Source organism: Pseudomonas sp. B15(2017) (genome assembly GCF_002113215.1).
Taxonomy (GTDB): domain Bacteria; phylum Pseudomonadota; class Gammaproteobacteria; order Pseudomonadales; family Pseudomonadaceae; genus Aquipseudomonas.
The window spans coordinates 226,648-284,318 of the sequence record NZ_NEJZ01000003.1 but is presented as its reverse complement, the minus strand read 5'-3'; the positions used below and the strand labels follow the sequence as shown (position 1 = coordinate 284,318).

50 protein-coding genes (2 of these 50 only partly in view) are annotated in these 57,671 nt (G+C 60.7%); 12 read left to right on the top strand and 38 right to left on the bottom strand.

All coding sequences use genetic code 11. From position 1 onward, the window contains the following. The 21 genes from CAF73_RS06770 to tssA form a co-directional block, all read right to left on the bottom strand. Positions 1-914 carry the 5' portion of a tetratricopeptide repeat protein gene (locus tag CAF73_RS06770; RefSeq protein ID WP_085702312.1) on the bottom strand. It extends 106 nt beyond the left edge of the window, so the window shows 914 of its 1,020 coding nt (coding positions 1-914); its start codon is at positions 912-914; its stop codon lies beyond the left edge, outside the window. Positions 915-919: 5 nt separating this feature from the next. Then, on the bottom strand, positions 920-2,956 hold the full coding sequence (locus CAF73_RS06765; protein WP_085702311.1) for a type VI secretion system tip protein VgrG: 2,037 nt from the start codon (positions 2,954-2,956) through the stop codon (positions 920-922). Positions 2,957-2,984: 28 nt separating this feature from the next. After that, positions 2,985-3,986 (bottom strand): serine/threonine-protein kinase, encoded by a 1,002-nt coding sequence (locus CAF73_RS06760; protein ID WP_085702310.1) that lies wholly within the window; start codon positions 3,984-3,986, stop codon positions 2,985-2,987. Then, complete coding sequence (locus tag CAF73_RS06755) at positions 3,983-4,711, bottom strand: PP2C family serine/threonine-protein phosphatase (protein WP_085696803.1); 729 nt, start codon at positions 4,709-4,711, stop codon at positions 3,983-3,985. Before CAF73_RS06755 ends, CAF73_RS06760 begins: the two co-directional genes overlap by 4 nt. Further along, on the bottom strand, positions 4,711-8,250 hold the full coding sequence (gene tssM, locus CAF73_RS06750; protein WP_085702309.1) for a type VI secretion system membrane subunit TssM: 3,540 nt from the start codon (positions 8,248-8,250) through the stop codon (positions 4,711-4,713). The genes CAF73_RS06755 and tssM overlap by 1 nt, the downstream gene beginning before the upstream one ends. A gap of 13 nt (positions 8,251-8,263) precedes the next feature. Then, the gene (icmH, locus tag CAF73_RS06745; protein WP_085696801.1) at positions 8,264-9,139 is read right to left on the bottom strand and encodes a type IVB secretion system protein IcmH/DotU; all 876 of its coding nucleotides are present in this window, start codon (positions 9,137-9,139) and stop codon (positions 8,264-8,266) included. A gap of 5 nt (positions 9,140-9,144) precedes the next feature. Beyond that, positions 9,145-10,476: a type VI secretion system baseplate subunit TssK gene (gene tssK / locus CAF73_RS06740; RefSeq protein ID WP_085696800.1), complete on the bottom strand. Its 1,332-nt coding sequence runs from the start codon at positions 10,474-10,476 to the stop codon at positions 9,145-9,147. Positions 10,477-10,478: 2 nt separating this feature from the next. Then, positions 10,479-10,979: a type VI secretion system lipoprotein TssJ gene (gene tssJ / locus CAF73_RS06735; protein WP_007954386.1), complete on the bottom strand. Its 501-nt coding sequence runs from the start codon at positions 10,977-10,979 to the stop codon at positions 10,479-10,481. A 5-nt stretch (positions 10,980-10,984) separates the two neighbouring features. Next, positions 10,985-12,178 carry a type VI secretion system-associated FHA domain protein TagH gene (tagH, locus tag CAF73_RS06730; protein ID WP_085702308.1) on the bottom strand — a complete coding sequence of 398 codons (1,194 nt, stop codon included), beginning with the start codon at positions 12,176-12,178 and terminating at the stop codon, positions 10,985-10,987. Between the two features lie 18 nt (positions 12,179-12,196). Then, positions 12,197-12,337 (bottom strand): hypothetical protein, encoded by a 141-nt coding sequence (locus CAF73_RS06725; RefSeq protein WP_003229566.1) that lies wholly within the window; start codon positions 12,335-12,337, stop codon positions 12,197-12,199. 93 nt (positions 12,338-12,430) lie between these two features. Further along, a complete protein-coding gene (locus CAF73_RS06720) occupies positions 12,431-13,957 on the bottom strand; it encodes a sigma-54-dependent Fis family transcriptional regulator (protein WP_085696798.1) in 1,527 nt (508 codons plus the stop codon). A 10-nt stretch (positions 13,958-13,967) separates the two neighbouring features. Next, positions 13,968-16,625 carry a type VI secretion system ATPase TssH gene (gene tssH / locus CAF73_RS06715; protein ID WP_085702307.1) on the bottom strand — a complete coding sequence of 886 codons (2,658 nt, stop codon included), beginning with the start codon at positions 16,623-16,625 and terminating at the stop codon, positions 13,968-13,970. Between the two features lie 11 nt (positions 16,626-16,636). Then, on the bottom strand, positions 16,637-17,644 hold the full coding sequence (gene tssG, locus CAF73_RS06710) for a type VI secretion system baseplate subunit TssG (RefSeq protein WP_085696794.1): 1,008 nt from the start codon (positions 17,642-17,644) through the stop codon (positions 16,637-16,639). Continuing rightward, a complete protein-coding gene (gene tssF, locus CAF73_RS06705; RefSeq protein WP_085702306.1) occupies positions 17,608-19,395 on the bottom strand; it encodes a type VI secretion system baseplate subunit TssF in 1,788 nt (595 codons plus the stop codon). The genes tssG and tssF overlap by 37 nt, the downstream gene beginning before the upstream one ends. Positions 19,396-19,475: 80 nt before the next feature. After that, positions 19,476-19,853 (bottom strand): hypothetical protein, encoded by a 378-nt coding sequence (locus CAF73_RS06700; protein ID WP_085702305.1) that lies wholly within the window; start codon positions 19,851-19,853, stop codon positions 19,476-19,478. Further along, entirely contained in the window at positions 19,850-20,701 is an 852-nt protein-coding gene (locus CAF73_RS06695) for a hypothetical protein (RefSeq protein ID WP_085702304.1), read from the bottom strand. Before CAF73_RS06695 ends, CAF73_RS06700 begins: the two co-directional genes overlap by 4 nt. A 4-nt stretch (positions 20,702-20,705) precedes the next feature. Continuing rightward, the gene (locus tag CAF73_RS06690; protein WP_085702303.1) at positions 20,706-21,212 is read right to left on the bottom strand and encodes a PAAR domain-containing protein; all 507 of its coding nucleotides are present in this window, start codon (positions 21,210-21,212) and stop codon (positions 20,706-20,708) included. 11 nt (positions 21,213-21,223) lie between these two features. Beyond that, positions 21,224-21,631 carry a type VI secretion system baseplate subunit TssE gene (tssE, locus tag CAF73_RS06685; RefSeq protein WP_065258216.1) on the bottom strand — a complete coding sequence of 136 codons (408 nt, stop codon included), beginning with the start codon at positions 21,629-21,631 and terminating at the stop codon, positions 21,224-21,226. A 9-nt stretch (positions 21,632-21,640) separates the two neighbouring features. Continuing rightward, positions 21,641-23,116 carry a type VI secretion system contractile sheath large subunit gene (gene tssC / locus CAF73_RS06680; protein ID WP_065258217.1) on the bottom strand — a complete coding sequence of 492 codons (1,476 nt, stop codon included), beginning with the start codon at positions 23,114-23,116 and terminating at the stop codon, positions 21,641-21,643. Between the two features lie 28 nt (positions 23,117-23,144). Beyond that, positions 23,145-23,648, bottom strand: coding sequence for a type VI secretion system contractile sheath small subunit (tssB, locus tag CAF73_RS06675; RefSeq protein ID WP_003229587.1), 504 nt, complete (start codon positions 23,646-23,648; stop codon positions 23,145-23,147). A gap of 32 nt (positions 23,649-23,680) precedes the next feature. Next, positions 23,681-25,243 (bottom strand): type VI secretion system protein TssA, encoded by a 1,563-nt coding sequence (gene tssA / locus CAF73_RS06670; RefSeq protein ID WP_085696782.1) that lies wholly within the window; start codon positions 25,241-25,243, stop codon positions 23,681-23,683. 715 nt (positions 25,244-25,958) lie between these two features. On the opposite strand from tssA, the gene tssI reads away from it, so the two are divergent. From tssI to CAF73_RS30435, 3 genes are all read left to right on the top strand, one after another. Next, complete coding sequence (gene tssI / locus CAF73_RS06665; RefSeq protein WP_085702302.1) at positions 25,959-29,318, top strand: type VI secretion system tip protein TssI/VgrG; 3,360 nt, start codon at positions 25,959-25,961, stop codon at positions 29,316-29,318. Further along, positions 29,311-29,979, top strand: a complete 669-nt coding sequence (locus tag CAF73_RS06660) for a DUF2931 family protein (RefSeq protein ID WP_085702301.1) — start codon at positions 29,311-29,313, stop codon at positions 29,977-29,979. The genes tssI and CAF73_RS06660 overlap by 8 nt, the downstream gene beginning before the upstream one ends. Before the next feature lie 234 nt (positions 29,980-30,213). After that, positions 30,214-30,462 (top strand): hypothetical protein, encoded by a 249-nt coding sequence (locus CAF73_RS30435; RefSeq protein ID WP_227233940.1) that lies wholly within the window; start codon positions 30,214-30,216, stop codon positions 30,460-30,462. Between the two features lie 130 nt (positions 30,463-30,592). On the opposite strand, the gene CAF73_RS06650 is transcribed toward CAF73_RS30435, so the two are convergent. The 3 genes from CAF73_RS06650 to CAF73_RS06640 all read right to left on the bottom strand — a co-directional run bounded on the left by CAF73_RS06650 (position 30,593) and on the right by CAF73_RS06640 (position 32,396). After that, positions 30,593-30,868: an HU family DNA-binding protein gene (locus tag CAF73_RS06650; protein ID WP_003213368.1), complete on the bottom strand. Its 276-nt coding sequence runs from the start codon at positions 30,866-30,868 to the stop codon at positions 30,593-30,595. Positions 30,869-31,058: 190 nt separating this feature from the next. Beyond that, complete coding sequence (locus CAF73_RS06645) at positions 31,059-32,207, bottom strand: NAD(P)/FAD-dependent oxidoreductase (RefSeq protein ID WP_085702300.1); 1,149 nt, start codon at positions 32,205-32,207, stop codon at positions 31,059-31,061. A gap of 21 nt (positions 32,208-32,228) precedes the next feature. Next, positions 32,229-32,396 carry a rubredoxin gene (locus CAF73_RS06640; protein WP_085696775.1) on the bottom strand — a complete coding sequence of 56 codons (168 nt, stop codon included), beginning with the start codon at positions 32,394-32,396 and terminating at the stop codon, positions 32,229-32,231. Positions 32,397-32,595: 199 nt separating this feature from the next. On the opposite strand from CAF73_RS06640, the gene CAF73_RS06635 reads away from it, so the two are divergent. Beyond that, a complete protein-coding gene (locus CAF73_RS06635; protein ID WP_085696773.1) occupies positions 32,596-33,147 on the top strand; it encodes a chorismate lyase in 552 nt (183 codons plus the stop codon). After that, the gene (ubiA, locus tag CAF73_RS06630; RefSeq protein ID WP_085702299.1) at positions 33,147-34,037 is read left to right on the top strand and encodes a 4-hydroxybenzoate octaprenyltransferase; all 891 of its coding nucleotides are present in this window, start codon (positions 33,147-33,149) and stop codon (positions 34,035-34,037) included. Before CAF73_RS06635 ends, ubiA begins: the two co-directional genes overlap by 1 nt. Positions 34,038-34,084: 47 nt before the next feature. Here the strand turns inward: ubiA and CAF73_RS06625 are convergent, their stop codons facing one another. Further along, positions 34,085-34,468, bottom strand: coding sequence for a hypothetical protein (locus CAF73_RS06625; RefSeq protein WP_085702298.1), 384 nt, complete (start codon positions 34,466-34,468; stop codon positions 34,085-34,087). Between the two features lie 151 nt (positions 34,469-34,619). Between CAF73_RS06625 and phoB the strand changes: the two genes are divergently transcribed. The 3 genes from phoB (at position 34,620) to CAF73_RS06610 (ending at position 38,122) form a co-directional block, all read left to right on the top strand. After that, on the top strand, positions 34,620-35,309 hold the full coding sequence (gene phoB / locus CAF73_RS06620) for a phosphate regulon transcriptional regulator PhoB (protein WP_003229608.1): 690 nt from the start codon (positions 34,620-34,622) through the stop codon (positions 35,307-35,309). Positions 35,310-35,383: 74 nt separating this feature from the next. Beyond that, the gene (phoR, locus tag CAF73_RS06615; protein ID WP_234206561.1) at positions 35,384-36,670 is read left to right on the top strand and encodes a phosphate regulon sensor histidine kinase PhoR; all 1,287 of its coding nucleotides are present in this window, start codon (positions 35,384-35,386) and stop codon (positions 36,668-36,670) included. A gap of 111 nt (positions 36,671-36,781) precedes the next feature. Then, positions 36,782-38,122: a hemolysin family protein gene (locus CAF73_RS06610; RefSeq protein ID WP_007954342.1), complete on the top strand. Its 1,341-nt coding sequence runs from the start codon at positions 36,782-36,784 to the stop codon at positions 38,120-38,122. Positions 38,123-38,128: 6 nt separating this feature from the next. Here CAF73_RS06610 and CAF73_RS06605 read toward each other — a convergent pair whose 3' ends face one another. The 8 genes from CAF73_RS06605 to CAF73_RS06570 form a co-directional block, all read right to left on the bottom strand. Then, complete coding sequence (locus tag CAF73_RS06605; RefSeq protein ID WP_085696763.1) at positions 38,129-39,025, bottom strand: M23 family metallopeptidase; 897 nt, start codon at positions 39,023-39,025, stop codon at positions 38,129-38,131. A gap of 184 nt (positions 39,026-39,209) precedes the next feature. Continuing rightward, on the bottom strand, positions 39,210-40,166 hold the full coding sequence (locus CAF73_RS06600; RefSeq protein ID WP_085702297.1) for a response regulator: 957 nt from the start codon (positions 40,164-40,166) through the stop codon (positions 39,210-39,212). Positions 40,167-40,355: 189 nt separating this feature from the next. Continuing rightward, positions 40,356-41,117 carry a phosphate signaling complex protein PhoU gene (gene phoU, locus CAF73_RS06595; RefSeq protein ID WP_085696759.1) on the bottom strand — a complete coding sequence of 254 codons (762 nt, stop codon included), beginning with the start codon at positions 41,115-41,117 and terminating at the stop codon, positions 40,356-40,358. Between the two features lie 65 nt (positions 41,118-41,182). After that, positions 41,183-42,016: a phosphate ABC transporter ATP-binding protein PstB gene (gene pstB, locus CAF73_RS06590; protein ID WP_085696757.1), complete on the bottom strand. Its 834-nt coding sequence runs from the start codon at positions 42,014-42,016 to the stop codon at positions 41,183-41,185. A 143-nt stretch (positions 42,017-42,159) separates the two neighbouring features. After that, positions 42,160-43,830: a phosphate ABC transporter permease PstA gene (gene pstA, locus CAF73_RS06585; protein ID WP_085696755.1), complete on the bottom strand. Its 1,671-nt coding sequence runs from the start codon at positions 43,828-43,830 to the stop codon at positions 42,160-42,162. 15 nt (positions 43,831-43,845) lie between these two features. Then, the gene (locus CAF73_RS06580; protein ID WP_170929696.1) at positions 43,846-45,879 is read right to left on the bottom strand and encodes an ABC transporter permease subunit; all 2,034 of its coding nucleotides are present in this window, start codon (positions 45,877-45,879) and stop codon (positions 43,846-43,848) included. Between the two features lie 424 nt (positions 45,880-46,303). Beyond that, positions 46,304-47,305, bottom strand: coding sequence for a phosphate ABC transporter substrate-binding protein PstS (locus tag CAF73_RS06575; protein WP_085696751.1), 1,002 nt, complete (start codon positions 47,303-47,305; stop codon positions 46,304-46,306). Positions 47,306-47,543: 238 nt separating this feature from the next. After that, the gene (locus CAF73_RS06570) at positions 47,544-48,842 is read right to left on the bottom strand and encodes an MFS transporter (protein ID WP_085702296.1); all 1,299 of its coding nucleotides are present in this window, start codon (positions 48,840-48,842) and stop codon (positions 47,544-47,546) included. 378 nt (positions 48,843-49,220) lie between these two features. Between CAF73_RS06570 and CAF73_RS06565 the strand changes: the two genes are divergently transcribed. Together CAF73_RS06565 and CAF73_RS06560 are read left to right on the top strand one after the other, a co-directional pair. After that, positions 49,221-49,625 (top strand): acyl-CoA thioesterase, encoded by a 405-nt coding sequence (locus tag CAF73_RS06565; protein ID WP_085696748.1) that lies wholly within the window; start codon positions 49,221-49,223, stop codon positions 49,623-49,625. 57 nt (positions 49,626-49,682) lie between these two features. Beyond that, on the top strand, positions 49,683-50,582 hold the full coding sequence (locus CAF73_RS06560) for a D-hexose-6-phosphate mutarotase (RefSeq protein WP_085702295.1): 900 nt from the start codon (positions 49,683-49,685) through the stop codon (positions 50,580-50,582). A 48-nt stretch (positions 50,583-50,630) separates the two neighbouring features. Here CAF73_RS06560 and CAF73_RS06555 read toward each other — a convergent pair whose 3' ends face one another. The 5 genes from CAF73_RS06555 to CAF73_RS06535 form a co-directional block, all read right to left on the bottom strand. Next, entirely contained in the window at positions 50,631-51,167 is a 537-nt protein-coding gene (locus tag CAF73_RS06555) for a DUF3299 domain-containing protein (RefSeq protein ID WP_085696744.1), read from the bottom strand. 103 nt (positions 51,168-51,270) lie between these two features. Continuing rightward, a complete protein-coding gene (locus CAF73_RS06550) occupies positions 51,271-51,516 on the bottom strand; it encodes a GlsB/YeaQ/YmgE family stress response membrane protein (protein WP_085702294.1) in 246 nt (81 codons plus the stop codon). A gap of 111 nt (positions 51,517-51,627) precedes the next feature. Further along, positions 51,628-52,710, bottom strand: a complete 1,083-nt coding sequence (locus tag CAF73_RS06545; protein WP_085702293.1) for a 5-(carboxyamino)imidazole ribonucleotide synthase — start codon at positions 52,708-52,710, stop codon at positions 51,628-51,630. Positions 52,711-52,720: 10 nt separating this feature from the next. Beyond that, positions 52,721-53,212 carry a 5-(carboxyamino)imidazole ribonucleotide mutase gene (purE, locus tag CAF73_RS06540; protein ID WP_007954291.1) on the bottom strand — a complete coding sequence of 164 codons (492 nt, stop codon included), beginning with the start codon at positions 53,210-53,212 and terminating at the stop codon, positions 52,721-52,723. 212 nt (positions 53,213-53,424) lie between these two features. Further along, the gene (locus tag CAF73_RS06535; RefSeq protein WP_085702292.1) at positions 53,425-54,333 is read right to left on the bottom strand and encodes a LysR substrate-binding domain-containing protein; all 909 of its coding nucleotides are present in this window, start codon (positions 54,331-54,333) and stop codon (positions 53,425-53,427) included. A gap of 180 nt (positions 54,334-54,513) precedes the next feature. Between CAF73_RS06535 and aspA the strand changes: the two genes are divergently transcribed. Both aspA and CAF73_RS06525 read left to right on the top strand, forming a co-directional pair. Beyond that, positions 54,514-55,938, top strand: coding sequence for an aspartate ammonia-lyase (aspA, locus tag CAF73_RS06530; RefSeq protein ID WP_085696738.1), 1,425 nt, complete (start codon positions 54,514-54,516; stop codon positions 55,936-55,938). Between the two features lie 442 nt (positions 55,939-56,380). Continuing rightward, positions 56,381-57,671: the 5' portion of a sodium:alanine symporter family protein gene (locus CAF73_RS06525; RefSeq protein ID WP_085696737.1), read on the top strand. Its footprint extends 155 nt past the window's final position; the window shows 1,291 of its 1,446 coding nt (coding positions 1-1,291); its start codon is at positions 56,381-56,383; the stop codon falls past the right edge of the window.

The window sequence follows — 57,671 nt, the reverse complement described above, 5'->3', positions numbered from 1 at the left end:
GCAATCGCCCTGGACATGTCCTTAGTAACCAATTCTCCAGTTTCAAAAGCTCGACCGAGTGCATTTGTTGCAAAGGCATCTCCCATACGGGCCGCCTGCGTCAACGCTTCTTCAGCCTCTGCTGGATGCTGGCATGGAGCATTAGAGGAAACATTGTTTCCATCGCAATAAAACAACGAAAGGCTCATCGCACCCTCAGGCAAAGTGGTCGCTGCTGCCTTGAATAGCTGTTCAACCTTATTAGTTTCTAGCTGCGGAGCCATGCCAGAAAGGCTCAAACTTGCAGCATTCAAACTAGCCTGAGGATCACCGGAAGCTGCTGCGCATAGGTAGTTTTCCAAAGAAGCTTCAAATAACTCACCTGTGAGTCGGTACTGCTCTAACCCCCCCAGGCCTCTGAAGGCTTCTGCACGCTGGAAGCAAAAGTTCTCTGCCTCGCTCATGTGGGCATTGCTCGCCTCTACGAGATCTTTCTCTCTGATCGACCAATCTTCAACACCCTCAAGCACCCAACACGCTTGGCGAGAAAAGTTGAAGATCTTGATGTGGCTGTTACCTGCTCGCTTGTCCACTACGTTGAAATGGCTATCGTCGATCGCTTCGACCACCACGCGTTCAGTCTTGTCTGTGCCCACAGGCGACATGAGCGGAAATGGCAAACTGGAGCTCTTGACTCCCGTCGTTTGTGGCTCAAAAACTCCGTGTTCTCCCACTGGCTTCAAAACAAGCGACTTCACCGTCATCGCAGTCAACCGCTGCTGAGTTTCAGCATTCGCAGAGAACGCCGTCAGGAATTGGGAAAAGTCCTCAGACGGACAATCATCAGCATAAGCGCTGCCATGAAACAGGCTCAGCAGCGAGGCGGTGAAAGCCGCTACCGCGAAACCGTGCCTTTTCTTCAAAAAACCATTCATGTCGATCACTCAGAAAACACAAAAAAAGCCTTCGGCTTAACCTTCTCAGGCGGCGCATTCAACAACGCCTGATCCATCAAACTCCCCGCCTTATCCTTATCCGCCGCCCCCGGCAGCACCGGCGGTTTGATCCCGATGCCAGTGCCCGCACCCGGCGAGCCGCCGGCATTGATCTTCACAACCGGCCCAACCACCGTCACACCACCGCCATCGAGCTTGATGAAACTGCCGCCGCCGAGAATCGTCAGTTCGGAACCGGCCTCGATGACGATCTTGTCTCCCGCCTTGATGTGTATCTCTTTCCCGACGCTGGTCAGTTGCGCCGTCCCGAGCTTCACATGCTGGCTTTCACCAATAGTCAGGTGGTCGTCCAGCCGTGCTTCGATCTTGCGGTCGCTGATGGTGGTGCGGTGTTCTTCGGCCTTGAGTTCGGTGTAGGTGTTCTTCACCACGGTGTCGTGGCGTTCGTTGCCGACGCGGATCTTCTGGTCGTGTTCGACGTTTTCGTCCCAGTCGCGCTGGGCGTGGATGAAGATTTGTTCGGCGCCTTTTTTGTCTTCGATGCGCAGTTCGTTGTAGCCACCGCCGCCCGGGGAGCTGAGGGTTTTGAAGACGCTGCGGGTCTTGTTCGCCGGCAAGGCGTAGGGCACCGGGTTTTCCTTGTGGTACAGGCAGCCGGTGACCAGTGGCTGGTCGGGGTCGCCTTCGAGGAAGGTGACGAGGACTTCCATGCCGATGCGCGGGATGGAGATGGCGCCGTAGCGGTCGCCGGCCCAGGAGCTGGAGACCCGCAGCCAGCAGCTGGTCTTGTCGTCGGCCAGGCCTTCGCGGTCCCAGTGGAATTGCACCTTGATGCGGCCGTACTGGTCGCAGTGGATTTCTTCGCCTTTGGGGCCGGTGACCATGGCGGTCTGGCTGCCGAGGACGCGGGGTTTCGGGTGTTCCAGCGCCGGGCGGTAGAACACGTCCCACGGGGTGGCGAGGAAGCGGTTGCGGTAGCCCTGGTGGAAGTCGTCCTTGTTGTCGGTGGTGTCGCTGGTTACCGATTCTTCGAGGACTTGCGGCTGTTTGCCTTCGTGGAATATTTCGGTGAGCAGCCACAGGTCGTTCCACTCGCTGCGCGGGTGGTCGGACATTTCCATGAAGTGGCCGCTGACCAGTTTGGTCTGGTCGCTGCGGCCTTCGGCCTGACGGTAGTCGGCGCGGTGGCGTTCGAGGGCGCGCTGGCTGAGGAACTTGCCTCGCGCACGGTCGATGAAGCGGCCGGGGTAGTCGTAGTCTTCCAGATCCGGTTCAGTGCTCTCGCCGTCCGGCTTGTAGGCCGCTTCCATTTGCAGACGCGGCTTTTCGAAGTCGTAGTCGCGGCGGGTGGTGCGGCTGGTGCGGGTTTCCAGGCGCAGCTTGAAGCCTTTGATCACCGGTTCTTCGGCGACCATGCCGCTACCCTGCACATACGCGGTCGGCTGGCCGAGGTTGGGGAACACGGTCTGGTCATCGCCGAACACCAGCAGGTGGCCTTTCTTGCTGTGCTGGAAGTGGTAGTGAATGCCTTCTTCTTCGCACAGACGCTGGACGAAGTGCAGGTCGGTTTCGTCGTACTGCACGCAGTAATCGCGATCCGGGCACGGCTGGCTGAGCTGGAAGCTGTAGGCGTTGCCCTTGATGCCGTGCTCGTCGAGGATCAGCGCGATGATTTTCGGCGCCGACATCTGCTGGTAGATACGCTGGTTGGTGCGGTGATGCAGGTATTGCAGCTGCGGCACCAGCGAAACCTTGTAGCGGGTCAGGCGCTTGCCGGCATCGCCCTGGGCAACGCGGTAGATCTGGCCGTGAATGCCCGAGCCTTGCGGGTCGAGCGCCAGGAACGCCTGTTTGTGCAGGAGTTTTTCCAGGTCCAGATCCGGGTTTTCGCTGACCAGTTCGAGGTCGAAGCGAAACGGCTGGCTGATGCCCTCGGTGCCGGTGAACGACAGGACTTGCAGGTCGCCTACGTAGTCTTCGACCGTGAGGCTGAAGTGCGTTTCGTTAGCTGGGTTGAACATAGTGTGCTCCCTGTTCGAATGTCATCCGTTACGCCCTCAGCCGCAAACGCTGCAACCAGGACGAAGTGGCGCCCAAGGCGTCACGCAATTGGTCGGCAGAAATGTTGCGCTCTGCCGCGTCAAAGGCCAGCGCGGTGCGCAGCGCCGGCCAACAGTGGGTCGGCAGATTTGCCGGGGCTTGCAGTTCGCGATCCAGGTGTTCGTCACGGGCCTGGGTCGAGGGCAAGCGGCGGAACGGGTGTTTGCCGCCCGCCAGTTCATAGATCACGCAGGCCACGCCGTACACGTCCGCGCTGGCCGACAGCGGTCGGCCCTCAAGCAGTTCGGGGGCGGCGTAGCCCGGGGTCCAGGCGTTGAAGCGCTCGCGGCTCAGGTGCGGCAGGCCGGGCAGGATGCCCTCCTCGGCCTGCCCGAGACCGAAGTCGAACAGGCGCACGCCGTCTTCGCTGAGCATGACGTTGCTCGGTTTCATGTCACCGTGCAGCACGCCGCGACGGTGGGCGTAGGCCAGCGCGTCGAGCAACGGCAGCGCGATGTCGCGCAGTTCTTTCCACGGCAGGCCCAGTGGCCGCTCGCAGAGCAGTTTGTCCAGGGTCAGGCCACGCATGAGCTCCATGGTGATGAAGGCCCGCTGGCAATCGGTGTCCACTTCGAACGTGTGCGGTCGCAGCACGTTGTCGTGACGCAGGCGTCGGGTCAGGGCGAACTCGCTGTAGAGCAAGGCACTGGCGTCCGGCGACTCGGCAAATTCTTCGCTGAGGATTTTCAGCGCAATGTAAGGATCGGGATCGCCGAACTGTTCGTGCAGCAGATCCCGGGCCCGGTAAACCGCACCCATGCCGCCGGCCCCGAGCAGGCGCTCGAGGTGATAGCGGCCTGCCAGAACGTCCGGCAGTTCGCCGACGCTGGCCTTGGTCGGCGCCAGCGCGGGTTCGGCGTTGTGCTGCTTCGCGAAAGCGAAATAGGTCAGGTTATTGGCCTGCTCTTCGCTCATCAGCAAGTCGTCGACTGAAGATTCGATTTCAGTCATTGGCGGATCACCACGGCCGTCAGGTTGTCGCGAGCGGCGCCACGCAGGGCGCCGTCGAACAGACGTTCCAGCGCCACATGCGGCGCCGCCAGACTGAGAGCGTTGCCGAGGGCATCACTGCTCAGGCCTTGATACAAACCATCACTGCACAGCAGGAACACATCGCCCGGATACACCTCGAGTTCCAGCACATCCAGGGTCAACTGTTCCGCCGCGCCCACGGCCCGGGTCAGGGCTTGGGCGGCCGGGTGCGCCGCCGCCTGCTCGACGCTCATCTGTTGCTCGTCGATCAGCTGCTGCTGCAGCGAATGATCCTTCGACAGCTGATACAAGCGCTGCCCGCGCCACAGGTAGCAGCGGCTGTCACCGGCCCAGATGCAAGCCGCGCGATTACCTTCCACCAACAGCGCCACAACGGTGCTGCCCATGATGCTGTCGTGACGCCCGGCGGTGACAGTCAACTCTTGCCCCAGGCGTCGGTTCAGCCAGTGCAGGCACTGGCGGATGGCTTTGAGGCGTTCGTCGAAGTCCTCGTGCTGCGGCAGTTCAGCCAGGCTGGCGACGATCAACTGGCTGGCGATATCGCCACCCTGATGACCGCCCATGCCGTCCGCGACCACCCACAGCCCATGCTGCGGGGTGTCGAGGAAGGCATCTTCGTTGCGCGACCGCACCTTGCCCGGGTCGGTTCGCGCCGCGCTGCGCCAGGGACTGGCCACCAGCATCAGAGCTGCACCGGCATACGGAAGGTACGCATCACGCCCATGTCGAACGGATTCGGCGTGCGCTGGCTGGTCAGCAGGTAGTTGGCGCGCAGGCCACCTACGTCGGCTTTCAACACCAGCACGTCGCGACCGGTCAGGTACTCGGTCTGCATCAGGTCGAACAGACGGAACAGCGACCACGGGCCGGAGTTCTTCTCGATGCCGATCGGGCGCCCTGCCATCTTGTCCATGACCAGGCTGGTGCGACCGTCTTCAGCATCGGTCGGCCACTTGAAGCTCATGGGCAGAATCGGACCGTGGCGGTATTCCATGGTCTTGTCGCCAAATTTGAACTCCGAACGGCTGACCGCCGGATCGAGGGTGTACGGCTCAAGCTTGAACTGCACAGTCGGTTCGGCCGGGTTGATCGAGAAGAAGCTCTGGCGAATGTTCAGTGCAGCCGCCATCTGGTCGAGGAAGACCTTGGACACCGGCAGGCTGCGACCATCGATGCTGCGCATCCGGTAGTTGCCCGGATCACCGCTGACGAACGGACGCATGTAGTTGTCGAAGAAGCGGTCGATGGTGCCTTGCGCCCGGAAGAACTCGCGGAAATCGCTGATCGCCACATCGCTGGTGCTGGAGGCGCTGAACGGATAGCGCTTGCTGATGGTTTTGCCATACACGCTGTACAGCTCGTTCTGATAGCGGCCGTTCAGGTATTGGTAGGCATCGTTGAGCACCAGACGCCACGAGTCTTCGGCCAGCACGTTGAACCACACGCTCAGCGGACGCGGCAGACGGCCGGACGCATTGCGCAGGTTGGTCAGCGCATCACGCTGGCCGCTCATGCGGGTCTTGGCCAGTTCGAACGCGGCCTGCTCCGGCGTGCTGGAACGGGCCAGGCCCGCCAGTTGCAGTTGCAGGTCGTTGAGCGCGGTGAAGGCCGGGGTCAGGTCAGCGGCCGGGCCGTTGTTGTCGTCGAGCAGTTTATGCAGCGGCTCGAAGCGACGTTGCAGCGACTTCTTGGCAGTGTCCGGCAGATTCTTCGCCACGTTCATGGCCGAAGCCTTGTCGGCGACAACGGAAGCGAGCTTGCCGACCTTGCCCAGTTTGCCCTTCTGGCCTGCCAGTGCATCGGCGGCGTCACCGGCTTCATCCACCGGCTCAGGGGCCGCCGGGAAACGAGTGTTCTCACGCACTTCGGTCAGCAGCGCCAGCACCGGCGAGTTGGCCGAAGTCAGGCCCGCCAGTTGCTCGGCGCCTTCACCGGCATCGCTGATCGGCGGCAGTGCCACCTGGCCAACCGCTTCGCTCCAATAGTTGGCGTAGTCGCGGAAGTACAGTTGTTCCAGCTCGACCATCAGGCGACGCAAGTCCATGTCGCTGATGCCCGCGCCTTCGCCCAGCACCCAGTTGTCACGCAGGATGTCGGTGACCAGCGATGCGCCCTGCACCGAGAAATACTGCTGATAGCCGGTCTGGGTGTAGAAGCCCGGAATCACGTATTCGGTGCCGATGAACAGCGAGCCCTGCGGCCCGAGGTGCTGGCTGAAACGGTAATCCGGCAGGTTGCGCGCCTGCTCGCGGAGCATGCGGTAAACCACGGTCGCCAGCGACTCGCTGCGCAGGATCTGACGCGCCTGGGTCACCAGTTGCTCGTTGAGCGGATAGATAAACGGCTGCTGCAACAGACGCTCGAGGTGCGTGTTCAGACCGTTCTGCACTGCGGTGTTGCCGGTGTAACGCTGCGACCAGTCCGCCGCGATCCAGTCCTTGAGCCATGCCGCGTCGCGACGATCCTTCATGTTCAACATCAGGTACGCGCGCAGGCTGTTGATCAGCTTTTCGCGGTCCTTCATGTTGGCGCGGATCTGGCCTTCAAGCATCGTTGCAACGCGCGGCAGCAGTTGCTTTTCGAGCTCGTGCTCGTAAGCCTCCTTGACCACCGGATTGACGTCCTGGCCCTGATACAGCCCCATCCGCTCGTGGTACGCAGCGTCGCCTTTCTTCGGGAACACCTGGGTCGCGGCGTAGCTGGTGTCGAGGGTTTTCAGCGTGCCCATGGCGTCATCGCGCGGCGACAGTGCCGTGCGTTGCTGGGTCCAGTTCTGCGCCAGATTGCGCAGGTTTTCCAGACGCTCCCAGTTGGCCGAGAAACCACCGGCCCAGAGCATGCCGAACAGCACCAGCGCGCCCAATGCACCGACGTACAACGCACGCTGGCCCCAATGGATGCGGCTGCGCTCGCGCTTGTCCAGACCGGCGAGGTCGGACTCGGGGAAAATCACGCGGCTGAGCAAATGGTGGATGAAACGCGAACGACCGCTGCGCAATGTCGGCAGCACGCCGGCCCTCATGCCCAGACTCGCGCCGATACCGGCAGTGGTCGAATCCATTTCCTTAGTCAGATGCGGAGCACTGGTCAGGTAGAAACCACGCAGCAGCGTCGCACGCTGGTAGCGGTTGCCGGTGAAGGCCATGTCGACGAACAGGCACAGGCGCTCGCCGATCTGGCCCATCTGGTGCGGGAAATCGAGGATGCGGCCACGGCGCTGGGTGTCGCGCTCGGAGTGCATGCGCATGATCACCTGGCTGTTGAGGCGACGCAGCAGCTCTTCGAACTCGTTGCGCAACACGGCCACGTCGGTGCCGACCTGATCCTTGCGGAAACTGGTCCCCAGCACCTGATCGCTTTCTTCGCGGGTCAGTTGGTCGAAGAACTCGTCGAAGCCCAGCAGCTTGTCAGCCTTGCTCAGCACCAGATACACCGGCACGTCGACGTGCAGCTTCTGATAGACGTCTTGCAGACGCGCGCGCACCTGGCGAGCCAGAGTGTCGATGTCCTGCTCGCTGCCACTGGTCAGGGTTTCCACCGGAATGGTCACCAGCACGCCGTTCAGCGGACGACCGCGACGACGCTTGCGCAGCAGCTCCAGCAGAGTGGTCCAGGCGCTGCCGTCGACTTCCGAATCCGGTTGGGTCAGGTAGCGGCCGGCGGTGTCGATCAGCACGCCGTGATCGGCGAAGTACCAGTCGCAATGACGGGTGCCGTGGGTGTCGCGGGTCAGCTTGCGGTCGATCTTGTTGATCGGGAATTCCAGCCCGGAGAAGTCCAGCAGGCTGGTCTTGCCGCTGGCCTGCGGGCCGATCAGCAAGTACCACGGCAAGTCACTGCGCCAGCGCTCGCTGCGGCCGCGATACAGGCTCGAAGTCTTGAGGGTTTTCAGGGCGTCCTTGAAACGCTCCTTCAACTCCTTCTGCTCTTCTTCGATCAGTTCGTCACGGCGGATACGGTCCTGGCCGTCTTCGGTTTCTTCGACGGCTTTCTTGCGGATGCCGGCGCGCCAGCTGACGAAGACCATGGTCAGGCCCCAGATCAGGAACAGCACGGCGATGGTCAGCAAGCGCGAGGTGGAACTCTCCCAGAACTTGTAATCATCCACTGCCAACAACGGGCCGACGAACCACACCAGCAGTGCCACGAACAGCACCAGCAGCAGAGTCCAGACCCAGGTCTGGCGCAGGAAGGCGCCGACTTTCTTGAAAAACTTTTTCATCACACGTCCCTGTTTACGGCTGCGACTGCGGCTGGGCCGCGGCCGGATCAAGCGGCTGATAAGGTTGCAGAACGGTGTCGCGCTGCTCGCCCAAGACCCAGGCGAAGCCCGAATACATCATCACCAGACAGACGAAGGTGAACAGCACCACCATCCACGCCGGCACGATGCGCACCAGGTTGCGACGCTGATCGTTGAGGCCTTCCCACTGCGGCGACAATTCACGCGGCACATCGCCACGCAACTGGCGGATCTGCCGGTACAGGGCGTCGCGGATGCCTTCGAGTTCCAGCATGCCGCGTGCCTGCACGCGGTACTTGCCCTCGAAACCGAGGGACAGGCACAGGTACATCAGCTCCAGCATCGGCAGGTGCTTGACCGGGTTTTTCGACAGCCGATCGAGCAGCTGGAAGAACTTCTCACCACCGAAGGTTTCGTTGTGGAAACTACTGAGCAGGCTCATCTGCGACCACTCGCTTTCGTTGCCCCACGGCGTGGTCACGACGGCTTCGTCGACCACGGTGCAGAGCACGTAACGGGCGGCCATCACCTGGCTGCTTTCGGCGCCGTTGTGCAGGGCACGCACTTCAAACAGCTTGAGCCCGGCGGTCAGGCGCTCGTTGAGCGCGTAGAGGTCTTCGCGGGTGTCGCTGTGTTTGAGGCGCACCACTTCCGACAGCAATTCGGAAGAGGCGGCCACCAGCGAATTGAGGCTGATATTGAAGGCTTCCGCCGGGCGCAGGCGCGCGGCGTAGATCATCCGTTCTTCCAGTTGTTCAAAGCGCGGTGGCGCAGCGAAGTCGGTCAGCGGACTCGCCGCCGGGCCATGGCCCTGACGGTCGAGCAGGACGGTTTTGTCGTCCTGGTTGTGTTCCATGTCCTTGATCATGTCGGTCAGTTCCTGATGGCCCAGAATTTCAGTTCAAGCTCGGCGAATTCGCCGGACACGTGGAACGCGAAGCCGCCGGAGCGCTCGAGTTGCGCCAGGTCTTCGGAACTGAGTTCGAGGATGAAATAGGTTTTGTTCGAATGGAACGCGATCTGCCGCGGGGCCACCGGCAACGGTTTGACCTTGATCCCCGGCAGGTGCAGGTTGACCAGTTGGCGGATGCGTTCCACCGGGCCGACCTTGAGGTGCGCAGGCAAGCGGTTGCGCAGTTCTTCGGAGTCGCAGTTGGCACTGGCTGCCAGCACGAACGACGCCGAGCCCAGCAGTTTGTGGTCGTGCAGCGGCGACACGATGATCCCGTACTGACGCGCTTGCAGGATCAGTTCGATAGCGTGCTGTTCCAGCACCATCGACAGTACCTGACGGATCGACTCCATCAGTTTGCGGAAGCTCGCACCCTGGTCGGCGTGGGAGTAACGGCTGTCCAGGCGCGGGCGTTTGCTGTCGCTGGAGAAGGTCGCCAGATCACCGAGCATGGTCAGCAGCGTGCGGTACAACTCTTCCGGATGAACCTGCTCCAGACCCAGGTAGTGGCGCAGCAGCAGTTCGGTGCGGTTGATCAGTTGCAGCATCATGAAGTCGCCGATTTCCGCGCCACCGACCTTGCCGTTCGAACGGATGCGCTCGGCAATGGTGTCGCCCCGGTGACCGAGCATGCTGATCACTTCTTTCAGGCACGACAGCAGGTAGCTGGAAGCGTGGGCCTGAATGTAGGTCGGCACGAAATCCGGATCGAGGCTGATCACGCCGTCCGGCGTGGTGTCGAGCACGTCGCAGATTTTCAGCTTCACGTAGGCCTGGTCGCTCTGCTGCTCGCCGAGCAACAGCTTGAAGTCCGGGCGACCGCAGCTGACCTGGCTGGCGGAATCATCACCGGCGTTGGAGTCGGCCACTTCGGCGTCATACGCGGTGTAGCGCGCCAGCACGTCCGACTGCTCCGGGCGACGGGCCTCGATGTGGTTACCGGTGACCAGCGGCAGCGCCAGGTAAACCGGCATGTTGCCGGTGTTCGGCGGAATGTCCAGGGCCAGCGGTTCGGTGTTGCCGCCGAGTTCGAACAGGCTGCCGTCCGGCAGGATCCCCGAGGCTTCACTGATCACCAGTTTGCCCATGTTGAGGAACTGCAAGTCGATCTCCAGATTCAGGAAACCCCAGGTGTAGCCGCCCAGCAACTGGGTGCGGGTCTTCATCTGGTGATCGTAGTAGCGGTCGTTGTGCTGGAAGTGCTGCGGACGCAGCAGCATGCCTTCCTGCCAGATGACTTTATGGGTATTCATGGTCAGTCATCCGCCTTGGCGAGCACTTCGTTGGTCTTGCGGATACCGGCCTGATCCAGAGTCAGATCGGCTTCGGTGACTTCCAGCGGCGTGATCGGGAACGTGTGGCGCCACTTGGTTTCCGGCAGGTCACGGTACGCGGCGAGGATGCCGATGAAGCGACTGCCCTCCTCCACGCTGAGTTTCAGTTCCACGGTTTCACCCGGGCGCAGTTCGAGTTCTTCGCTGGCCACCAGATCCGGGTTGAGGGATTCCTTGGCGCGCTCGTAGAGGCTGAAGAAATCGGCGTTCTCGAACGTCACCGGGTGCTTGAGTTCGAACAGGCGCACCACGATCGGCGACGGACGACCGTTGAGGTCCGGGTTCAGCTGGTCGCTGCCGGTCAGCTTCAGGTTGATCTTGGTCACTTTCGAATACGGCGACAGCGACGAGCAACCGGCGAGCAGCACCATCAGGGTGAGCGCGGTCAGCGTCTTGAAAAAAGCGGTCGAGCGGCGAGACATGCGCATCATCCTTGGTGGTCGGTGTGGAGGGTGGAGATCAGGCGGATCTGTTCTTCGTAGGCCTGGGCGAAGTCGCGGGCCAGCAGACGCTCGCTCCAGTCGTCGTCCTGACGCAGCGCATGGTGATAACGGTTGAACGCTCTCCAGCGCCCGCCGGCGGTGGCGAGCAACGGCTTGTTGTCACGCTCGAAACGCAAGGTCAGTTGCTCTGGCGAGAAGTGCTCCAAAGTGCCGCGCACCGCCGCGCGGCTGGCGGTCAGCAGCGCTACCTGATGCGCCTGCAAGTCGCGGAACGCACGGGAGATCGCCTGCTCGGCCGGCAAGTGACCCGGCTTGTGCGGCTGCAACAGGATGTCCAGCGCTTCGCTCGGATCGACGGCGAATTTCAGCGGGTTCTTGTTGGTGCCTTGCACGGTGGTCTGGGCCAGACGCAGTTCGTTCTTCAGCTCCGAACGGGTGCGCAAGCTCTGTTGCAGACCGCCGATGCTCTGGCGCAGCAGACGTGCAGCGTTCAGCGCGAGGGCTTCTCGCTCGTCGTGGCTGAGGTTCTTCACGTTCACGCCGAGGGCTGCGCCGAATCTATCCCAGAAGGTTTCGCTCTGACGCTCGACCGCTTTCGGCGCCGGCGCAGGTTCTGGCGTGGGCTCGACGATCAACTCCGGCACCATCAGGCTTTCCATGTCGATGCGCGCGTAGTCGGCGCGCTGACGGGAGTCTTCAGGGTCGGTCACCGGTGCGAGCATTTCCTCGAACTCCGAGTACACGCGCTCTTGCTGCTCCAGCGATTTCAACGGGTCGAGGTCGAGGAACGCGTCGTCCGGAATGATGCTGCCGGCGGCGCGGGGCAGGCCGACTTCACCGTCGAAGGTCGCCGGGTCGCGCACCAGGCGCGCACGAATCTCGAAGTCGCCCAGCACGTAGGTGCTGCCGTGCTCGATACGCACCGGTTCGCCCTTGTGCAGGCGTGCGCCGCTGTCGCCGTCCTGAACACCGTTGCTGCTGGTGTCGGTCAGGAAAAACGTGCCCTCGCGATAGCTGACGATCGCGTGATGATTGGACAAGTGACGCTTGCGGTCAGGGATGATCCAGTCGCAGTCCTCGCCCCGCCCGATCACGCCGCCGGCCTGTTTGAAGGTCCGCTGGCACAGCTCGGTGGGCACGAACTGCTTGGTGTTCAGCATTTCGAAAACCAATTCCATGTTTGATGCTCCTTGCGGTCACTTGCCGCGATTGACCGCCTGCGGATCACCCAACGGGCGGTAATCGTTATCGTTGAATTTGTAATTGCCGCTGCAACCGCCGAGGCCGCATAGAACGACGAGGGTCAGCAGGACAGCGTGCCAGTGACGAACAGACATCAGAGGGTCTCCAGGTGTAGACAAAGCACAAAGCGCCGACCCTCGCGGGCGGCGCTGAAACAGGTTTTCGAGGTGAATCCGACGGACTTTCGCCTACCCATCGAAATCACCCAGATTGATGTTCAAGCGGCCGAGCCGGTACAGCAGCGTGCGGCGTGGCAAGCCCAGTTCGCGTGCGGCGAGCGTCTGGTTGCCGTCGTTCTTGCGCAGGCAATCAAGCAGCAGATTGCGTTCGACCGCTTCCAGTCGTTCGCGCAGATTCAGGCCGCAGTGGTCTTCCGGCGCCGGCGTCAATTCCAGGCGCAGCGAGAAATGCTCGGCCAGCAACTCGCCGCCCTCGCACAACAACACCGCGCGCTCGACCAGGCCTTTGAGCTCACGCACATTGCCGGGGAAGGTGTAACCGGACAAATGTTCCAGGGCCGCGTCCGACCAGCGCACCGGATCACGTTGCAGGAAGGTGCAAGCCTTGTCGGCGAAGTGTCTGGCCAGGTCGAGGATGTCGCCTTCGCGCTGACGCAGGGCCGGCAACTCGATCGGGAACTGCGCGAGGCGGTAGTAAAGGTCCTCACGGAATTTGCCTTCGCTGACCAGCACAGACAGATCGCGGTGCGTCGCGGCGATGATGCGCACGTCGATCTTGTGGGTGTCGTTGGAACCCAGCGGTCGGATCTCGCCTTCCTGCAGAACACGCAACAACTTGGCTTGCAGCGACAGCGGCATGTCGCCGATTTCGTCGAGCAACAGGGTGCCGCCGTTGGCCGCGTCGAACAGGCCCGCGCGGTCACGGTCGGCCCCGGTGAACGCACCTTTGCGGTAGCCGAACAGCTCGCTTTCCAGCAGGTTTTCCGGGAATGCCGCGCAGTTCTGCACGATGAACGCCTGGGATCGGCGCGGGCCGCAATCGTGGATCGCCCGCGCGACCACTTCCTTGCCGGTGCCGGTCTCGCCACGCAACAGCACGGTGTACGGGCTGTGCAGGACTTTGCTGATCAGCGAATAGGTCTGGCGCATCGCCGCGCTTTTGCCGATCAGGCCGTAACCGCTGGCGCTCGGCAAACTGCGCACGACCGGCGCGGCCGCATCCACTGGCTGGCGCAGGCGTTGCAGCAGATGCAGCTGACCCAGCACGAACGAGCCGAGCTGGCCGAGGGAATCGGCGAAGCCTTGCAGGTCGACATGCCGACGGCTGGCGCACAGCAACAGACCCTCGACGGCCTTCTGCTGATTGACCAGCGGCACGCACAACAGTGATTGCCAAGGCGTGGACGACGCCGGCAGAAAACTGGTTTCGTGCAGGCTGCCGCCCAGGTCGTCGAGGCACACCACGCGGTTCTGGCACAGGGCGAACTGCAACAGTTGCTCGCCGTTGTAGTCCGCCGGCAGGCTCGCCGCGCTGCGCGGTTGCAGCACACCGTCGAGGCATTCGGCATTCATCCCCAGCGACGTGTGCGTGGCGTCCAACAGGTACAGCTGCGTCAGTTCGCAACCGCTCAGCCCGGCCAGACCGCGCACGAAGTCACCCAGCAGCGCAGCACCGTCCGCCGCGCGCGACAGGCTGGCGAACTGCGCCAGCAAGGCTTCGGCATAGACCAGTGGCTGCGGCACTTGAGTGAACATCACACTCACCTCAGGCGAACTCGCAGGTCACACCGGCTTCGCCGTCAAGCGTCGCATGCACGCGCTTGAGGCTTTCACCGGTGGCCATGGCATCGAGCAAGCGGTCGGCCACCAGCGGCAGCACGTGCTGGTCGAGCAAATGGTCGATCAGGCGCGCACCGCTTTCGCTCTGCGTGCAGCGCTCGGACAGGTGATCGACGAGGTTCTGGCACCAGCTGAAATCCAGTTGGCGACGGTTCAGACGCTCGCCCAGACGACCGAGCTTGATCTCGATCAGCTCGCGCAATACCGGGCCGCCGACCGGGTAGTACGGCACCACTTTCATCCGCGCCAGCAGCGCCGGTTTGAAGTGTTTGCTGAGCACCGGGCGAATGGTTTCTTCCAGCACTTCGGCGGTCGGACGCGCGCCGTCTTCGCAGAGGTCGCTGATCTTGTCGCTGCCCAGGTTCGAGGTCATCAGGATCAGCGTGTTGCGGAAATCGATCTCGCGCCCTTCGCCGTCGTTGGCCACGCCCTTGTCGAAGATTTGGTAGAACAGGTTGAGCACGTCCGGGTCGGCCTTCTCGACTTCATCGAGCAACACCACCGAGTACGGTTTCTGGCGCACGGCTTCGGTGAGCATGCCGCCCTCGCCGTAACCGACGTAGCCTGGCGGTGCACCGATCAGGCGGGAAACGGTGTGTTTCTCCTGGAACTCGGACATGTTGATGGTGGTGATGAAACGGTCGCCGCCGTACAGCAGGTCGGCGAGCGCCAGGGCGGTTTCGGTCTTGCCGACGCCACTCGGGCCCACCAGCAGGAACACGCCAACCGGTGCGTCAGGCTTGTTCAGGCCGGCAGCGGTGGCGCGCATCGAGCGATCCAGCGCGTGCACGGCTTGTTCCTGACCCCGGATACGGGTGCGCAAGTCAGTGGCGAAGCTTGCGACCTTGGCATTGTGTTCACGGGCCAGTTGCGCCAGCGGCACGCCGGTCCAGGCGCTGATCACTTCGGCCACCAGACGCGGGCAGACTTCGAAGCTGACCAGACGCTCTTTGACCTGCGCAGCCGTCAGCTCGCTGTGAGTCTTGTTCAGCTCGGCCTCCAGCGCTTCGACGCTCTGGCCTTGCGCGACTTCGGCAGCGCGAGTTTCGATCACGGTGCCTTCGGCGTCCTCTTCAACACTGACGGTCGGCTCGACGGCGGCGGCTTCGCGAGCCTTGGCCAGTTGCTGACGCAGCTCCAGCAGGCGCTCGGCCAGTTGCTTCTGTTCGGTCCACAGGGTTTCCAGTGCGACCATTTCGGCTTCGGCTTCGTCCAGACGCGTTTCCAGTGCCTCCAGCGCTTCGTGGTCGATCAGCAGACCGGCTTCGGCATCGCGGCGCAGGGCCTGACGCTGACGGCCACCTTCAGCCAGCTCGCCACGCAGGCGCTCCAGGCTTTCCGGGGCAGCAGCGAGGCTGATGCGAACGCGGGCACACGCGGTGTCGAGGACGTCGACAGCCTTGTCCGGCAGTTGCCGACCGGCAAGGTAACGGGCGGACAGTTCCGCTGCCGAGACCACCGCGTCATCGCGCAAGTAGATGCCGTGGCTCTTCTCGTAAACCTGCGCCAGGCCACGCAGGATGGTGACGGCTTCGCTCACGGTCGGTTCGTGCAGTTGAACCGGCTGGAAACGACGGGCCAGCGCCGGGTCTTTCTCGAAGTATTTCTTGTACTCGGCCCAAGTGGTGGCGGCGATGGTGCGCAGCTCACCGCGAGCCAGCGCCGGTTTCAGCAGGTTGGCCGCGTCGGAACCGCCGGCATTGCCGCCCGCGCCGATCAAGGTGTGGGCTTCGTCGATGAACAGGATGATCGGTTTCGGCGAGGCTTTGACCTCGTCGATCACGCCTTTGAGACGACGCTCGAATTCACCTTTGACGCTGGCGCCGGCCTGCAACAGGCCCATGTCCAGCGACAGCAGTTCAACGCCCTTGAGCACTTGCGGCACTTCACCGGCCGCGATGCGCGAGGCCAGTCCTTCGACGATGGCGGTTTTACCGACACCGGCTTCACCGACCACGATCGGGTTGTTCTTGCGGCGACGGGCGAGGATGTCGACCATCTGGCGGATCGCACCATCGCGGCACAGCACCGGGTCAAGTTTGCCGTCGCGGGCCTGTTGGGTCAGGTTGTGGGTGAAGCGCTCCAAAAGGGATTCGCCCTGGGCGGCCGGTTTGCCGTTGGCCGCGGCCTGAGGCTGTTGCGACAGGGCGAATTCTTTCAGGCGATCAATGTTCAGTCTGGCGAGCAGCGGCTGATAACGGCTGCCGGCGTAGCGCATCGGGTTGCGCAGCAGCGCGAGGATCAGCGCCGCGTCTTCGACCGAGGTCTGGCCCAGTTCAAGGTTGGCCACCAGCAGCGCGTCCTGCAGCCACTGCACCAGCTCCGGGGCGAACACCGGGTTGCGCGAAGCGCTGTGCTCGACCCGCGATTGCAGCGCGGCGCTCAGTTCGCCGGCATCAACGTCGGCATCCTGCAGCGCGCGGGAGAGCAGACCGTTCGGGCGCTCCAGCAGGCCGAGCAGCAAGTCCTCGACCAGAATCTTGCTGCCGCCACGGGCGACACAGCGCTCGGCCGAACGCTCCAGATCGCGACGGGTTTCGGCGTCCAGCGCCTGGATGAGTTGTTGCAGGTCTACGTTGATCATGGCTCACGTCCTTAATGAATTTTGCTGCCCAGAGTCACCACGCCGTCTGCTTTCTCGCAGCCCAGCCAACTGGTCCAACCCAGGCGACAGTCGTTCTTCTCGCCAATGCGCAGTTCGCGGATTTCTTCCGGACGCAGCACCAGGCGAATGTCGTAATCGAGCGGGTCACGCAAGGTGAACCGAACCAGCGCGCAGAGCGGCTGGTAACCGAAACCGATGGGCAGGAATTCGTGGAATCGCTCCCAGTCGAGTTCGGTGATGTGAATGCGGAATTTGCCGCTGCGATCGCGCACCTGTTCGCCCAACACCAGGTCTTCACCCAGCACGCTGTTGGCGAAGCCGAGGCGGTTGCGCTGTTCTTCGAGAATTTCCACGCGGCGCTCGATGCACTGCTCGATGACCAGGTCTTCGTGTTTGAAGTAGTAACGCAGCACCGCTTCGATCAGCGCCGCCGAGTGCGCTCGCAGACTGAGCAGGCCGAGGTACGGCAGCAGGCGTTTCCAGTTCAGTTCCTTGGCCTTGCGGATCTCGTCGCCGCCGAGGCCGATCAGGGCAAACAGGTGCGAGGAGAACGGGTCGACCGCGCCGCTCTGGAAGCTCGCGCGATAGCGATACTTGCGCCAGATCGGCAGCATCAGTCGTTGCAGGCGATGGTGGAACAGGTCGAGGAAATTGCGCGTCGGGTTGCCGTCTTCGCTGTCGCCCAGGGCTTGCTCGCCATAGAACGCCGGCAGCGGCGAGCCGGAACCGACCAGGCCGATCAGGTTGAAGCGCAGGCGCGCGCGCATCTGCCCGTGCTCTTCGAAAAACTCCACGCGATCGACATCGCTGCGCGGAAACCCGAGGCTCGGGTTGGCCTGGAATTCCAGCTGGTCGTACAGGTCGTCTTCGCTCAGGTACGGGTGCGCATCGCGCAGCCGGTCGATCACCAGCAGCACGGCCTGAAACAGCGAGTACTCGCGTATTACCTTCGTCAGCCCGCTTAAAGCAGGGGCTGCAGGCCCATACGTGGTGTCCATTGGTACACCTCTCCCTGTGTGCTTTTTACCCGCAGCTCGTGGAATGAATTGAGACTGGCGTAAAGCGCGAAAAACTCGTTGAGAACCGAGGCGAAGACGAACAGGTCGCCCTCACCGATATACCCTTCCGGGTCGATGGTCAGTTCGGTACGCAGACCGCGCACCGGCAGACCACGGTGCAACCGGTCCACGTGGTGATGCTTGATGTGCTTGAGGCCGCCGAGCAGGCGCTTGCTGACCTTCTCCGCGTGCTGGTCGTAGTAGCGCGGCAGGTCGTAGGTTTCGAGAATCACCTTCAGTGCATTGACGTCGGCCAGCGACAGATAGTTGAGCGACATGTTGCTGATCAGCTTCCACAGGAAGTCACGGTTCAGCGGCGGCGCGAAACTGGAAGTGGCCGGGGTGATGTTGCGGAAACTCAGAAACTCCGGGGTCTCTTCGCAGGCCATGCAGATCTGCCCGAGCTTGAGTTTGCGCGGCAGGTTCTGGTTGGTGCAGACCAGCTCGATCGACAGGGTTTCGTGGGCTTCGGTGTGGCGGATGCCGAAGCTCAGGTAGGTGTCGAGACCGTCGTGCAGCAACGACGAACGCTGGCGGATGCTGTAATGCGGACGGCTGTTGGGCACGTCGAAACTCGGGTCATGCTCGAAGGATTCGAACGGCACGTACTCCTGATATCCGAGGCCGCCGGGCTTCCAGCCGGTCACGGTTTCCACCGAAAACACGCCGCAGTTTTCCAGATCGTATTCGGCCGGCAGCAGCAGGTATTCGTCCTGTTTGCCGTCGAGGCGGATCGGCAGTGCGTCGTGCTTGAACAGGTTGACGATCGGCGTGCAGAACAGCTTCACGTTATCCGTCGTCGGACGCATGCGCATGATCCCGCTCTTGCGGATGTCGAAGCGCAATTCCAGGCCGCGCATTTGCTTGAGGGTGTCTTCCGGCAGCGCCTTGAGGATGTCCAGACCGTGGACATCGACGAACAGGAACTTGTCCTGGAAAGCGAAGTATTCCTGCAGGTAGCGATAGCCGCGGAAGGTGTTCAGCGGATACGGGATCAACGCTTCTTCTTCGGCAAAACCCACTGGCTTGACCCGGTCACCCGGAATCTTGAACGCCATCGGCTTGCCGCTCACGCCATCGATGGGCTTGCCGGCGCCGTCGAGGGGGATCAGTTCGATGCCGTCGAGGTTGCGCAGCAGGCTCAGGTAGAGCATCTGGCTGATGTAGCGCTCGCCGGCAAAGTGCAGACGCAGCTTGCTCAGCTCCAGCTCGCCGAGGTGGCCGTCGGCGCTCATCTCCAGGCGCAGGCTGAGCAGCGAACCGTCGCCCTTCACCGAGTAGTTGAGCGCAGCCAGATCCAGCGCCATGACTTCAGTCGGATAGCAGGTGCGGAAACGGCAACGCACGTCTTCGATCGGCACGCTCTCGACCGGCGTATCACGCTCGACCTTCAGCGCCGGCCCGGAACGCTTGAGCGGATCGAACTGCAGAATGCTGAACGCCGGCAGCGGGCGCATGTAGTTCGGCCACAGCAACTGCATCAGGGAATGGCTGAGCTCCGGCAACTCGTCATCGAGCTTCTGGCGCAGACGCCCGGTCAGAAACGCAAAGCCTTCCAGCAACCGCTCCACATCCGGATCCCGCCCGGCCTGCCCCAGGAACGGCGCCAGTGCCGGACTACGCTCGGCGAAACGGCGGCCCAGTTGGCGCAGTGCGGTGAGTTCGCTTTGGTAGTAGTGGTTAAAGGACATGTCTGGCTGCCTAGCTATTGATTCGTTTTATTTGCAAACTGAAACTACTGAAAGCGTTAATACGAAAAAAAGAAAACATTTCATTTAGTACTCCGAGCCAACAATAATCTTTCAAACTTGTTAGCCACCCATATCGCCAGAGCAGTCAGCCCACCCGTTAAAACGCTATAAGCCGCCGCGCGAACAGGGTAAAGCGGCAAAAGATAAATCAATATCAATGCAACCATTAAAAAAACGATGCTAAATTTAAATATCCGCCCTGGAATCAAAGCAACAACTAAATTTACAAAAACAAATAGATAAAAGACCATATACATGGCAATCCCGACAGAAGCGCCACGCGAAGTCAAACCACCAAATAAAACCTTATATAGCGAAACACCATAGTAATTAACAACGACATAAATTACGCAGGCAAAAAAATGCACTGATAGGCCCGCCGCCAGCCTCGCCATCATCTTTTCCACTCTCCATACTTATCTACAGAGCCTTGCGTGATGGAGCTTCTTAACTTCTGATCGGATGTGCCGAGATAAACCGTGCTGGTCACCACTTTCTCGCGATAGCCCATTCGCCCAGCAAATACCCTTACCGTTTCAGTACGTAGTTCAAAGTTCTCCGAAGCCCATAAAGCCCCACGCAGCACCATGTAATTATCGTATTCGTTGGTTTTGTCCTCCTTTGGGAATATAGGAACACCGTCACCATATTTCATACCGGTTTCAACGGTTTTCTTAATAGCGGCTTCCAAAGATTTGGTTTCTTCCAGATATAAACGGTAGGTATCGGTCGCAAACGGTATTTGCCCAACCCCATCACCCCAATAGGGCTCACCATCGATCATGACCAATATAAATCCGGCACCACCCTCAGAACTATTTTTCCAATCACCAGGCATTGTCGGAGCAAAGCTAATTGACATCCTATCAACAATTGCAAATTTAATAATTTGCGACCAGTTAAACTGCTTATAGGCATTATAAGCGTCTGTGCCAGCAGTTTTAGACTCGGGATTCACCCAAATTTTCTTCCGATAATTATCAGCCAGAGGCTCAAACCATTGAATTGCTTCCGCATACAGTTTCTCAGCTTTCATGATTCTGAACTGAACATCTGAAGCATTCGGTTTTAGAGCAAAAAGAGGTACCCCATTCCCTCTGGTTATTAGCCAGACGTGAGGCAATGGAATCTGTTTCGGTTTTTTATCTTCACTCGGCGTAGTTTCGGCTTTGATTTTCAGTTCCGTTTTTCCATCGGAAGTTTCGAAAATGTGAGCAACGCCGTCGATGACAATAGAAGTTTCCACGCGATTACTCCGACGACACGTAGATGGTAACCATCTCGCCTTGTTTTCCAGTGGAGAAACACCCTGTGCCTCCCGCCGCCGATGAACATCCTGCTTTCTCTAAGCCACTGTCAGAAACTATTCTGTAATTCAGGTTTGCTACTGGCTGTCCATCCGCTGTATGGAAAGAAAAAACGCGGTTGAAAACTCCAGGAATGACTAATGGCTCCGGCGGCACAAACGGCGCCGGCGAATGCGAATTGCCGATAATCACCGTCCCGGAGCCGGCAGTGACCTTGTTGCCATGGGCCCCGACCGAACCAACGGTGGCAGCCGGCTTGCCGTTGATCAGAACCGTAGTCGCAAGGTCGCCGACCAACGCGCCACCACACGCCGAGGCATCGCCCTGGCGAGCGGCCGGGAGGCCGTCGAAGAACACGTCGCCAGAACCGGCGGCGATCGGGTTGGTGCCGTGGCCGGGGAGCGGGCAAGCAGTGGGGTCGGATACGCGTGCTGCAGGTTTGCCAGACATCGGGATTCTCCTTAGTTGACCTTCACTTGACCGCTGCCATCCAGGCGCGCGGCGAAACTCACCTGACGCTTGAAACCCTCGACTTCCAGCAGGCCTTCGATGCTGAAGGCCAGGCGGAGCTGGTCGTGATCACGCGGCAGGGAAATGACACGCACGTTGCTCAGGCGCGGTTCGTAGGCTTCGATGAAGCTTTCGATGGCCAGGCGGGCCTGACTCAGGGAGTCGTGCAGGCTCAGGCGCATGTCATTGAGATCGGGCAACCCGTAGTCGGACAGCGTTTGCACGCTGCCGGCCCGGGTGCTGAGCATTTTGGCCAGATGGGCAGCCACCGACGCCATGGCAGAAGCCTCGAGGCTCTTGCCCTTGCGTAGTTCCGCGTCGCCGTTGAGGCGTTCGAAAAGGCTGCCGTATCCGTCCATGAGTCGCTCTTACTCTTTGTCCAGCTTGCCAACCAGCGACAGGGTGAAATCGGCACCCATGTACTTGAAGTGCGGGCGCACGTTCAGGCTGACGCGGTACCAGCCCGGCTCGCCTTCAACGTCGCTGACGATCACTTGCGCAGCGCGCAGCGGACGACGGCCACGGACTTCGGCGCTCGGGTTTTCCTGGTCGGCCACGTACTGGCGGATCCACTTGTTCAGTTCCAGTTCGAGGTCGGTACGCTCTTTCCACGAACCGAGTTGCTCGCGCTGCAGCACTTTCAGGTAGTGAGCCAGGCGGTTGACGATCATCATGTACGGCAGCTGGGTGCCGAGCTTGTAGTTCAGCTCTGCCGCCTTGCCTTCTGCGCTGATGCCGAAGAACTTCGGCTTCTGCACCGAGCTTGCGGAGAAGAACGCCGCGTTGTCGGAGCCTTTACGCATGGTCAGGGAGATGAAGCCTTCCTCGGCCAGTTCGTATTCACGACGGTCGGAAACCAGAACTTCGGTAGGAATCTTGGTTTCGATTTCGCCCATGCTTTCGAAGTGGTGCAGAGGCAGGTCTTCGACCGCGCCGCCGCTCTGTGGGCCGATGATGTTCGGGCACCAGCGGAATTTGGCGAAGCTGTCGGTCAGCTTGGTACCGAAGGCGAAAGCGGTGTTGCCCCACAGGTAATGCTCGTGGCTGTTGGCAACGTTTTCCTTGTACACGAACGACTTGACCGGGTTCTCTTCCGGGTCGTACGGGTTACGCAGCAGGAAACGCGGAACGGTCAGGCCAACGTAGCGGGAGTCTTCCGAGGTACGGAAGCTCTGCCATTTGGTGAATTGCGGGCCTTCGAAGTGATCTTTCAGATCCTTCAGGTCCGGCAGACCGGTGAAGCTTTCCAGACCGAAGAATTTCGGGCCGGCAGCAGCGATGAACGGCGCGTGGGACATGCAGGCTACGCTGGACACGTACTGCATCAGTTTCACGTCCGGCGAGCTTGGGGACAGGTAGTAGTTGGCGATGATCGCGCCAACCGGCTGACCACCGAACTGGCCGTATTCAGCGGTGTAGATGTGCTTGTACAGGCCCGACTGCATCACTTCCGGCGAATCTTCGAAGTCGTCCAGCAGGTCGTCCTTGGAGACGTTGAGGATTTCGATCTTGATGTTTTCGCGGAAGTTGGTGCGGTCGACCAGCAGTTGCAGGCCACGCCACGACGATTCCAGCGCCTGGAAGTCCGGGTGGTGCAGGATTTCGTCCATCTGACGGCTGAGCTTGGCATCGATCTCGGCGATCATGCGGTCAACCATGGCTTTCTTGACCGGCTCACCGTTGTTCTGCGGCTTGAGCAGCTCTTCGATGAACGCCGACACACCGCGCTTGGCGATGTCGTAGGCTTCGTCGTCCGGCGTCAGGCGGGTTTCGGCGATGATGCTGTCGAGGATGCTGTACTCGCCGTTTTCTGCGGCGTTCTGTTGTGCTGCGCTAGTGCTCATTGTGTTGGCTTCCTTGGCTGCTGGAGTCTCAAGCGTCCGGGGCTGCGGCGTTCAGGCCCAGCTCACCGAGTACGCGACCGCGGGATTCATCGTCGGCGAGCACGCCTTCGATGGCTTTACGGAACGCAGGTGCGTTACCCAGCGGGCCTTTGAGGGCCACCAGCGCGTCACGCAGTTCCATCAGTTTTTTCAGCTCAGGCACTTGCTCGACCAGGCTGGCCGGGTTGAAGTCCTTCATGGAGTTGACGCGCAGTTGCACAGCCAGCTCGTCGGCCTCGCCATCTTCCTGAAGACGGTTCGGCACGCTCAGCGTCAGACCCAGCTCTTGCTTGGCCAGCACTTCGTCGAAGGTCATCTTGTCGATGCTGATCGGCTTGCGATCCTCGATCTTGCGATCGTCCTTGCGGTGGGTGTAGTCACCGATTGCCAGCAGCTTCAGCGGCAGTTCAATCTCTTCCTGAGCACCGCCGGTGGCGGGTTTGAAGGTGACGTTGATGCGTTCCTTGGGGGCTACCGAGCCTTCTTTGGCCATGGCTTTTCTCCTTGCGGTTGTGGCCCTGGGGCCTATTCGAGTACCACTTCGAGATCGAGGTGGCACAGCCTGCGATAAATCTCTTCCTTGCGTTCACGTACGGCATGGTTCTGCGGCAGTAACTCGCAGCAACTGTGCAGCAGGTGCAGCACTTCCAATGCAAGATCGGGCTCCCAGGCGTGCAGGCCTGAGTCCTGTAATGTCTGATCGAGGGTTTCGAGCTGGTTCTTGGCGAGTTCGTATTTCTTGGCCAGGAAGCACAGCCGCGCGAGAGCGAACTGCCAGAAGAAGCGTTCGCGGCCGCCGTGCGCCGATTGCAGGCCCTGCTTGAGGATCTGCACCGCTGGCTTGAGGCCTTCCTTGCGCAGGATCGGCTGGACTTCTTCCAGCGCTTTTTCCCAGGCAGGCTGGGTTTCGACGTTCTCGGTCTCGACCTTGCGCGGCGCGCTGGCGCTTTGCAGGTGCGGCATGACGTTGCCGGCGATCCACGCCCGGGTGGACGGATCGGCAAACGGCGCGCCGTCATGGAAACGCAGCTCGATGATGCCGGGCAGGCGCTGAATCAAAAGCGCGAAGTGGATTTCCACTTCGCGCATGGCCAGCTCGGCGTTGAGGTTCTGGAGACATTCCCAGACCATTCGCTGGCCATCGAACCAGAACGGCGCCTTCGCCAGGCTCGCCTCCAGCTCCACCAGCAGGTCGGCGTATTTGCCCTGGTCGAAACGGTCCTGATACTGCTTGAGCTTGTCGACCGGCAACCCGCGCAGCACGGTGATCTGCTCGGCGTTGCGCTCGGGCACCGCGTCGATCGTCATCCACAGCAAGGTACGGTTGAGGCGCAGGGCGCGCAGGTCGGTGGCTTTCTGCTTGAGCCACCAGGCGCACAACGGGCGGGCACTTTCCTGTTGGGCGCGCAGGGCCTTGTGGGCTTCTTTCTCGTTGTCGATCGGCGCGCCGGGCGCCAGCAACTGGCTGGCGGCCTGTTTGACCTGTGCCACCGCCGCGCCCACCACGCCGGGAGCCGGCTGATTGTCGGCAGCGCGCTGGATCATGGTTTTCAGGCGGCGGGAAAGCGGCAGCAGCAGCGGCGCATCATCGCCCAGATGCTCAGTGCAGGCGGCGTCGAGACCGGACAGGTGCTCGGATAACTGCCGGAACATCGGCAGCTGTTCCTTGATCGCGATGTTCTCGGTGATCACCTGCTCCAGACGCGGCACCAGCCAGCCAATGGCGGCGGCCCGGGTGCGGGGTTTGAGCGGGTGAACTTCGGCCCAGTTGTTTTCCGACAAGTGGTGCAGCATTCCGAGGCCGGCCAGCAGACCGGGGAAGGATTCACGCTGGTACAGCGACCAGGTCAGCCAGGCGCCGACACGCAAATCCTTGGATTGGGTACGCAGGAGGTTTTCGCTGTTTTCGCGAATTTTCAGCCAGTCGATCTGTCCGCTTTCGTGCATCGACGAGGCTTTGGCCAGCTCGCTTTCCAGCGCCTCGAACTCGCTCGAGAAACGAACGTCTTCGCCCGCAAAATTCTCTTTGGAAACAGAGACTTTAGCGAGTTCGAGGTAATGGGCGGAAAGTTTGCTTGAGTAGGACATCCATGGCCTTTATTTGGATTACGGTCGTGCGCCTATTGGAATTGCAGCGGCGCGGGACAGTATCGAAGAGCAGAGGGAAGACTCATCCAATTGAGTACGTGCTCTTTCAAGTGGGCGCATCGTAATCACTATGATGGCCACTAGCAAGCATCTGATTAAACAACAAGACGAAGTGTTCATTGGGGTGTGTAGGAGATCCCCTATATGTCGCAGGGGTTTCCCTGATATCGGTTTATATTTCACATTTTCGACCTGCTGCCCCGTAAGCATTGATCTAGAGCGCCCAGTGAAAGCCAGCAACAGTAGTAGCACGCCCGTTCCATAAATACGGATGAAAGCATGACAAAAACGGAAAAAATTTGAAGTAGGACGATTCCGAAAATACACGCTCATCTATTAACAAATGACTGGCGACAGCAGCAAACAATAAAAGTGCCATCAAATTGATGGCAATTCATATGTTGAATATTGTTGGAATACCTGCACAGACAGGACTATCGCAGGGTTTCCTTATCACCTTGAATCACTTTCCCACAGGCATTTCCCACAACCCTGGCGCTGTTTTACAACGCGGAATGTTCCGACTTAAACCAGGGACTCTTCTTACATAAATTTGTTTCACGCCTTGTTAGCGTGCCGGGCAATGTTCGCGTGCGCTGACCAGGGAGGGTTTCGACATCACGCCAAATTTCCCTCTCTGCTTAAGGACAAGCGTATGTCTGGAGCTGTCAGTTCTGCGCGCTTTACGCTGCAGATTCCCACCGTTCGCAACGACTTCAAGGTGTTGGCTTTCGAGGGTTCCGAGGCCGTCAACACGCTTTATGCCATCAAGGTAGAACTCGTCTGCGAGGTTCAGGATTTCGACATGGAACCTTTGCTTGGTCAGCCGGCGTTCCTGCGCTTCGGACTGGATGGCGAAGGTATTCACGGGTGCATCGAGGATGTACAGGCAGGCGAGTCTGGAAAGCGCCTGTCGCACTATGGCCTGACACTGGTTCCAGTCCTCCACTATTTGCAGTTCAGTCACGATCAACAGATTTTCCAGAACCAGACTGTCCCGCAAATCATCACCCAAGTGCTCAAACGTCACGGCATCCTTGCCGATGCGTTCAGGTTCCATGTCCAGACCTTGCCACCACGCGCGTACTGCAGCCAGTACGGTGAAAGCGATTTCGAGTTCATCCAGCGCCTGTGCGCCGAAGACGGCATCACATGGCATCACCAGCATTCTGTGGAGAGGCATTTGCTGGTGTTCACCGATGACACGGTGTTCCTGCCGACATTGCACGCAACAACCTACCGGCACGACAGCGCGATGGTGGCGGAGCACCCGATGGTCCACCGGTTTTCCTGGCATGCCCGAACACGTACCAGCCGCGTCACCCGTCGGGACTACGACCTGAAGCGCCCGCACCTGTTGCTTGAAACCCGCTTTGTCGCCGATTTCACCCCCGAACTTGAGGACTATCGCTACCCGCTGGCGATCGAGAACGAAAAGCGCGGCAAACAACTTGCCCGTCAGGCCCTGGAACGCCATCGCTCCGATTATGAAACGGCCGAGGGTCAGAGCAACCAGCCAACCCTGCGCTGTGGCCACCTGTTCGAATTGACTGAACATCCCCGCAAGCAATGCAACGGGATGTGGCAATTACTCGAAGTCACGCACACCGGGCGACAACCTCAAGTTCTGGAGGAACACGCCACAAACGAAACCACTACTGCAGACGGTTTTACCCAGGGGTATCGCAACAGCTTCCGCGCCATACCTGCCGAAGTGGTTTTCCGCCCTCCACTGCCTGCGCGCCGGCCACCGTTGGTGAGCCAGACGGCTCGGGTAACCGGGCCAAAAGGTGAAGAGATCTACTGCGATGAGTTCGGTCGCGTAAAGATCGAATTCCACTGGGACCGGGCCGAGCTGAACTGCGAACGCAGCAGTTGTTGGGTACGAGTGTCGTCGAACTGGGCCGGAAACGGTTTTGGCGCAATGACCCTTCCCCGTGTCGGAATGGAAGTCGTGGTGACCTTTCTGGAGGGCGACCCCGATCAGCCACTGATTACCGGTTGCGTGATCAACAAACTCACGCCCGCGCCTTACAGATTGCCCGAGCACAAGACCCGCACCGTGCTGCGCAGTCGCAGCTCACCCGACACCGGCGGCTACAACGAACTGACGCTAGAAGACCGTGCCGGCCAGGAACTGGTTTACCTGCGCGCCCAGCGCGACATGGAGCGGCAGATCCTCCATGACAGTCGACTGGAGGTCGGACGCGATCGACAAGAAAGCATCCAGGGCAGCAGCCAGACATCTGTCGGCAAGGTCATTGCCGTCGAGGCAGGACAGCACGTGCAGATCAAGGCCGGTGCCAATGTGGTGCTGGATGCGGGCGCCAGCATCACGCTGAAAGCGGGCGGTCATCACATCGTGATCGACGAGGGCGGGATCTTCAGCAGTACCGAGATTGTGATGGGCGGCGAGGTATCCAGGGATGGATCTGCCAAGCGTTTTGTGTCGCAGGCCACGGGTGATCCGGCAGCAAGACAGACGACAGCCTCGCGACCCTCCCCAGAGGAAAGCGAGCTCGAAGAAGAGGAAGAAGAAGTCGAGCTGGAGGATGAAACGCCTGCCGGGATTACGTTGCGGATTGGCGTGTTTTTCGATGGAACGGGAAACAACAAGGCCAACAGCGAAACGGTCGCGGCTTGCTATGCGCCAGATGCCAATCTGGCGGAGGCGGCCGAAGAGATTCAGAAGCACTGCGCCACTTATGGCTATGACGGAAATGGCAACTCGCCGGATAACAGTTATGGCAATGATGTGAGCAACATTGTGCGTTTGCATGAGCTGTATACAGACCATGCCTTCGAGGTATTGCCGGAGAAAACGAAACAGGCGTCCTTGCGCGTATACATCGAAGGCATTGGTACGACAGCTGATGGAGGCGATTCACTTTACGCCCAGGCAACCGGACGAGGCGAAACGGGTGTCCTGGCTCGTGTGGAGCAGAGCCCTGAAAAAATCATGGAGCAAATTCGATCACTGATTGATAGCAACCCCAACGCGCTAATAGAAAAAATCGAGTTCGATATTTTCGGTTTCAGTCGAGGCGCCGCCGCTGCACGGCACTTCGCAAACGAAGTGCTCAAAGGCAAACGCAGCATTCTCGCAAAGGCGTTGCCAGCGGGCTCTCCTTTCTTAGTCAGTAGCTTTGACTGGGATTCACAATCCAGTATCGGCATCAATTTCATTGGTCTGTTTGATACCGTCGCGGCAATCGCCAATCCATGGTTGCTCGATTTCACAGGTGCAAACAGCAGAAATCCGGGGCTGAACTTAAAGTTGCCGGATGGTTGCGCCAGCAAAGTGGTGCACCTGGTGGCCCGTGATGAACATCGCGAGAACTTTGCCCTTAACAGCCTGGGTGAGATTGATCTGGTTTTGCCCGGCGTCCATTCGGATCTGGGAGGTGGTTATCTGCCCAGAGCCAGGGAGAAGCTTCTGTTGAGCAGCCCGGTCACCAGCACCATCAGCCGAAGCCACGAAGCGACTCGTAGCGCAGCCTATGTCGCTGCCGAAAAGGAGGCGTTTGCCTGGTATACGAAAGGCGTCATCGAAGATGACGCTCCAGGCAATCAACTGCGGGTTGCACTCTGGGAAACCCCTGTAATTCAACGATTGGAAAGGGGCCGATCCACACCGGATCCCCAGAAGCGGGTTTATGCTGCGGCCATGATTGAGCGCCCGGTACACGGTGAGTTGTCGTTGGTGTATTTACGCATCATGCGTGAGCTGGGGGTCAGACATGGTGTGCCATTTGAAGCGATTGACGAAAACGATTCAAAACTTTCGCTACCTGAGGAACTGATCCCGATCCACACCAAGCTTGAGGCTTATGCGCTTGGAAATTCATCCGTTGAGGGACTGACCATCCAAGAACGGGCTTTGTTACGCAGCCGCTATATCCACCTATCTGCGCACTGGAACGCAGCCAAAGATTTCAACAACAGCGACTGGAGCGTTGTTTTTATCAACCGCCCAACAAAGAACAAACAACGAGTGGTGCACCCCCATGAATAAATTCACTCGGCCCGTCAAAAAACACACGGGGTTCGTCTTCGGATTGCTGTTGGTGCTTTGCACTCAAAGTCATGCACAACCGATCACCAAACGGCCCTGGTACCTCGGCTTCGGAGCACCCGCCTACATGGAGGTCTGGATTGAAACGGCCGACGTGGTGGATATCCGTGAACGTGTGTTCAAACGCGCCGGAGCCGGGATTGCCTCGGTGAACACCCCCGCCGACAACAAGGGCAAGCCCGCAGGCTGGCCTGACAGCCCCGGCAGCGGCGCCGGACGTGACGTCACCGGTGCCGATCTTCCCCGCTTGATCTATGTGCGATGGCAATCACTGGCTGAGCCTCAAACCTATGAGGCCTACATTGTGATTCCCGAATCTGCGCAGGAAATCATGCGCAAGCCGGAAAAGGCGTACTGCAGACTGGATGGTAAATGGATCACGGATTACCGCGACCGCGTAACTATTGGCTTGGCGCCCGGGGGAATTGCCAAGGTGTGGCTGAGGGGACCGTGCTTGAGGTCAGTCGAAATTACCCGAGTCGAAGGAACTATCAATCCCAAAGGTCCCTATGACGGTAAATCCGGAGGTAAACATCGACCTCTCAAAGACGTATCCAAAACCTACATCGAAAAATACGGCATCCCCTTCGGGAGCTGGTAAGGCATCACAAACACCCTCCAGTCACTTGTCATGTGCAATCGCTGCACGAAGGATTCCGTAATCAATAAAGGGAGCGTTAAAAGCATCATGAGCGGTAGACACAATAAACAATCAATATCGGGGATTGGATGCGCTCTGGTTGTCATGCTGACGCTCACAACCAGCACCTCTGTTCGAGCGGAAGGCTGCGTTGGTATTGGATGCCTGGTGAACGGTGGCCCCCTGGAGTTCTCAATGCTGACGGGTATCGGCTTGCTTCTCACAGTGGCGGGACCGTTCATTTCAACTTCGGAGGCCAGTGCAAACAAATCCTCGAAACATTACACCCAGGCCCTGATAGACGATGCAGCCACACATCTGGCGACGGAGGGCGAATACGAAAGCCCCATACTCGAGTCCGAGTGGCGTAAATACCTGAAATCTTATGGACACCAGCCAAGCAAGAACGAGTTCGCCAGAATGGTGCTGGCCACCTACGGGTAACCGGCCAAGACAAATGCCATTACGATCTGCCAAGTCCGGTTCGGCTGGTCAACAGCCAACAAAAATGGGCATCCGACCGCAATCGAGATGCCCATTTTTTATTCCGCTCCCCCGCTACGCGGGCTGTGGATTACGGATTGACGCTGTCTTTCAACGATTTGCCTGGCTTGAACGCAACGGTGTTGCTGGCCTTGATCTTTACCGGTTCACCGGTTTGCGGGTTTTTACCGGTGCGGGCACCGCGGTGGCGTTGCAGGAAGGTGCCGAAGCCCACCAGCGTGACGCTGTCCTTGCGGTGCAGGGCGCCGGTGATTTCTTCGAGAACGGCGTTGAGAACGCGGTTGGCCTGCTCTTTGGTCAGATCTGCTTTTTCAGCGATTGCAGCGGCGAGTTCTGGTTTACGCATTAGTGAAGCCCCTTTGACGGTTTTTTGTTGTTATGTCCGTGCTGTTCTCGTTGGAACAGCGCCCAAGGCGCCGCAGGCTCTACTCTGCGGCAGACGGGAGTGAGGATGGCACGCGGTTAAGGGCGGCGCCAGTCTCCACGCGACCTTTGTGGGGGCAAAAGCGGGGTGATTCCGACAGAACGACCGGTATTTACGCCAGTAAGGCCGGAAGCTGTTTGTTCAGCGCGAGTTTTTCCATCACTGCCGCACCGGTCAGGGCATAACCGAGCAATTGCCCTTCGGCGTCGTGGCACAGCACCTTGATGTCGGCGCCCTGCCCTTCGACCGTCCAGGCACCCTCGCGGCCCCGTGGTGGCGGCGAAACCACCAGCGGGCAAACCGGCGTTTTCACGGTGATCGGCATCGGCCCGTAATTCACCACGGTCGGGTTTCCGGCCAGAGTCTGTGCCAGCGCTCGCGCACAACTCATGAGGGGCATGACGTACAGAAGATTCAGCCCGTCGACCTCGGCGCAGTCGCCCAGGGCGTAAATATTGGCGTGAGAGGTCTGCAAATGACGGTCGACTACCACGCCGCGATTGGTCTGGATACCGGCAGCCGCCGCCAGATCGATCCGTGGACGCAGGCCGATAGCCGAGACCACCACATCGCAAGGGATGACCTGGCCGTCGGACAGGTGCGCTTCCAGCCCATCAGCCACTTTTTGCAGACGGGTCAGCACCGGGCCGAGGTGAAAACGCGCACCGAGACTTTCCAGCCCGGCCTGCACCGCAGCCGCCGCAGCGGGGTGCAGCAGGGTCGGCATCACCTGTTCGCACGGTGCAACCAGTTGCACCTCGTAGCCGCCCAGAATCAGGTCATTGGCGAACTCGCAGCCGATCAGCCCGGCGCCGAGCAGCAACACCCGACGCTTGCCTGCCGCCGCCTCGCGAAAACGTGCGTAGTCTTCGAGATCGTTGATCGGGAACACCAGATCCCCGCCATCGCCTTCGATCGGCACCCGCACGGTTTCGGCGCCCCAGGCAAGGATCAGGTCGCGATAGCTCACCGCTTCCTCGCCGATCCACAGCCGCTTGTGGCCAGGGTCGATGCCGCTGATGCGGGTGTGGGTGCGGATTTCGGCCTTCAATTGCTCGGCCATGGCGCCCGGTTCGGCCATGCTCAGGCCATCGGCGTCCTTGTTCTTGCCAAAACCGGTGGACAGCATCGGCTTGGAGTAGGAACGACCGTCATCGGCAGTAATCAGCAGCAACGGGGTTTCGCCATCGAGTTTGCGAAACTCGCGGGCCAGGTTGTAACCCGCAAGCCCGGTGCCAACGATTACGACAGGTGCGCTCATGCCCTACTCCTCAATGTTTTCTCAGTTGATTTCGATCATTTCGAAGTCCATCTTGCCGACGCCGCAGTCCGGGCACAGCCAGTCTTCCGGCACGTCCTGCCACAGGGTGCCCGGCGCAATACCGTCATCCGGCCAGCCTTTGGCTTCGTCATAGATCAGGCCGCAGACCACACATTGCCACTTTTTCATTCAGGTACTTCCTCAGGGTTCAGGCTTTATCCGGCGCGGACGGTCGATGGTGCCGCGCTGCCGTCCGGCTCAGGGCGTTTTGTACTGATCGGGCCGGGCAGATGCAAGCCTGTTCGGCGCAGCGGCGACCCGGATCACTCAAACTCGCGGCTCGCCATGGTAAGCTCGCCGCCTCATTTGCTGCCAATAATGACTCATTGTGCAACACACAAACGACCCGCTGTGGCGCCCGCAAAGCGAACTGACACCCCTCCCCGACACATCCACGCTCGACTGGCTGTTCGACGAAGGTTCCCTGACCCGCCGGCTGACGCGCCTGTCCGATGACGGCTTCAGCATAACGCCGCTGTTCGAGGGCTGGCAGACCCTGCGTGACGACGAATGCGCGGCGCTGGATCTGGCCGAAGGCAGTGAAGGCTGGGTGCGCGAGGTTTATCTGCGCGGGCATGGCGAGGCCTGGGTGTTCGCCCGCAGCGTGGCGTCACGCAGTGCCTTGCAGGGCGACGGCTTGCACATGGATGAACTGGGCAGCCGTTCGCTGGGCGAACTGCTGTTCTGCGATCACGCCTTCCAGCGCCGCGCCATCGAAGTCTGCCATTACCCGGAACACTGGCTGCCCGAAGGTTCCCGGGCTGCCGGCCTGTGGGGCCGCCGTTCGCGCTTCGACCGTGGCGCCTTGAGCGTACTGGTGGCGGAGATTTTCCTGCCTGCGCTGTGGGAAGCCGTCCGCGCCCGTCCGGAGAACTGCTGATGTACCAAAGCCTGCTCAAATCCCTGAATCGCTTGAACCCGCGCGCCTGGGACTTCATCCAGCTGACCCGGATGGACAAGCCGATCGGCATTTATCTGCTGCTGTGGCCGACGCTCTGGGCCCTGTGGATTGCCGGTAAAGGCTCGCCATCGCTGGCCAATATCGTGATTTTCGTCCTCGGCGTTGTATTGACCCGCGCCGGTGGCTGCGTGATCAACGACTGGGCCGACCGCAAGGTCGACGGCCACGTCAAACGCACTGCGCAGCGACCTATCGCTGCCGGCAAGATCAGCTCGAAAGAAGCGCTGGTGTTCTTCGCGCTGCTGATGGGCGTGAGTTTCCTGCTGGTGCTGTGCACCAACGCCGCGACAATCTGGCTGTCGCTGGGTGGTCTGGCGTTGGCGTTCACTTATCCGTTCATGAAGCGCTACACCTATTACCCGCAGGTGGTGCTGGGCGCGGCGTTCTCCTGGGGGATGCCGATGGCGTTCACCGCCGAGACCGGTGAGTTGCCGGCCACAGCCTGGCTGCTATGGATTGCCAACCTGCTGTGGACGGTGGGCTATGACACTTATTACGCGATGACCGACCGCGACGATGACCTGAAGATCGGCGTGAAATCCACGGCGATCCTGTTCGGCGATGCCGACCGGGTGATCATCCTGACCTTGCAGGCATTGTCACTGGGCTGTCTGCTGCTGGCGGGGTCGAAGTTCGAGCTGGGGATCTGGTTCCACCTCGGCCTGCTGGTGGCTGCCGGGTGCTACGCCTGGGAGTTCTGGTACACCCGCGACCGGGACCGGATGCGTTGCTTCAAGGCGTTCCTGCACAACCACTGGGCCGGGCTGGCGATTTTCGTCGGGATCGTGCTGGATTACGCGTTGCGCTGATCCACAGAACCTGTGGGAGCAAGCCCGCTCCCACAGGGGAGTTGCGTTTATTTGTGCTCGTGCACCACGTGCCACACGTCCTTCATGCCATCGCCCTTCATTTCTCCGGGCTTCTCATCCTTCACGAACGTATACAGCGGCTTGCCGTCGTAGGCGTACTGCATCATGCCGTCATCGCGCTTGATCACCGTCCATTTGCCTTCGGCCTTGGCGCCTGCGGGAGCCATCATCGGCGGCCAGTTCTTGGCGCAATCGCCGTTGCACATCGACTTGCCGCCACTGTCCTTGTCGAACGTGTAAAGCGTCATGCCCTTGTGGTCGACCATCATTCCGTCCTTCATCATGGCCGGCTCGGCCGCCATCGCCAGTCCAGGCAGAGTCAGGGCGGCAGCCATCAGCAAAGCCTTAAAGGAAGCAGTCAATTGAGTCATGGAAACCTTCTTTTGTGGTTGTCAGGATTCGGACTTAGAGCTTAGTTCAGGATTTGCACAATCGCCGCCGGACTAAAATACTGTCACACGACTGCAATAATTCCGTTATCTAATGCGGCGCAAGACAGTTAAATGACAAGAGGATTAAGGCATGGTTGGCAGGAGCATTCTGATCGTCGACGACGAAGCGCCCATTCGCGAAATGATCGCCGTTGCGTTGGAAATGGCCGGCTATGACTGCCTCGAGGCAGAGAACTCGCAGCAGGCGCACGCCATCATCGTCGATCGCAAGCCGGACCTGATTCTGCTCGACTGGATGCTGCCGGGCACCTCCGGCATCGAGCTGGCCCGCCGCCTCAAGCGTGACGAGCTGACCGGTGACATTCCGATCATCATGCTCACCGCCAAAGGTGAAGAGGACAACAAGATCCAGGGCCTGGAAGTCGGCGCCGACGACTACATCACCAAACCGTTTTCCCCACGCGAACTGGTGGCGCGCCTGAAGGCCGTGCTGCGTCGCGCCGGCCCGACCGATGGCGAAGCGCCAATCGAGGTCGGCGGCCTGCTGCTCGATCCGATCAGCCACCGCGTGACCATCGACGGCCGTCCGGCCGAGATGGGCCCGACCGAATACCGTCTGCTGCAATTCTTCATGACCCATCAGGAACGCGCCTACACCCGCGGCCAGTTGCTGGACCAGGTCTGGGGCGGCAACGTCTATGTTGAAGAGCGCACCGTCGACGTGCACATCCGGCGCCTGCGCAAGGCCCTCGGCGACGCCTACGAAAACCTGGTACAAACCGTGCGCGGCACCGGCTACCGGTTCTCCACCAAAGCCTGAGCCGAGCGCCAGCCCCGCAGACAAGGACCGCATTTTCCGTGAACCAAAACTGGCATGGCACCCTGATTCGCCACATGCTGTTGCTGGTCACCGGCTGCCTGGTAATCGGCCTGATCACCGGCTACTACGGCTGGAGTCTGGCAGCGGGCCTGGGCCTGTACCTGGCCTGGACGCTCAAACAACTGCTGCGCCTGCACGAATGGCTGCGCCTGCACCAACCCGATGAAGCACCGCCCGACGGTTACGGCCTGTGGGGCGAGGTGTTCGACAGCATCTACCATCTGCAACGCCGCGACCAACGGGTACGCGGACGCCTGCAAGCGGTGATCGACCGCGTTCAGGAGTCCACCGCCGCGCTGAAAGACGCGGTGATCATGCTCGACAGCGACGGCAATCTGGAATGGTGGAACCGCGCCGCCGAGACCTTGCTCGGCCTCAAGACCCCACAAGACAGCGGTCAACCCGTGACCAACCTGGTTCGTCATCCGCGCTTCAAGGAATACTTCGAGCAGGAAAGCTACGCCGAGCCGCTGGAAATCCCCTCGCCGACCAATGATCGCGTGCGCATTCAGATGTACCTCACGCGCTACGGCAACAACGAACACCTGATGCTGGTGCGCGACGTCACACGCATCCATCAGCTGGAACAGATGCGCAAGGACTTCATCGCCAACGTCTCCCATGAGCTGCGCACGCCGCTGACGGTGATCTGCGGCTACCTGGAAACCCTGCTCGACAACGTCGAGGAAGTGAACCCGCGCTGGAGCCGCGCGCTGCAGCAGATGCAACAACAGGGCGGCCGCATGCAAACCCTGCTCAACGACCTGCTGCTGCTGGCCAAGCTGGAAGCCACCGATTACCCGTCGGACAATCAGCCGGTGCACATCGACACTTTGCTGCAGTCGATCAAGAGCGACGCGCAGCAGTTGTCCGGCTCAAAGAATCAGCACATCACCCTGGAAGCCGACACCCGCATTCTGCTCAAGGGCAGCGAGGCGGAACTGCGCAGTGCGTTCTCCAACCTGGTGTTCAACGCCGTCAAATACACGCCGGCCGAAGGCAATATCCGCATTCGCTGGTGGGGCGACGATCAAGGCGCACACCTCAGCGTGCAGGATTCCGGGATCGGCATCGACAGCAAACACCTGCCGCGCCTGACCGAACGCTTTTACCGCGTCGACTCCAGCCGCAACTCCAACACCGGCGGCACGGGCCTGGGTCTGGCCATCGTCAAACACGTACTGCTGCGCCATCGCGCACGGATGGAGATCAGCAGCGTGCCCGGTCACGGGAGCACGTTTACCTGCCATTTCGCTCCGGCCCAGATCGCTCAGGCACGGGTCATCAGCGCCGCTGAGTAATGCCGGACTAGGCAATCGCCAGGTCAGCCGCTACATTGGCTGACTTGCGCCTGCCTTTTCAGGTGCGGATTTTTCTTTCTTCGAATCACACGGAACCCGCAAAACTCCATCATGGACCCTTCCCCTGGCTTGTCCCTCGCAACAATATTCGCCGATTTCGGCATGATTCTTTTCGCTCTGATCCTGGTTCTGCTCAACGGCTTCTTCGTTGCGGCGGAATTCGCCATGGTCAAACTGCGCTCGACCCGGGTCGAAGCGATCGCCGAGCAGCACGGCTGGCGCGGGCACATCCTGCGCACGGTGCACAGTCAGCTCGATGCTTACCTCTCGGCGTGCCAGCTCGGTATCACCCTCGCCTCCCTCGGCCTGGGCTGGGTCGGTGAGCCGGCGTTTGCGCACATTCTCGAGCCGCTGCTGAGCGCGGTCGGCGTGCAGTCGGCCGAAGTCGTCAAAGGCATCTCGTTCTTCACCGCGTTCTTCATCATTTCCTACCTGCACATCGTGGTCGGCGAGCTCGCACCCAAATCCTGGGCGATCCGCAAACCCGAGCTGCTGTCGCTGTGGACTGCGGTGCCGCTGTACCTGTTCTACTGGGCCATGTACCCGGCGATCTACCTGCTCAACGCCAGCGCCAACACCATCCTGCGCATCGCGGGGCAAGGTGAGCCCGGCCCGCACCACGAGCACCATTACAGCCGTGAAGAACTGAAACTGATCCTGCACTCCAGCCGTGGCCAGGACCCGAGCGACCAGGGCATGCGCGTACTGGCCTCGGCGGTGGAAATGGGCGAACTGGAAGTGGTCGACTGGGCCAACTCCCGGGAAGACCTGATTACGCTCGAATTCAACGCGCCGCTGAAAGAAATCCTGGCGATGTTCCGTCGCCACAAGTTCAGTCGTTACCCGGTGTACGACAGCGAGCGCAAGGAATTCGTCGGCCTGCTGCACATCAAGGACCTGCTGCTGGAACTGGCGGCGCTGGATCACATTCCCGAGTCGTTCAACCTCGCCGAGCTGACCCGCCCGCTGGAGCGCGTGTCGCGGCACATGCCGCTGTCGCAGCTGCTGGAGCAGTTCCGCAAGGGCGGCTCGCACTTCGCCGTGGTGGAAGAAGCCGACGGCAACATCATCGGCTACCTGACCATGGAAGACGTGCTGGAAGTGCTGGTCGGCGACATTCAGGACGAACACCGCAAGGCCGAGCGCGGCATCCTCGCCTACCAGCCGGGCAAGTTGCTGGTACGAGGCGATACGCCGTTGTTCAAGGTCGAGCGCCTGCTGGGGATCGACCTGGACCACATCGAAGCCGAAACCCTCGCCGGGCTGATCTACGAAACCCTGAAACGGGTGCCGGAAGAGGAAGAAGTGCTGGAAGTCGAAGGCCTGCGGATCATCATCAAGAAGATGAAAGGTCCGAAGATCATTCTGGCCAAGGTACTGATGCTCGACTGACGGGGTTTACTGCTTGCCCAACGCAAAGTTGGGCAACGCCCCCAGCGGCTGGTTGAACTGATACGGAATCGACACCAGCCCCATCCCGGTATTGCGCTGCACCACAAAGTGCAGGTGCGGACCGCTGCTGTTGCCGGTGTTGCCGGACAGCGCCAGCGGACTGCCCACCGTCACCCGCTGACCTTCCCGCACACTCACCGATCCTTGCTTGAGATGCAGGTACACGCCCATCGTGCCGTCGTCGTGCAATATCCGCACGAAGTTGCCGGACGGATCGGTGCCGCGCCCGTTCTGGGAATTCTCGGTCTTCACCACCACCCCGGCTCGCGCGGCGATGATCGGCGTGCCGACCGGCATAGCGATGTCCATCGCGTATTTGTTCTTCGGCCCGAAATGGCTGTAGTCGCCATTGGCGCCCTGACTCAGACGAAACGGCCCGCCCCGCCACGGAAACGGATAGCGATAGCCCTGAGCCGCGCCAGCGGGGTCACCGAGGGAATACTGGAACATCGGCGTGTACACCAGCGGCTTGCCACCGGACACCGCCGTCAGCAGCGCCAGCCGCGTATTGCTGCGCGCCGGCAGCACCCGGCGGATCGTTTGCGCCGGCGCGCCACGCACGTTGCTCAACCCGGTAAACGCCAGCGCAACCTCGACCGGCGCATACAGGTCGTTGCGCACGAACACCACGTCCGCGCCCTTCTGCTTCTTGATGTCGAGATAGACCTGGCGCTCAAGGCGCTCGACCATCCGGTCCTGAAACACGAACACCTGGGAGCCTTTGCTCGGACGGTCGCTGTACGAAACCACTCCGTTGGCATCGGTGGACTTGTAGATCGTCATGGCCACAGTCGAGGTGGAGGCCATGAACAGACCACAGAAAAACAGCAGGCGCAGGGGCATGGGCAAAAGTTCTGTCGAGTAAGGCCTGGGAATGAGCCTAGCAGCTGAAGCAGACCAGGCTAGTCGACAGATGTTTCAAATTGGCGTGAATGATCGTCCCCACGCTTTGCGTGGGGGGACGCGGAGCATCCCTTGAGGCATTCCCACGCGGAGCGTGGGAACGATCAATGTCAGGCGACGAAGATTACGCGCCTGGAACGAAGTGCTTCTGCGCCGTGCCGCGGGCGATCAGGCGGGAGATGTAGTCGAGCTTCTGCGCGTCCTGGTCGACGAAGCGGAAGGTCAGTTGCAACCAGTCGCTGTCGGGTTTCGGCTCGTGGGCGACGACGGCGTGCAGGTAGCCGTTGAGGCGGGCGATTTCGGCGTTGTCGCCCTGCTCAAGGTCCAGCACGGCGCTGTCGAGGACCTGAGGCAGGTTGTCGGTGCGTTTCACCACCAGCAGCGCTTCCTTGATGCTCAGGGCCTTGATCACGCATTGCTGGGTGCCGCTCGGCAGGCGCAGTTGGCCCTGACCGCGACCACCGGCCGGAGCGCTGGAGGCTGCCGGGGCTTTCACTGGCGGGCTGTTGAGCAGACCGCGCTGTGGCGCGGCGGCAGGTGCCGGGGCCGCAGCGGCAGGCTTGGCAAACGGGTTGGCCGCAGCAGCAGTCGGTGCGGAACCGGCTACGGCAGCCTTGCCGCCGGTCAAGGCGCTCAGGGAGTCGTTGCCGAATGCCGAGTTCATCTTGGTCGGAGCGCTGTTCATCAGGGTGTCAAGCTTGCCGACCTTGTTCAGGGCCTGCTTGACCTTGGTCAGCAGTTGCTCGTTGGTGAACGGCTTGCTGACGTATCCGGTGACGCCGGCCTGGATCGCCTGCACAACGTTTTCCTTGTCGCCCCGGCTGGTGACCATGATGAACGGCATGGTCTTGAGGTTGTCCTGCTCACGGCACCAGGTCAGCAGTTCGAGGCCGGACATTTCCGGCATTTCCCAGTCGCACAGCACCAGGTCGAAGGCTTCCTTGGCCAGCATGGCCTGAGCCTTCTTGCCGTTGATGGCGTCCTCGGCGCGGATCCCCGGGAAGTAATTACGCAGGCACTTTTTCACCAGGTCACGAATGAACGATGCATCGTCCACGACCAACACACTGATCTTGCTCATCCAACACCCCTATTAAAATCCCGGCAAGCATAACGCTGGCTGATGGCACATTGCCAAAACTCTTCAGTCACGCCGGGACTTTTCGTTCGCGGGTGCTGCTTTTTAATTCGCTCTTCAACTCGGATCCGCTTTCTGAAAGCAGAAACAAAAACGCCCGGCCAAAGGGCCGGGCGCTTTTCTCAGGCAATCTTACTTATCGTCAGCATCGTCCGGAACATTAGCGGTTTCGCCACTTGTCCCTTCAACTTCTTCCTTCATGCGCTTGAGGCCCATGTGGCGCACGTCGGTGCCGCGCACCAGGTAAATCACCAGCTCCGAGATGTTGCGCGCATGGTCGCCGATCCGCTCCAGCGAACGCAGTACCCAGATAATGCTCAAGACCCGCGAGATAGAGCGCGGGTCTTCCATCATGTAGGTCGCCAGTTCGCGCAGGGCGGTCTTGTATTCGCGGTCGATGATCTTGTCGTACTGCGCCACCGACAACGCCAAGTCGGCGTCGAAACGGGCAAAGGCGTCCAGCGCATCACGCACCATGTTGCGCACCTGGTCGCCGATGTGGCGCACCTCGACGTAACCGCGTGGCGCTTCACCCTCTTCGCACAGCTGAATCGCGCGGCGGGCGATCTTGGTCGCTTCGTCGCCGATGCGCTCCAGGTCGATCACCGACTTGGAGATGCTGATGATCAGACGCAGGTCGGACGCCGCCGGCTGACGACGGGCCAGGATGCGCAGGCATTCTTCGTCGATGTTGCGTTCCATCTGGTTGATCTGGTCGTCGATCTCGCGCACTTGCTGGGCCAGGCCCGAGTCAGCCTCGATCAGCGCGGTGACCGCGTCGTTGACCTGCTTCTCGACCAGCCCGCCCATGGCCAGCAGGTGGCTGCGCACTTCTTCCAGTTCGGCGTTGAACTGCGCGGAAATGTGATGGGTAAGGCCTTCTTTACTAATCATGTTGGCGTCCTTGGAGCGTCCGGTAAGGTGCGAGCGTCAATTCAGTGAGCGACAACCAGTGTCTGCTAGCCGTAACGACCGGTGATGTAGTCTTCGGTCTGCTTCTTGGCCGGATTGGTGAACAGGGTATCGGTGTCGCCGAATTCCACCAGTTTGCCCATGTACATGAATGCCGTGTAGTCGGACACCCGCGCTGCCTGTTGCATGTTGTGGGTCACGATGACGATGGTGAACTTGGATTTGAGCTCGTAGATCAGCTCTTCGACTTTCAGGGTCGAGATAGGGTCGAGTGCCGAGCACGGTTCGTCGAGCAGCAGCACTTCCGGTTCCACCGCGATGGTACGGGCGATCACCAGACGCTGTTGCTGACCACCGGACAGGCCGAGGGCCGAGTCATGCAGACGGTCTTTCACTTCGTCCCACAGGGCCGCGCCCTTGAGTGCCCACTCGACGGCTTCATCGAGGATGCGCTTCTTGTTGATGCCCTGGATGCGCAGACCGTAGACCACGTTTTCGTAGATGGTCTTGGGGAACGGGTTCGGCTTCTGGAACACCATGCCGACCCGGCGACGCAGCTCGGCCACGTCTTCGCCCTTGCGGTAAATGTTGTTGCCGTACAGGTTGATCGCGCCTTCGACGCGGCAGCCGTCCACCAGGTCGTTCATGCGGTTGAAGGTACGCAGCAGCGTGGACTTGCCGCAGCCGGACGGGCCGATGAAGGCGGTCACGCGCTGTTTCGGGATGTTCATGCTGACGTCATACAGCGCTTGTTTGTCGCCGTAGAACAGGCTCAGGCCCGGCACTTCGATGGCCACGGTTTCCTGCTCGAGGTTCAGGCTCTGCTTGTCGCGGCCCAGGGCAGACATGTTGATGCCGTGGGTATGTGTTTCGTGCTGCATGGGAGATCCCCTGTGCTAACAAATTCGGTTCGTTTTTTGTGGGAGCCAGCCTGCTGGCGATTCAGGCAACGCGGTGTCTCTGTGAATCCGCGGTGATGCCTTCGCGAGCAAGCTCGCTCCCACATAGAAATCAGTGCTGCAAATCAGCTGTCCAGCGCCTTGTACTTCTCGCGCAGGTGGTTACGAATCCACACTGCCGACAGGTTGAGCACGGCAATCACCAGCACCAGCAGCAACGCGGTGGCGTACACCAGCGGTCGTGCGGCTTCGACGTTCGGGCTCTGGAAGCCGACGTCGTAGATGTGGAAGCCCAGGTGCATGATCTTCTGGTCCAGGTGCAGGTACGGGTAGTTGCCGTCCACCGGCAGCGACGGCGCCAGTTTCACCACACCCACCAGCATCAGCGGCGCCACTTCACCCGCGGCACGGGCCACGGCGAGGATCATGCCGGTCATCATGGCCGGGCTGGCCATTGGCAGAACGATCTTCCACAGGGTTTCAGCCTTGGTCGCGCCGAGAGCCAGCGAGCCCTCGCGCACGGTCCGCGGGATCCGCGCCAGACCTTCTTCAGTGGCCACGATCACCACCGGCACCGCCAGCAGTGCCAGGGTCAGCGACGCCCAGAGCAGGCCCGGCGTACCGAAGGTCGGTGCCGGCAGCGCTTCCGGGAAGAACAGACGGTCGAGCGAACCGCCCAGCACGTAGACGAAGAAGCCCAGACCGAATACGCCGTAAACAATCGCCGGAACACCCGCCAGGTTGTTCACCGCAATCCGGATAACCCGGGTCAGGGTGTTCTGCTTGGCGTATTCACGCAGGTAAACCGCCGCCAGCACGCCGAACGGGGTCACGATCATCGCCATGATCAAAGTCATCATCACGGTGCCGAAGATCGCCGGGAAAATCCCGCCTTCGGTATTCGCTTCACGGGGGTCGTCGGAGAGGAATTCCCAGACCTTGTTGAAGTAGAAACCGATCTTGGTCATCGTGCCCATGGCGTTCGGCTGGTAGGCGTGAACCACTTTGCCCAGGCCGATTTCGACTTCCTTGCCGTTGGCATCGCGAGCGGTCAAAGCGTCGCGGTTGAACTGTGCGTGCAGATCGGTCAGACGGGCTTCGACGTCCTGATAGCGGGCGTTCAGCTCGGCACGTTCGGCGTCCATGTCCGCTTGCGCGGTGGCGTCGAGTTTACCTTCCAGTTCCAGTTTGCGACCGTGCAGACGGATGCGCTCGAGGCCGGCGTTGATCGCGCCGATGTCGGTTTTTTCCAGCGACTTGAGCTGCGCGGCGAGGCCATTCACGCGGTTGATCCGCGCTTGCAGCTCAGGCCAGGCCGCTTCACCTTCGGCGATCACCTTGCCGTCCTGCTTGACGTTGACCAGGTAGCCGTAGAAGTTGCCCCACTCACGGCGCTCCAGCGCCATCAGCTCCGGCGGGTTCGTCTGGTTGGTCAGCCACTCGCCGACGATCCAGGTGAAGTCGTTGCCGTTCAGGTCACGGTTGCCAACCTTGATCAACTCGCGGGTCATGAATTCCGGACCTTCGTCAGGCACCGGCAGGCCGGCGCTCTTCAGACGGGCGCGCGGCACTTCTTCTTTCTGCACCACTTCGCCCACGACCAGATGCTGGCCCTGGCCGGGTACGTCATAGCTGGCGTGGATCAGATCCGCCGGCCAGAAGTGACCCAGACCGCGCACGGCGATCACCGCCAGCAGGCCAATGGTCATGATGACCGCGATGGACACCGCGCCACCGCTGATCCAGACGCCGGGGGCGCCGCTCTTGAACCATCCTTTCAGGGAGTTCTGTTTCACAGACTTCTACCTTTCTTAAAGCGACGAGTATTTCTTGCGCAGACGCTGACGAATCAGTTCCGCGAGGGTGTTCATGATGAAGGTGAACAGCAGCAGCACCAGCGCCGAGAGGAACAGCACGCGGTAGTGGCTGCCGCCGACTTCCGACTCCGGCATTTCCACCGCCACGTTGGCGGCCAGGGTGCGCAGGCCTTCGAACAGGTTCATTTCCATGACCGGGGTGTTGCCGGTGGCCATCAGCACGATCATGGTTTCGCCGACCGCACGGCCCATGCCGATCATCAGCGCCGAGAAGATGCCCGGGCTGGCGGTCAGGATCACCACGCGAGTCATGGTCTGCCACGGCGTGGCACCGAGGGCGAGCGAGCCCAGGGTCAAGCCGCGCGGGACGCTGAACACGGCGTCTTCGGCGATCGAGTAGATGTTCGGGATCACCGCGAAACCCATGGCCAGACCGACCACCAGTGCGTTGCGCTGGTCGTAGGTGATGCCCAGGTCGTGGGAGATCCACAGGCGCATGTCACCGCCGAAGAACCAGTTCTCCATGAACGGGCTCATGTACAGCGACAGCCAGCCCACGAACAGGATCACCGGGATCAGCAGCGCACTTTCCCAGCCGTCCGGGACTTTCAGGCGGATCGATTCAGGCAGGCGGCTGAAGGTGAACCCGGCGAGCAGAATGCCGATCGGCAGCAGCATCAGCAGGCTGAAGATGCCCGGCAGGTGCCCTTCCACATACGGTGCGAGGAACAGACCGGCGAAGAAGCCGAGGATCACCGTCGGCATCGCTTCCATCAGCTCAATCACCGGCTTGACCTTGCGGCGCATGCCCGGGGCCATGAAGTACGCGGTGTAGATCGCAGCGGCGACGGCCAGCGGAGCAGCCAGCAGCATCGCGTAGAACGCGGCTTTCAGGGTGCCGAAAGTCAGTGGCGACAGGCTCAGTTTCGGCTCGAAATCGGTGTTGGCCGCAGTCGATTGCCAGACGTATTTAGGCTCGTCGTAGTTCTCGTACCAGACCTTGCTCCACAGCGCGCTCCACGACACTTCCGGGTGCGGGTTGTCGAGCAGCAGCGGTTGCAGCTTGCCGCCGGCTTCGACGATCACGCGGTTGGCCCGTGGCGACAGACCGAACAGGCCCTGGCCTTCGACCACCTGATCGACCAGCAGGGTGCGATGCGCGGTGCTGTGGAACACGCCGAGCTTGCCGCTGGCGTCCAGGGCCAGGAAGCCTTTGCGACGCTCCTCAGCGGTAATTTCAACGATCGGCGTGGTGCCCATCTGGAAGGTGCGGATCTGCTTCAGGCGCAGCTCGCCATCGGTGTCGCGAGCCATGAACCACTGGGCCAGGCCACCCTTGGAATCGCCGACGATCAGCGAGATGCCACCCACCAGCTGGGTGGCGGCAGTGACTTCGGCTTCGCCGTTTTCCAGCAATTTGTAGCGACCGTTGAGGCTCTTGTCGCGCAGGCTGAACACGTCGGCCTGGGCACGCCCGTTGACCACGTACAGCCACTGCTGGCGCGGGTCGACGAAGATGTTTTTCACAGGCTCGGTCATCTGCGGCAGATCGATACGCTTCTGCTCGTTGGTGACTTCGCCGGTCATCATGTTTTCTTCGCTGGTCAGCGACAACACATTGAGTTGCGAACCGGTGGAGCCGACCAGCATCAGGGTCGAGTCGGTGGCGTTGAGGCTGACGTGCTCCAGTGCACCGCCGCTCTCGTTCAGCGCAATCGGCGCTTCGCCGTACGGGAACTCGATCGCCGGGGTGATGGTTTTCTTGCCTTCCGGGTAGCTGACTTTATAGGTGTGACGGAACACCAGCGCCTGACCGTTGGACAGGCCCACGGCCACCAGCGGATGGCCCGGCTGGTCTTCGCCGATGGAGGTCACACTGGTGCCTGCCGGCAAAGGCAGATCGACGCGCTTCAATTCAGCGCCACTGTCGATGTCGAAGAACAGCGCCTGGCCCTTGTCGGAAACGCGCATGGCCACCTGATTCTGCTCTTCGAGCGAAATCATCAGCGGCTTGCCGGCGTCCTGCATCCAGGCCGGGGTGATTGCATCTTTCGCGGTCAGGTCAGCACCTTTGAACAACGGCGCAACCACATAGGCGAGGAAGAAGAAGATCAGGGTGATGGCTGCCAGCACCGCCAGACCGCCGACGAGGACGTACCAGCGAGTGAAGCGATCCTTGAGCGCGCGAATGCGGCGCTTGCGTTGCAACTCAGGCGTATTGAAGTCAATGCGCTTGGGAGGGTTCGTAGTCATTTTGGAATTGGCCAGATCATTCATGCGCACACCCTAGCGATCCTGTATGACAGAAAGATGACAATGCAGTGACGCACCAAATCCGCCGCCAGCAGGGCACTGGCAGTGGATAGAAGAATTCGGGGAGTGTGGGGGCCGGGCCGCTTGCGGGCCGGGCCCCACACATGAGTCAGGCGGGGTTCACCCCTGACTCAGTTTGTTACTTTTTTGCGACTTCAGCGCCGCCTTCCTTCAGACCCAGGTCAGCCAGTGCTTTTGCAGCAACTTTGGCTGGCAGTGGGATGTAGCCGTCTTTCACGACCACTTCCTGACCCTGTTTCGACAGAACCAGTTTCACGAACTCGGCTTCCAGCGGGGCCAGAGGCTTGTTCGGGGCTTTGTTGACGTATACGTACAGGAAACGCGACAGCGGGTACTTGCCGTTCAGGGCGTTTTCTTCGCTGTCTTCGATGAAGTCAGTGCTGCCTTTCTTCGACAGAGCAACGGTTTTCACGCTGGCGGTCTTGTAGCCGATGCCCGAGTAACCGATGCCGTTCAGCGAGGAGCTGATCGACTGCACAACCGAAGCCGAGCCTGGCTGTTCGTTGACGTTAGGCTTGTAGTCGCCTTTGCACAGGGCTTCTTCCTTGAAGTAGCCGTAAGTGCCGGATACCGAGTTGCGACCGAACAGTTGAACCGGCTTGTTGGCCAGGTCGCCGGTCACGCCCAGGTCACCCCAGGTTTTCACGTCGGTCTTGGCGCCGCACAGACGGGTGGACGAGAAGATCGCGTCAACCTGTTCCATGGTCAGGTGCTGGATCGGGTTGTCCTTGTGCACGAATACAGCCAGGGCGTCCACGGCAACCGGGATAGCGGTTGGCTTGTAGCCGTATTTCTGCTCGAAGGCCGCCAGTTCGGTGTCCTTCATCTTGCGGCTCATCGGGCCCAGGTTGGAGGTGCCTTCAGTCAGCGCAGGTGGCGCAGTGGCGGAGCCTGCGGCCTGAATCTGGATGTTTACGTTCGGGTATTCTTTTTTGTAGTTCTCAGCCCAGAGGGTCATGAGGTTGGCCAGGGTATCGGAGCCGACGCTGGACAGGTTGCCCGACACACCAGTGGTCTTGGTGTAGCTCGGGATAGCAGGGTCAACAGCGGCAACCGCGTTGGCAGTCGCAACGCCAGCAGCGACAAAAGTCATTGCCGCCATCAAACGCTTCAGTTTCATGCCTTACTCCTAGCAGATAGGGTGTGTTAAGTCGGGGCCAAGTATCAGCAGGCCGTGTGAACACTCTATGGCTGAAATATGACAATTGGATGAAAGGCCAGCATGTCGTGACAGATCGTTCCCACGCTCTGCGTGGGAACGCCGCCATGGACGCTCCGCGTCCGCTTCAAGACGTGACGCGGAGCGTCACGGGATGCATTCCCACGCAGAGCGTGGGAACGATCAGCGTGAGGGGAATTTAGCGACCTTTGCTCCACAACCACGCGCCGACCAGGATCCCCATCCCGCACAGCACCGCTACATAGTAGGCAGGCCCCATCGCGCTTTCTTTCAGCAGCAGGCTGACGACCATCGGGGTCAGGCCGCCGAAGATCGCGTAAGCGACGTTATAAGAAAAGGACAGACCACTGAAGCGCACGACCGGCGGGAACGCTTTCACCATCACATACGGCACCGCGCCGATGGTGCCGACCAGCAGTCCGGTCAGCGCATACAGCGGGAACAGCCAGTCCGGGTGATCGACGAGGCTGTGATAGAAGGTCCAGGAGCTGGCCAGCAGCGCCGTGCAACCGACCACGAATACGCGTCCGGCACCGAAGCGATCCGCCAGTGCGCCGGAAATGATGCAGCCAAAGCTCAAGAAGACGATGGCAAGGCTGTTGGATTGCAGCGCGGTGGTCGGCGAAAAGTGATAGACCGTTTGCAGCACGGTCGGGGTCATCAGGATCACCACGACGATCCCGGCGGACAGCAGCCAGGTCAGCAGCATCGACACGGCGATGGCCCCGCGATGGTCACGCAGCACTGCACGCAGCGGCACTTCTTCGGCCAGCGCCTTGCGCTGTTGCAGTTCGGCGAACACCGGAGTTTCATGCAGCCAGCGACGCAGGTAGACCGAGAACAGGCCGAACACGCCACCCAACAGGAACGGGATCCGCCAGGCGTAATCCGAAACTTCCGTTGGCGTATAGATGCCGTTGATCGCAGTGGCGACCAGCGAGCCGAGCAGGATGCCAGCGGTCAGGCCGCTGGTCAGGGTGCCGCAGGCATAGCCGATGTGCTTGCCGGGTACGTGTTCGGAAACGAAGACCCACGCCCCCGGAACCTCACCGCCAATCGCAGCGCCCTGGATCACCCGCATCAACAGCAACAGGATCGGCGCCCACAGGCCGATCTGCGCGTAGGTCGGCAGCAGGCCCATGATCAGGGTCGGCACGGCCATCATGAAAATGCTCAGGGTGAACATCTTCTTGCGCCCCAGCAGGTCGCCGAAGTGCGCCATCACGATCCCGCCCAGCGGCCGCGCGAGGTAACCGGCGGCGAAGATGCCGAAGGTCTGCATCAGGCGCAGCCACTCGGGCATGTCGGCCGGGAAGAACAATTTGCCGACCACGGTGGCAAAGAACACAAAGATGATGAAATCGTAAAACTCCAGCGCGCCCCCCAGGGCCGATAGCGACAGAGTCTTGTAGTCATTGCGGGTCAACGGTCGTGCGGGTTGGTCGGGCTGCGCGAGGCTCGAGGGCGCTGTGGTCATGGCAAGGTCTTCTCTTATAGTCGGATCTGCCGCCACAACAACGCTGGCTGTGGCTCGGGCAGGTTCGGCACCATAGCAAATTGTTCGAAAAAGCACATAGAGACGCGTATTTGCCGGTCGAAATGAGAACCGGACGGTCGTCGCGGAGTCTACCGACCGATATACTCGCAACCTTGCTCCGGTTTGTAAGGGGTTGCTGTGCGAAAACGCCGTTGGCCCGACCCTTGCTCGGGATTAGCCGGTTTCGCAGAGTTTCTCCTTAGGCGCCTGATGGAAAACGTGACGAACGTAGTATGTTCGGTGCTGAATCGTTTTTCCCGAAGACGGCTACCACCAGCAATACCCAACGAAGAGTCACGGGTCAGAGGCACCCCAGGCATGATAGAGCTCGAACAAGAAGATCCGATCCCGCAAGGCGACCTGGCCCTGCAAATCACCGCACTTCCCCGCGAAACCAACGGCTTCGGCGATATTTTCGGCGGCTGGCTGGTGGCGCAGATGGACCTGGCAGGCACTGCCATGGCCAGCCGCGTCGCCGGTGGCCGTGTCGCAACCGTCGCCATCGACCGCATGGCTTTTCTGGTGCCGGTGGCTGTCGGCGCGCAATTGTCCTTTTATACCCAGACCCTGGAAATCGGCCGCAGCTCGATCCAGATGATGGTCGAGGTGTGGAGCGACGACCCGCTGTCCAGCGAGTGGCGTAAAGTGACCGAAGCCGTGTTCGTGTTCGTTGCCATCGATGGCAGCGGTCGCACCCGTTCGGTTCCGCCGCGCGCCTGTTAAACCTCGCGGCCGTTTCACGGTCGATAGTCGTCCAAGTTGCTGATCGAGAGTTGCCCCATGAACACGCCCAACGTTGAAGCCGTGAAACTGGATGAACTGAACTGCTGGCGCATCCGCCACGGTCAGGCCGAAGTGCTGGTGGCCCAGCAAGGCGCGCACATCCTCAGTTATCAGGTAGACGGCCAGCCGCCACTGATCTGGCTGAACGACAAGGCCGTGTTCAAGACCGGCAAGAGCATCCGCGCCGGCGTGCCGGTGTGCTGGCCGTGGTTCGGCATCTTCGCCCGCAACCCGCAGAGCGTGCAGGCGATGCGCACGAGCGAAGAACCGGCCGGGGCCCACGGATTTGTCCGGGCGATGGATTGGGAACTGGGCGGCATCGAAGCCGAAGGCGAAAGCCTGAAAGTGGAATTCAAGCTGCCTTACCCCGAGGGCGGTTTTGCGGAATGGCCGCATCAGGTCGACCTGACCCTGACCCTGCGCCTCGACGATCAGTTGCACATCAGCCTGACCAGCCACAACCGTGGCACCGACACCGTCAGCATCAGTCAGGCGCTGCACAGCTATTTTGCGGTCAGCGATGTGCGCAACGTGCGCGTCGAAGGCGTGGATGGCCTGGACTACATCGAGACCCTGGATGACTGGAAGACTCACACCCAGCAAGGCGATCTGCGTTTCGCCGCAGAAACCGACCGCATCTACCTCGACGCCCCACCGCAATTGAGCATCATCGACCCAGCCTGGGAACGACGCATCGTGCTGAACACCACCGGCTCACGCACGGCGGTGATCTGGAACCCGTGGATCGACCGCGCCGCCGCGCTCAGCGACATGGATAACGACGGCTGGCAACGCATGCTGTGCATCGAGACGGCGAACGTGATGAACGATGTGATGAACCTGGCGCCGGATGCCAGCCACACCCTGGGTGTGAGCGTCGGCAGCCAGCCCCTCTGAAAACAAAAATCGCAGCCCTGGGGCTGCGATTTTTTTTGCGGGTCGCAATTACAGATCCGATTCCTGCACCACCCGCACCTTGTCCGCGTCCAGCGCATACGCCGCATCGGCCAGGTCATTGCTGACCTTTTCGATCTTCAGCGTGCCGGTCACCCACAGCGGCGTGTAGATGTCATCCAGCTTCAAGCCTTTTGGATAACGCACCAGCACCAGTTGATTCGGCGGCGGTGGCGGCACATGAATGCACGCGCCCGGATACGGCACGAGGAAGAACAACGTGCTGCGCCCCTTGGCGTCGGACTCCAGCGGCACCGGATAACCGCCGATACGGATGTGCTTGTCGTTCATCGACGCCACGGTCTTGGTCGAATACATCACCGCCGGCAAGCCCTTGGCCTGCTTCATCCCGCCTTTCTGGGTGAAGGTGCCGGTGGCTTCCGGGGAGTTGTGGTCGATTTCAGGCATGGCCTCAAGGGCTTTCTGATCCGACTTGGGCATCAGTTCCAGCCAGTCGGTTTCCGGCAGATCACCGGCGTGAGCCAGACCGCTGCCCAGCAAAAGGAGAGTCAATAGAAGACGGCGCATGGAGGTGCTCGGTAAAGGATGCTCGAATAAGGAGGGAACGCTGAATCGCCGAGCATTCTAGCCCTCCCCGCCGGATTGGCAGAGAGGGCTTTGTCGCTTTGGATCAGTTCTTTTTGATCAGGCCGTAGATCACCAGCAGCACAATCGCGCCAACCAGCGCGCCAATGAAGCTTGCTGTTTCACCCGGCTGATAAATGCCCAGGGCCTGGCCGCCGTAAGTGGCTGCCAGCGAACCGCCGATACCGAGCAGGATGGTCATGATCCAGCCCATGCTGTCATCGCCCGGTTTCAGGAACCGCGCCAGCAGGCCGACGATGAGGCCGATAAAGATGGTTCCGATAATTCCCATGGCATTTCCCTCTGAATAGTAGATATGCCCAAGCCTAGTCAGACTTTGGCATCCTGCCATGAGAGAGCGGCGGCCCCCTAATGGTTCCGCCGCTGCCAGATGAAACTGTCGTTACTCGGCGATCAGTGCTTCGACCTTGAGGATCTGCTGCTCGAGAGTCGCCTTGTCCTTGCAGCGCAGATTGGCGTGACCGACCTTGCGCCCGGCCTTGAAGGCCTTGCCGTAGTGATGCAGATGGCAATCATCGATGGCGATGACTTTCTCCACCGGCGGCACGACGCCGATGAAGTTGAGCATCGCGCTCTCGCCGACCTTGGCAGTCGAACCCAGCGGCAGACCGGCAACGGCTCGCAGATGGTTTTCGAACTGGCTGCACTCGGCGCCTTCGGTGGTCCAGTGCCCGGAGTTGTGCACGCGCGGAGCGATTTCGTTGGCCTTGAGGCCACCGTCGACCTCAAAAAACTCGAACGCCATCACGCCGACATAATCCAGCTGCTTGAGCACGCGGCTGGAATAGTCTTCGGCCAGCGCCTGCAGCGGGTGATCGGAGCTGGCGACCGACAGCTTGAGGATGCCGCTGTCGTGAGTGTTGTGCACCAGCGGATAGAACCTGGTCTCGCCATCGCGGGCACGCACGGCGATCAGCGACACTTCGCCGGTGAACGGCACGAAGCCTTCCAGCAGGCAAGGCACGCTACCCAGTTCAGCGAAGGTATCGACCACGTCTTCCGGCTTGCGCAGGACTTTCTGGCCCTTGCCGTCGTAACCCAGGGTACGGGTTTTCAGCACGGCCGGCAGACCGATCGAAGCAACGGCGGCGTCCAGGTCGGCTTGCGACTGGATGTCGGCGAATGCCGGGGTCGGAATCCCGAGGTCCTTGAACATGCTCTTTTCGAACCAGCGGTCGCGAGCGATGCGCAGGGCTTCGGCACTCGGGTAGACCGGTACGAATTGCGAAAGGAAGGCCACGGTTTCGGCCGGGACGCTTTCGAACTCGAAGGTCACCAGATCGACTTCATCGGCCAATTGGCGCAGATGATCCTGATCGCCGTAATCGGCCCGCAGGTGTTCGCCCAGCGCAGCGGCGCAAGCGTCCGGCGCAGGGTCGAGGAAAGCGAAGTTCATGCCCAGCGGGGTGCCCGCCAGGGCCAACATGCGACCCAACTGGCCGCCACCGATTACACCGATCTTCATCTCAACAACCTCAGGCAATACGTGGGTCTGGATTGTCCAGGACGCTGTCTGTCTGCTCGGCACGGAAGGTCTTCAGTACCGCGTGGAATTGTGGATGCTTGGCGCCCAGGATGCTCGCCGACAACAGCGCGGCGTTAATCGCGCCCGCCTTGCCGATGGCCAGAGTGGCAACCGGAATACCGGCCGGCATCTGCACGATCGACAGCAGCGAGTCGACGCCCGAGAGCATGGCCGACTGCACCGGCACGCCCAGCACCGGCAGGTGGGTCTTGGCCGCACACATGCCTGGCAGGTGGGCTGCGCCACCGGCACCGGCGATGATCACCTCGATGCCGCGGCCTTCAGCCTCTTCGGCGTACTGGAACAGCAGATCCGGGGTGCGATGGGCGGAAACCACCTTGACCTCGTAAGGGATGCCGAGCTTTTCCAGCATATCGGCGGTGTGGCTAAGGGTGGACCAATCGGACTTGGAGCCCATGATCACGCCAACCAGTGCACTCATCGTCGCGCCTCTTCTCTCTGGGCGCCCGCAGGCGCGTCAAAAACAACAAGCCACGCAGGATGCGTGGCTTGTTGTAGGAAAAATGGCCGGACGAACCGGCCGAAGGCCGCGCAGTATACCGCAAAGAAAGCAATAAACAGCCCCCGTTGCGACCATCTGTCAAATGAGCCAAAGCCCCGGTTTTATTGACTCAAAGGTCAGCGCCAGCGCATTCAGGAAGATTGTGCCGCACCGCCTTCCAGCTTGCGCCACAACAACCGCACATTGGCCTTGCGCACCAGCGCACAGCGGTAGAGGCGAATCTCCAGTGGCACATGCCATTGCGGACCGCCGCAGATCACCAGTTCGCCCCGGGCCAGTTCGTTCCGCACACTCAACTGCGGAACCCAGGCAATGCCGAGGCCTTCCAGGGCCATGCTTTTAAGGCTGTCAGCCATAGCGGTTTCATAGATGGTGGTGAAGCGCAGCTGACGCTGACGCAGCAATCCGTTTACCGAACGCCCGAGAAACGCCCCGGCGCTGTACGCCAGCAATGGCACACTGCCCTCGCCTTCCAGATCGAACAGCGGTTTGCCGTTGGCATCCGCCGCACACACAGGAAGCATTTCGGTGTGGCCCAGGTGCAGCGACGGGAAGATTTCCGGGTCCATCTGCATGGCCGCGTCCGGGTCATAGAAGGCCAGCATCAGATCGCAGCCACCTTCACGCAGCGCGTGCACTGCGTCGCCGACGTTGGTCGCCACCAGCCGCGTGGCGATGTTCAGGCCTTCGTTGCGCAGTTGCGCGATCCAGCGAGGGAAAAAACCGAGGGCCAGCGAGTGCGCCGCCGCGACCTGGATCACTTCGCCCTGCCCGCCTTCCAGATGATGAAGATGGCGCAGCACTTCACCGAGCTGCTCGACCACGGTGCGCGCGGTCACCAGGAACAGTTGCCCCGCCGCTGTCAGCTCGACCGGCGTACGCGAGCGGTTGACCAGCGTCAGCCCGAGCGCCGCTTCCAGGCTGCGGATCCGCCGACTGAACGCCGGCTGGGTCACGAAGCGCCGTTCGGCCGCCTGCGAGAAGCTGCGGGTGGCGGCCAGAGCACTGAAGTCCTCGAGCCATTTGCTTTCCAGATTCATCACGTCCTCCCGGACACGCACCAAAACAGGTCACACGTCTGCCGCGCACGCGGCGTCACACGGGCATTATGCCGAATGTGCATAGGGCAGTGTTTAACAGCATTGGCCCAAAAACTCCCACAAGCCTAGCATTCGCAGCGTTCCGGCACAGACCGGGTCCATATCGAGATGATTTCTATCATGTCCTCCGCTGCATCATTCCGCACAGAAAACGACCTGCTTGGCGCCCTCGAAGTCCCTGCTCAAGCGTATTACGGCATCCAGACCCTGCGAGCGGTGAACAACTTCCGCCTCTCCGGCGTTCCGATTTCGCACTACCCGAAGCTGGTTGTCGGTCTGGCGATGGTCAAACAGGCCGCCGCTGACGCCAACCGTGAGCTGGGCCACCTGAGCGAAGCCAAGCACGCTGCCATCAGCGAAGCCTGTGCACGTCTGATCCGCGGTGATTTCCACGAAGAGTTCGTGGTCGACATGATTCAAGGTGGCGCCGGTACCTCCACCAACATGAACGCCAACGAAGTGATCGCCAACATCGCGCTGGAAGCGATGGGTCACCAGAAGGGCGAGTACCAGTACCTGCACCCGAACGACGACGTGAACATGGCGCAGTCGACCAACGACGCCTACCCGACCGCAATCCGTCTGGGTCTGCTGCTGGGTCACGACGCGCTGCTGGCCAGCCTCGACAGCCTGATTCAGGCATTCGCGGCCAAGGGTGAAGAATTCAACCACGTCCTGAAGATGGGTCGTACCCAGCTGCAAGACGCCGTGCCGATGACTTTGGGTCAAGAGTTCCGCGCCTTCGCCACCACCATGAGCGAAGACCTGGCCCGTCTCAAAACACTGGCTCCGGAAGTCCTGACCGAAGTGAACCTGGGCGGCACCGCGATCGGCACCGGCATCAACGCCGACCCGCGCTATCAGGCCCTGGCCGTAAAGCGTCTGGCGCTGATCAGCGGTCAGCCGCTGGTTCCAGCCGCCGACCTGATCGAAGCCACCTCCGACATGGGCGCCTTCGTGCTGTTCTCCGGCATGCTCAAGCGCACCGCGGTCAAGCTGTCGAAGATCTGCAACGACCTGCGTCTGCTGTCCAGCGGCCCGCGCACCGGCATCAACGAAATCAACCTGCCGGCGCGTCAGCCAGGCAGCTCGATCATGCCAGGCAAGGTCAACCCGGTCATCCCGGAAGCCGTGAACCAGGTGGCCTTCCAGGTCATCGGTAACGATCTGGCGCTGACCATGGCAGCCGAAGGCGGCCAACTGCAACTGAACGTGATGGAGCCGCTGATCGCTTTCAAGATCCTCGACTCGATCCGTCTGCTGCAACGCGCCATGGACATGCTGCGCGAGCACTGCATCGTCGGCATCACCGCCAACGAAGCGCGCTGCCGTGAACTGGTCGAACACTCGATCGGTCTGGTCACCGCACTGAACCCGTACATCGGCTACAAAAACGCCACCCGCATCGCCCGTATCGCCCTTGAAAGCGGCCGCGGCGTGCTGGAACTGGTGCGCGAAGAAGGTCTGCTCGACGAAGCCATGCTCGCCGACATCCTGCGCCCGGAAAACATGATTGCTCCGCGTCTGGTACCTCTGAAGGCCTGATCCGACGCGTTACTTGTAGCACCGCTCACCAGGTCGAGGGACTAGACACCTCTCACCTTTTGAGGGCTTGGGGAGCATTCCCCGAGCCCTTTTTTTTAACTGTTTGAACCTGAGAACCGTATGTATGGAAGCTGGCCGCAAACCGGCTCCCAGACAAGCCCGACGCCGGTAACGTCGGGTGTTTCAAAGCTTCGTTTCGTCGCTTGCACCACAACCGTGCAGACGGGCGCCGCACTGATCGGTATAGTGCCGCCCCTCTTCGCGTGAGCGGTCGTCGGTAACGAGGCCATAACCCATGCGAAACCCGAACTAATAACAAACCCGCGATATGGATCCGGGACGAAACCCTCGCCTCGCCCGTTGTGCCGCGCGCACACCGGTGTAACGCGATGTTTCCGACCATCCAGCATTTGCTTACACAATAAACAGCGAGGAAAAATCCATGCTCGAAGTCATCAACGACTTCCTCTCAGGGAAAGTACTGATCGTGCTCATTGTCGGGCTCGGTAGCTACTTCACGATTCGCTCGCGTTTCGTTCAATTGCGCCACTTCTTCCACATGTTCGCGGTGTTCCGCGACAGCCTCAAAGGCAACGCCGGGCAGCTCAGTTCGTTCCAGGCCCTGATGCTCAGCCTTGCCGGCCGCGTCGGTGCGGGCAACATCGCCGGTGTCGGCATCGCCGTGACCCTCGGTGGTCCGGGTGCGGTGTTCTGGATGTGGGTGACCGCTCTGGTCGGCATGTCCAGCAGCTTCTTCGAATGCACCCTGGCCCAGGTCTACAAGCGCGCCGACGGCGACGGCCTGTACCGTGGCGGTCCGGCTTACTACATCCAGCACGGCCTGAAACTCAAAGGCATGGCGGTGGTGTTCTCGATTCTGCTGCTGGTCACCTACGGCTTCGCCTTCATCGGCCTGCAGTCCTACACCGTGACCCACTCGCTGCAAAACGCCTTTGCCTTTGACCCGCAACACACCGGCATCGTCCTGGCTGTGCTGCTGGCCATTACCTTCATCGGTGGCATCAAGCGTATTGCCTCGGTGTCCGACCTGCTGGTACCGATCAAGACCCTGGCCTACATCGGCGTGACCCTGTACGTGATCGGCACCCAGATCGAACACGTGCCAGCCATGCTGGAAACCATCTTCAAGAGTGCCTTCGGCCTCGACCCGGCTTTCGGCGGCCTGCTTGGCAGCGCCATCGTCATGGGCGTGAAGCGTGGCGTATTCGCCAACGAAGCCGGTCTGGGCAGTGCGCCGAACGTCGCCGCCGTGGCCGCCGTGAAGCACCCTGGCGCTCAAGGCGTGGTTCAGGCGTTCAGCGTGTTCCTCGATACTTTCGTGATCTGCACCTGCACCGCGCTGCTGATCCTGCTGTCGGGCTTCTACACCCCGGGGTTCGAAGGTGACGGCATCGTCCTGACCCAGAACTCGCTGGCCGCCGTGGTCGGTGACTGGGGCCGCCTGTTCGTCAGCGTCGCGCTGTCGCTGTTCGTCTTTACTTGCATCCTCTACAACTACTATCTGGGCGAAAACAGCCTGCAATTCCTCACCCGCAACCGCGCTGTGCTGATGACGTTCCGCGGTCTGGTGCTGGCCCTGGTGGTCTGGGGTTCGATGCAGGATCTGTCGACCGTGTTCGCCTTCGCCGACATCACCATGACCTGCCTGGCCTTCGTCAACCTGATGGCACTGGCCATGCTGTTCAAGGTCGGCATGCGCGTGATGCGCGACT

Excerpts from the sequence above, each read along its gene's own strand:
- CAF73_RS06765 (WP_085702311.1), bottom strand. The coding sequence starts at position 2,956 with ATGTTCAACCCAGCTAACGAAACGCACTTCAGCCTCACGGTCGAAGAC.
- CAF73_RS06760 (WP_085702310.1), bottom strand. The coding sequence starts at position 3,986 with ATGACTGAAATCGAATCTTCAGTCGACGACTTGCTGATGAGCGAAGAG.
- CAF73_RS06755 (WP_085696803.1), bottom strand. The coding sequence starts at position 4,711 with ATGCTGGTGGCCAGTCCCTGGCGCAGCGCGGCGCGAACCGACCCGGGC.
- tssM (WP_085702309.1), bottom strand. The coding sequence starts at position 8,250 with ATGAAAAAGTTTTTCAAGAAAGTCGGCGCCTTCCTGCGCCAGACCTGG.
- icmH (WP_085696801.1), bottom strand. The coding sequence starts at position 9,139 with ATGATCAAGGACATGGAACACAACCAGGACGACAAAACCGTCCTGCTC.
- tssK (WP_085696800.1), bottom strand. The coding sequence starts at position 10,476 with ATGAATACCCATAAAGTCATCTGGCAGGAAGGCATGCTGCTGCGTCCG.
- tssJ (WP_007954386.1), bottom strand. The coding sequence starts at position 10,979 with ATGTCTCGCCGCTCGACCGCTTTTTTCAAGACGCTGACCGCGCTCACC.
- tagH (WP_085702308.1), bottom strand. The coding sequence starts at position 12,178 with ATGGAATTGGTTTTCGAAATGCTGAACACCAAGCAGTTCGTGCCCACC.
- CAF73_RS06725 (WP_003229566.1), bottom strand. The coding sequence starts at position 12,337 with ATGTCTGTTCGTCACTGGCACGCTGTCCTGCTGACCCTCGTCGTTCTA.
- CAF73_RS06720 (WP_085696798.1), bottom strand. The coding sequence starts at position 13,957 with ATGTTCACTCAAGTGCCGCAGCCACTGGTCTATGCCGAAGCCTTGCTG.
- tssH (WP_085702307.1), bottom strand. The coding sequence starts at position 16,625 with ATGATCAACGTAGACCTGCAACAACTCATCCAGGCGCTGGACGCCGAA.
- tssG (WP_085696794.1), bottom strand. The coding sequence starts at position 17,644 with ATGGACACCACGTATGGGCCTGCAGCCCCTGCTTTAAGCGGGCTGACG.
- tssF (WP_085702306.1), bottom strand. The coding sequence starts at position 19,395 with ATGTCCTTTAACCACTACTACCAAAGCGAACTCACCGCACTGCGCCAA.
- CAF73_RS06700 (WP_085702305.1), bottom strand. The coding sequence starts at position 19,853 with ATGATGGCGAGGCTGGCGGCGGGCCTATCAGTGCATTTTTTTGCCTGC.
- CAF73_RS06690 (WP_085702303.1), bottom strand. The coding sequence starts at position 21,212 with ATGTCTGGCAAACCTGCAGCACGCGTATCCGACCCCACTGCTTGCCCG.
- tssE (WP_065258216.1), bottom strand. The coding sequence starts at position 21,631 with ATGGACGGATACGGCAGCCTTTTCGAACGCCTCAACGGCGACGCGGAA.
- tssC (WP_065258217.1), bottom strand. The coding sequence starts at position 23,116 with ATGAGCACTAGCGCAGCACAACAGAACGCCGCAGAAAACGGCGAGTAC.
- tssB (WP_003229587.1), bottom strand. The coding sequence starts at position 23,648 with ATGGCCAAAGAAGGCTCGGTAGCCCCCAAGGAACGCATCAACGTCACC.
- tssA (WP_085696782.1), bottom strand. The coding sequence starts at position 25,243 with ATGTCCTACTCAAGCAAACTTTCCGCCCATTACCTCGAACTCGCTAAA.
- tssI (WP_085702302.1), top strand. The coding sequence starts at position 25,959 with ATGTCTGGAGCTGTCAGTTCTGCGCGCTTTACGCTGCAGATTCCCACC.
- CAF73_RS06660 (WP_085702301.1), top strand. The coding sequence starts at position 29,311 with ATGAATAAATTCACTCGGCCCGTCAAAAAACACACGGGGTTCGTCTTC.
- CAF73_RS30435 (WP_227233940.1), top strand. The coding sequence starts at position 30,214 with ATGCTGACGGGTATCGGCTTGCTTCTCACAGTGGCGGGACCGTTCATT.
- CAF73_RS06650 (WP_003213368.1), bottom strand. The coding sequence starts at position 30,868 with ATGCGTAAACCAGAACTCGCCGCTGCAATCGCTGAAAAAGCAGATCTG.
- CAF73_RS06645 (WP_085702300.1), bottom strand. The coding sequence starts at position 32,207 with ATGAGCGCACCTGTCGTAATCGTTGGCACCGGGCTTGCGGGTTACAAC.
- CAF73_RS06640 (WP_085696775.1), bottom strand. The coding sequence starts at position 32,396 with ATGAAAAAGTGGCAATGTGTGGTCTGCGGCCTGATCTATGACGAAGCC.
- ubiA (WP_085702299.1), top strand. The coding sequence starts at position 33,147 with ATGTACCAAAGCCTGCTCAAATCCCTGAATCGCTTGAACCCGCGCGCC.
- CAF73_RS06625 (WP_085702298.1), bottom strand. The coding sequence starts at position 34,468 with ATGACTCAATTGACTGCTTCCTTTAAGGCTTTGCTGATGGCTGCCGCC.
- phoB (WP_003229608.1), top strand. The coding sequence starts at position 34,620 with ATGGTTGGCAGGAGCATTCTGATCGTCGACGACGAAGCGCCCATTCGC.
- phoR (WP_234206561.1), top strand. The coding sequence starts at position 35,384 with ATGCTGTTGCTGGTCACCGGCTGCCTGGTAATCGGCCTGATCACCGGC.
- CAF73_RS06610 (WP_007954342.1), top strand. The coding sequence starts at position 36,782 with ATGGACCCTTCCCCTGGCTTGTCCCTCGCAACAATATTCGCCGATTTC.
- CAF73_RS06605 (WP_085696763.1), bottom strand. The coding sequence starts at position 39,025 with ATGCCCCTGCGCCTGCTGTTTTTCTGTGGTCTGTTCATGGCCTCCACC.
- CAF73_RS06600 (WP_085702297.1), bottom strand. The coding sequence starts at position 40,166 with ATGAGCAAGATCAGTGTGTTGGTCGTGGACGATGCATCGTTCATTCGT.
- phoU (WP_085696759.1), bottom strand. The coding sequence starts at position 41,117 with ATGATTAGTAAAGAAGGCCTTACCCATCACATTTCCGCGCAGTTCAAC.
- pstB (WP_085696757.1), bottom strand. The coding sequence starts at position 42,016 with ATGCAGCACGAAACACATACCCACGGCATCAACATGTCTGCCCTGGGC.
- CAF73_RS06580 (WP_170929696.1), bottom strand. The coding sequence starts at position 45,879 with ATGCAGGACGCCGGCAAGCCGCTGATGATTTCGCTCGAAGAGCAGAAT.
- CAF73_RS06575 (WP_085696751.1), bottom strand. The coding sequence starts at position 47,305 with ATGAAACTGAAGCGTTTGATGGCGGCAATGACTTTTGTCGCTGCTGGC.
- CAF73_RS06570 (WP_085702296.1), bottom strand. The coding sequence starts at position 48,842 with ATGACCACAGCGCCCTCGAGCCTCGCGCAGCCCGACCAACCCGCACGA.
- CAF73_RS06565 (WP_085696748.1), top strand. The coding sequence starts at position 49,221 with ATGATAGAGCTCGAACAAGAAGATCCGATCCCGCAAGGCGACCTGGCC.
- CAF73_RS06560 (WP_085702295.1), top strand. The coding sequence starts at position 49,683 with ATGAACACGCCCAACGTTGAAGCCGTGAAACTGGATGAACTGAACTGC.
- CAF73_RS06555 (WP_085696744.1), bottom strand. The coding sequence starts at position 51,167 with ATGCGCCGTCTTCTATTGACTCTCCTTTTGCTGGGCAGCGGTCTGGCT.
- CAF73_RS06550 (WP_085702294.1), bottom strand. The coding sequence starts at position 51,516 with ATGGGAATTATCGGAACCATCTTTATCGGCCTCATCGTCGGCCTGCTG.
- CAF73_RS06545 (WP_085702293.1), bottom strand. The coding sequence starts at position 52,710 with ATGAAGATCGGTGTAATCGGTGGCGGCCAGTTGGGTCGCATGTTGGCC.
- purE (WP_007954291.1), bottom strand. The coding sequence starts at position 53,212 with ATGAGTGCACTGGTTGGCGTGATCATGGGCTCCAAGTCCGATTGGTCC.
- CAF73_RS06535 (WP_085702292.1), bottom strand. The coding sequence starts at position 54,333 with ATGAATCTGGAAAGCAAATGGCTCGAGGACTTCAGTGCTCTGGCCGCC.
- aspA (WP_085696738.1), top strand. The coding sequence starts at position 54,514 with ATGTCCTCCGCTGCATCATTCCGCACAGAAAACGACCTGCTTGGCGCC.